Source organism: Pseudomonas sp. S2_C11 (assembly GCF_054668395.1).
Map to the genome: position 1 here is coordinate 1,425,243 of NZ_CP162765.1, position 57,671 is coordinate 1,482,913.

Below are 57,671 nucleotides of genomic sequence, written 5' to 3' on the forward strand. Positions count from 1 at the left end.
CCGAAGATCGCCAATTGTTGCGTCAGCCCGAAGTGGGCGGCCTGATCATTTTCGCCCGCAATATCGAGCATCCACGCCAGGTGCGCGAACTGAGCGCCGCGATCCGCGCGATTCGTCCGGATCTGCTGCTGGCGGTGGATCAAGAGGGCGGGCGTGTGCAGCGCTTGCGTCAGGGTTTCGTCCGTCTGCCAGCGATGCGCGCCATCGCCGATAACCCGAATGCAGAGTATCTCGCCGAGCAATGCGGCTGGATCATGGCCACCGAAGTGTTGGCGGTCGGGCTCGACCTGAGTTTCGCCCCGGTGCTGGATCTGGACTATCAGCGCAGCGCCGTGGTCGGCACCCGTTCTTTCGAAGGCGATCCCGAGCGCGCCGCCTTGCTCGCCGGTGCATTCATTCGCGGCATGAACAGCGCCGGCATGGCCGCCACTGGCAAACATTTCCCAGGCCACGGCTGGGCCGAAGCCGACTCCCACGTAGCGATCCCGAACGACGAGCGCAGTCTCGACGAGATCCGCGCCAATGATCTGGTGCCCTTCGCCAAACTCAGCAAACAACTGGCCGCCGTCATGCCGGCCCACGTCATCTATCCGCAAGTCGATGCACAGCCCGCAGGTTTTTCCCGACGCTGGCTGCAGGACATTCTGCGCGGCGAGTTGCAGTTCGACGGCGTGATCTTCAGCGATGATCTGTCGATGGCCGGCGCCCACGTGGTCGGCGACGCTGCCAGCCGCATCGAAGCCGCGCTGAGTGCCGGTTGCGACATGGGTCTGGTGTGCAACGACCGCGCGGCAGCCGAGCTGGCGTTGAGTGCTGCCCAGCGTATGAAGGTCAAGCCTTCCACGCGCATCGCGAAGATGCGCGGGCAGGCCTTCGCCAGCACCGATTATCGTCAGGACCCGCGTTGGCTCACCGCCCTCGGCGCGCTCAAAGACGCTCAACTGATCGATTAAGGATTTTTTTGTTATGACCGTTTACGCAATCATCGGCGGCACTGGCCTGACTCAGCTCGAAGGCCTGATCATTCGCCAGTCGCTGGCAGTCGACACCCCGTACGGCGCGCCTTCGGCCGAGGTGCAGATTGGTGAGTACGCCGGCAAGGAAGTGTTGTTTCTCGCCCGTCACGGTCACCCGCATCGTTTCCCGCCGCACAAGGTCAACTACCGCGCCAACCTCTGGGCGTTGAAGCAGGCGGGTGCCGAAGCGATCATCGCCGTTAACGCGGTGGGCGGTATTCATCCCGCCATGGGCACCGGGCATTTCTGCGTGCCGCACCAGATCGTCGACTACACCAGTGGGCGCGAGCACACCTATTTCGCCGATGATCTGGAACACGTCACCCACATCGATTTCAGCTTTCCCTACAGCGAGCCGTTGCGTCAGCAATTGATTGCAGCAGTCGCCGCCGAAGGCTGCGAATACAGCGATCAAGGCGTGTACGCCTGCACCCAGGGTCCGCGTCTGGAAACGGTCGCCGAGATCGTGCGACTGGAGCGTGACGGCTGCGACATCGTCGGCATGACCGGCATGCCGGAAGCGGCGCTGGCGCGTGAGCTGGATCTGGATTACGCCTGTCTGGCGCTGGTGGTGAATCCTGCAGCCGGCAAGACCACCGAAGTCATCACCATGGCCGAAATCGAGCAGGCCCTGCACGATGGCATGGGCAAGGTGAAATCAACGTTGGCGCGAGTGCTGGCCAGCTAAGGACTGTCCATGAGCATTTTCATCGAGCGGCTTAAAGGGCTGACATGGACCCACGCATTCAGTAGCAAGGCGTTGGCCAAGGCCCGCGCTTATGCCGCCGATGACCGGGTCGAGATCCTCGAAATCGATGACAGGAAGATAGAGGCGTTCTGCGTCGGATCGCAACTTCAGGCGTATGAGCAAAGCATTTATCTGTCCGAAGATCGGCTGGGGTCGGTAAACCTGCGTTGCCTGTGCAGCTGTCCTGTTGCAATCGACTGTAAGCACAGCGCGGCGGTGATCTATCACCTGCTGGGCACGGGTGAGGATGCGTCTGACAATGATGCACAGATCCCGTTGGGGCGAGCGCTCGAGCATTGGCTTTCAACAATTCCCGTGCCGGCCAAGCCTGCTGACGAAAGTGCGCAAACCGCAGGCACGCGTCTGTTTTACAAGCTCAAACCGACGTCTGCGAACGGCAAGTGGCTGCTCGATATTTTCAAGGTCTACCAGCTCAAGAGCGGCGAGTTACGCGAGGTCAAACCGATGTACTCGCTCGCGGAAATGCTCATGCGCCAGCCCGGCTACCTGTCCGAGCTGGATCTGCGCATCGCCCGGCTGTTGGTCGCCATGCATTCCCATCACGCCTATTACAGCGGCTATCCGCTGGAAGGCAGCAGTGGCGCCGAACTGCTGGAAATGCTCCTGCGTACCTCGCGGCTGTTCCTCGACTTCGAAGACCTGCGAGCGCTGACACCGGGGGCGAAACGCGTCGGTCAGTTCTCTTGGGCCGAGCAGGCTGACGGCGGATTCCGCGCGCAATGGAGCAGTGCCGAAGCCACGCAGGAAACCGTGCTGGCGCTGGAGCCGCTTTATTACTTTGATCGCGAGCAGCGCCAGGTTGGCCCGCTGTTCACTGAGCTGGAAGAAAAACTCGCCTGCCATTTGACCCTGGCGCCAGACATTCCGGCGCGTCAGGCCATGCAGTTCAGCCATCGCATGAGCGCGGCGACCCAAATTGCGCCACCGCACAAACTCACCGAACGGATCATCGATGACGTGCTGCCGCAGCCGCAACTGACCCTGGTCAGCGGCCGGGAACGTTCGCGCTGGGAATACGTGCTGGAGCACCGCGCCGCTCTGCTGTTTACCTACAACGGTCATCCGGCGGTGGATCGCAACCCGGAAGTGATGATCCTCAATGGCAGCGAAACCCAGCGCATTCAGCGTCAACCGGCGCTGGAAAAGAAGCTGCGCCAGAACCTGCAAAAACATGGCTTCAAGAAAGCTACGCGCAAGAGTGCAATGGATCGTCCCGGCGAGATGTTTACCTTGCCGGATGATTCCGCCTGGCTCGGGTTCATGCACGAAGGGCTGGCCACACTGCGCGCCGCAGATTGGAAAATCGAGATCAGTCCCGGTTTCCATTTCGATGTACAACCGGTTGAACAGTGGTACGCCGAGGTCGAAGAAGAGGCCACGCATCAGTGGTTTGATCTGCAGTTGGGTATCGTCGTCAACGGCGAGCGCTACAGCTTGCTGCCGATCCTTCTGCACCTGTTGCGGACCCAGCCGCGCTTGCTCGACCCGGTCAATCTGGCGCAGCGCAGCGATGATGAAAAACTCCTGATCGAGCTCAAGCCCAGCGGTTTTGGCGACCCGGCCGGCGCCAAGGTCGCGTTGCCGCTGAGTCGGGTCAAACCGCTGATGGCGACGCTGGGCGAGCTGTATCTGGGCGGACACCAGGGCGATGCACTGCGCTTGACCGCTCCAGACGCCGCACGCCTGAGTATGCTCGATGGCGTACCGCTGGACTGGCAGGGCGGCGAACGCCTGCGCACTTTTGCCAAGCGTCTGCAGAATTCCAGTCACGCCCAGGTTGCTGCGCCGGCCGGCCTCAACGCGCAACTGCGCCCGTATCAGCTCGAAGGCTTGAACTGGATGCAGACCCTGCGCGAGCTGGAGGTCGGCGGCATTCTGGGCGATGACATGGGCCTGGGCAAAACCCTGCAGACCCTGGCGCATCTGCTCACCGAAAAACACGCCGGGCGCCTGGACTGTCCGGCACTGGCGGTGATGCCGACCAGCCTGATTCCCAACTGGCTCGACGAGGCCGAGCGCTTCACGCCGCAGTTGAAAGTCCTGGCGCTGCACGGGACCGGGCGGCAGAAGGACTTTGCCAATCTCGCCGAATACGACTTGGTGCTAACCACTTACGCATTGCTGCCCAGGGATCTGGAGATCTTGCAGCCGCAGCCGTGGAGCGTGCTGATTCTCGACGAAGCGCAGAATATCAAGAACCCGCTGAGCAAAGCCGCGCAGGCCGCCCGTGACTTGCAGGCCCGTCAGCGCTTGTGTCTGAGCGGTACGCCACTGGAAAACCACCTCGGCGAGCTGTGGTCGCAGTTCCATTTCCTCATGCCCGGCTGGCTCGGCGACAGCAAATCCTTCAATCGCGATTACCGCACACCCATCGAGAAGCACGGCAATGTCCAGCGCATGCAGCACCTGACCGCGCGCATCAAGCCGTTTTTGCTGCGGCGCAAGAAGGATCAGGTCGCCACCGAGTTGCCGCCGAAAACCGAGATCATCCACTGGGTCGAACTCAGTGATGGTCAGCGCGACGTCTATGAGACGGTGCGCGTGGCGATGGACAAAAAGGTCCGCGACGAAATCGCCCGCAGCGGCGTGGCGCGCAGTCAGATCATCATCCTTGATGCGCTGCTCAAGCTGCGTCAGGTCTGCTGCGATCTGCGCCTGGTCAATATGCCGCTCACGGCAAAGGCGTTGCGCTCGGGCAGCGGCAAGCTGATCAGCCTGATGGAGATGCTCGAAGAATTGCTCGGCGAAGGGCGGCGCATTCTGCTGTTTTCCCAATTCACCTCGATGCTGGCGCTGATTGAGCAGGAGTTGCAACAGCGCGGTCTTGCCTACTCATTGCTGACCGGCGACACCACCGATCGGCGCACGCCAGTCAAGGATTTCCAGGGCGGCAAGGTGCCGTTGTTTCTGATCAGCCTCAAGGCCGGCGGTACCGGTCTGAACCTGACGGCGGCAGACACGGTGATTCACTTCGACCCGTGGTGGAACCCGGCGGTGGAGAATCAGGCGACTGATCGGGCGTATCGTATCGGCCAGAACAATCCGGTGTTCGTCTACAAGTTGATTGCCAAAGGCACCGTCGAAGAGAAGATCCAGGCGTTGCAGCAGGAGAAGGCTGCGCTGGCCGGGGCGGTGCTTGAGGGTGGCACGACGGGGGGATTCAAACTGGAACAGAGTGATATCGAGGCGTTGTTTGCGCCGTTGCCGGTTTCCAAGGGTTGAGCCCTGAGTGATTGCGCAATATTGGATGACCCCATCGCTGGCAAGCCAGCTCCCACAGATATCGAGTTGAATCACAATCTTCGGTACAGCTCATAACCCTGTGGGAGCTGGCTTGCCAGCGATAGCTATCTAACCGGCGACGACGCTTTCAACGCTTGTCGATCTTGTCCGGCAACGGCGCAAACAGCGCTTCAATATCATCGCTCTGCAATTTCCAGTCCCCGGCCTTGCGCCCATCGAGCACGCCCGCTGCCAGGTCAGACTTTTCCTTCTGCAGGTGCTGAATCTTCTCTTCCACTGTGCCCCGGGCAATCATCTTGTAGACGAACACCGGTTTCTCCTGGCCGATTCGATAGGCCCGATCCGTCGCCTGATTCTCGGTTGCCGGGTTCCACCACGGGTCGTAGTGAATCACCGTATCGGCTTCGGTCAGGTTCAAGCCGACGCCACCGGCCTTCAGGCTGATCAGGAAGATCTGCCGCGTGCCGCTCTGGAATTCCTTCACCGGTGTGCGCCGGTCACGGGTCTGGCCGGTGAGCAGGGCGTAGGCGATCTTGCGTTTTTTCAACTCCTCTTCGATCAATGTCAGCATCGAAGTGAATTGCGAGAACAGCAGAATCCGCCGGCCTTCCTCAAACAACTCCTCAAGCATTTCCATCAGGCTGTCGAGCTTGCCCGAAGTGCTGCCGCGCGGGGGCAGGGTGGCGTCGTTGACCAGGCGCAGATCGCAGCAGACCTGGCGCAGCTTGAGCAATGCTTCGAGAATGATGATCTGGCTGCGTGCCACGCCTTTGCGAGTGATCTCGTCACGGACTTTCTTGTCCATCGCCAAGCGCATGGTTTCGTACACATCACGCTGCGCTTCGTTGAGTTCGACCCAATGGATGATTTCGGTTTTCGGCGGCAGCTCGGTGGCGACCTGCTCTTTGGTGCGGCGCAGCAGAAACGGTTTTATCCGACCGTTGAGGTGCTGCAGTCTGACTTCACTACCGCGCTTTTCGATCGGCACACGGTAATCGGCATTGAAGCTTTTCACGTCGCCAAGCCAGCCCGGCAGCAGGAAGTGGAACAGCGACCAGAGCTCGCCCAAGTGGTTTTCCAGCGGCGTGCCGCTGAGGCACAGGCGCTGGCGCGCGTTCAGCTCGCGCGCGGCCTGAGCGGCTTTGCTGTTGGGGTTCTTGATGTATTGCGCTTCGTCCAGCACCAGAACATGCAGCGGCTGTTTGGCGAGACGTTCGAGATCCTTGGGCAACAGGGCGTAAGTGGTGAGGATCAGGTCGAAGTCGGCCAGATTGTCGAAGTGCTTTTTGCGCGTGGCGCCGTACAGCGCGAGGACTTTCAGCTGCGGGGTGAAGTGCGCCGCCTCGTCTAGCCAGTTCGGAATCAGGCTGGTCGGCATCACCACCATGCACGGACGATCGAGGCGTCCGGCGTTCTTTTCGCTGAGAATATGCGCCAAGGTCTGTAGGGTTTTGCCCAGGCCCATGTCGTCCGCGAGAATGCCGCCGACTTCGAGTTGTCGCAGCGATTGCATCCAGCTCAAACCTTCGAGCTGATACGGGCGCAGCGTTGCATTCAGACCTTGCGGCGCTTCGGCAGTGAAATCGCGGATGTCGCGCAGGCGCTGGGCGAAGGTGCGGATCTGCTCGCCGCCTTCCCATAACAGCGGCAGGCCTTCCAGCGAATTGAGCCGGGTGGCGTCAGCCTTGCTCAGGCGCAGGGTGGTTTCGCCCGGCTCCTGCAAATAGAACTCGCCCAGCGTCATCAATACCGGCTTCAAGCGACCGAGCGGCAGCGCCACTTGCAACGGTCCATGCTCGCTGGTGCGTTGCGGAATGTTGACCAGAATCAGCTCGTCATCGCGACGGCGGGCGAGGCGTTCCGGGTTGAGGATCTCGGTGTGCGAGCGCATCAGATTCAGCAGAATCGGCAGCAGGCTCAGGCGCTCGCCGTTGACGATGATGCCCAGCTCCAGATCGAACCAGTCGCGTTCCGGCGCCTGTTCGACGGTGGCGTACCAGTCGTCGACGGCGGTCAGGTCGAAACCGAATTCCTCATCGATCTGCAACTCCCAGCCCTGGCTGCGCAACTTCGGCAAGTCATTGAGGGTGAAGGTCAGCCAGGCGCTGTCGTTGACCATCTCGTAAAGTTCGCCGGCGCTCTCCGGCAGGGCTTTGCTCTGCCGGGTGGCGATGCGGAAACCGAGGATGCGTAACTGTTCGCGGTAGGACTGTTCGACGTCCGGGTGACGTTTTATCCGCAGGGTCTGGGCTTCCTGACGGATCAGGATATCGCTGTGTTTTTGCCCGCTGACGTATTCGTCCAGATAGCTGAACGACAGCGCCGCGCGGTGCTGAATGTAGCGCTGCATCTTGCCGTTGCGCGGCTCGAAGGCGCTGAACTCGACGCTCGCCAGCCACAGGCGCGGCACCGGCTGCACGTTGTCCACCAGCACTTGCGGTGGCGCTTTCGGGCTGCGGTTTTCCAGCACGGCCTGGAGCTTCTCCAGCAGCTCGGCATCTTTAGCGGCGGCGGGGTAATCGAGGGTTTCCTGGATTTTCAGCAGCACCGCCGCGCAGTGTTTGCAGTTGCTGCGCACCGGGCAGGTGCAGGTGGCGTCGACCAGCAGCAGCGTCGCTTTGGCTGACTCGCGCAGATGGATGGTTTGTCGGTAAACGCTACCGCCAGAACCTTCGCAACTGGCGGTGATGGTCGCATCGCCGACCTGGGCGATGCGCACTCGATTCTCCAAAGCGTAGCGGCGGCCGCGCTCCAGACTCTGTTCTTTGAATCGGCTGACCCACGACGGGGCCAGCGGTTTGCTCAGGGGCGGCGGCATAAGGACTTCGATCAGTCCGGCACGACTTCAGGCGCTTCGCGAGGCGCTGGCGCGGTCAGGGAAGTGATCTTGATCAGCAGGGCCAGATGACCGTTGTCGAGGTAATTGAGCTGGCCGTTCTTGGTGTGGCTGTCCTGACGCAGACGCTCACTGGCGGTGACCAGGCCATTGGCGTCGATCTGATTGACCCAGAAATCGGCGGTCACGTCGGTGAAGCGGCCGAGTTTCATTTCCAGCGTGCCCTCGATGGGGAACTGGCCGAACTGTTCCTGACCTTCGCTCACTGCGACTTTCGCCGGCGCTTCGCCGAGGCTCTGCTGCCAGGCTTTGTGCATCAACACGGTGTACTCGCCGCTGGCGGTGAGTTTGTTCACTACATCATTCAGCGCTGGGGTGCGCTGGCTGTCGCTGCCCAGACGCTGGGCGCCTGCGGCCCAGTCTTCCGGGGCGGCGCGGCTGACGATGGCCGGGACGGCATTCTGGCGCACCAGGATCATTTCGACCTGATACGTGTCATCGGCAAACGCCGTCGGTGCTGCAAGTGCAAGCAACAAAGTCAGAGAGCGGAACAGGCGCATCGGGCGTCCTTCAAGCGGATTTCGGGATGAGACGCTCAAACAGCGCCTCGACAGTATTGAAACGTTCTTCCGGGCGCTCCATCGGCACCTGGAATTTAAACATCGTCGCGCCTTCGAACTTGTAGCGCTTGGGCTGCGTCTGGATCAGCTTGATCAGGGTCATCGGGTCAACCGGCGTCTGCGCTTCGAACTCGATGCGCCCGCCTTGCGGCCCGCCGTCGACTTTCTTGATGCCGAGCTTTTCCGCCTGCAATTTCAACGCGGTGATCCGCACCAGATTCTTGGTCGGTTCCGGCAACAGGCCAAAGCGGTCGATCATCTCCACCTGCAAATCCTTGAGGCCTTCCTCATCGGTGGCCGAGGCGATGCGTTTATACAGAATCAGCCGTGCATGCACATCCGGCAGATAATCTTCCGGAATCAGCGCCGGCACCCGCAGATTGACTTCCGGGCCGCCGCCAAGCGGTTGATCGAGGTTCGGCTGCTCGCCCTTGCGGATCGACTTCACCGCGCGCTCGAGCATTTCCATGTACAGGGTGAAACCAACGGCCTGAATCTGCCCGCTCTGACCGTCGCCGAGCAGTTCGCCGGCGCCACGGATTTCCAGGTCGTTGGTGGCCAGGACGAAACCGGCGCCGAGGTCCTGGGTATTGGCGATCGCTTCCAGACGTTTTTCCGCGTCCGAAGTGATTTGCTGGCGCGGCGGTGTCAGCAGGTAGGCGTAAGCCTGGTGGTGACTGCGGCCGACACGACCACGCAACTGGTGCAGCTGGGCCAGACCGAACTTGTCAGCGCGCTCGATGATGATGGTGTTGGCGCTCGGCACGTCGATGCCGGTCTCGATGATGGTCGAGGCGATCAGCACGTTGAAGCGCTTGTGGTAGAAGTCGCTCATCACCTGTTCGAGTTCACGTTCGCGCATCTGCCCGTGGCCGATACCGATGCGCGCTTCCGGCACCAGTTCCGCGAGGTCGGCGGCGCACTTCTCGATGGTCTTCACATCGTTGTGCAGGTAGTAAACCTGACCGCCACGCAGCAGTTCACGCAGCAGGGCCTCTTTGACCGTGCTCTTGTTCTGCTCCATGACGAAGGTGCGCACCGACAGGCGTCGCGCAGGCGGCGTGGCGATGATCGACAGATCGCGCATGCCCGACACCGCCATGTTCAGCGTGCGCGGAATCGGCGTCGCGGTCAGGGTAAGGATGTCGACTTCGCTGCGCAGGGCCTTGAGCTGTTCTTTCTGGCGCACGCCGAAGCGGTGCTCTTCGTCGATGATCACCAGCCCGAGGTTTTTGATCTTCACATCATCGGACAGCAGCTTGTGCGTGCCGATGACGATGTCGATCTTGCCTTCCGCCAGATCGGCGATCGCCGCGTTGACTTCCTTGGCCGATTTGAAGCGACTCATCACTTCCACGGTCACCGGCCAGTCAGCGAAGCGGTCGCGGAAACTGTTGTAGTGCTGCTGGGCGAGCAGGGTGGTCGGCACCAGAATCGCCACCTGACGACCGCCGTGTACGGCGATGAACGCGGCGCGCATGGCTACTTCGGTCTTGCCGAAGCCAACGTCGCCGCAGACCAGACGATCCATCGGTTTCGGCGCGAGCATGTCTTCGCGTACCGCCTCTATGGTCGCTTGCTGGTCCGGGGTTTCCTCGAACGGGAAACCGGCGCTGAAGGTGGCGTAGTCGGCCTTCGGGTCGGCGAAGGCGTAACCTTCACGGGCGGCGCGACGGGCATAAATGTCGAGCAATTCGGCGGCGACGTCACGCACCTGCTCGGCGGCTTTGCGCTTGGCTTTCTGCCAGGTTTCCGAGCCGAGGCGGTGCAGCGGCGCGAGCGAATCGTCGCTGCCGGTGTAGCGCGCGATCAGGTGCAGGTTGGCCACTGGCACGTAGAGCTTGGCGTTCTCGGCGTATTCGAGGGTGAGGAACTCGGCGGCCTGATTGTCGATTTCCAGAATCGTCAGGCCCAGGTAGCGCCCGACGCCGTGGTCGATATGCACCACCGGCGCGCCTTCGCGCAGTTCGGTGAGGTTCTTGATCACCGCATCGTTGCTGACGTCGCTGCGCTTTTCGCGGCGACGACGTTGCATGACCCGTTGGCCGAACAGCGGACTTTCCGCCACCAGAGCTAGCGCGGGGTCGTCGAGCAGCAGACCTTCGTCGAGCGGGGCAATGGTGATCGCCAGACGATCCTTGCTGGCGACGAAGTCAGGCCAGCTGTCGACGGTTTTCGGCCGCAACTTCAGACGTTCCAGCAGTTCCAGCAGGACTTCGCGACGACCCGCCGATTCAGCGGTGAACAACACGCGACCGGGGAATTCTTCGAGGAAGCCGGCCAGCGCCGCCAGCGGTTGCGTGGCCTTGGCTTCGATGGCCAGATCGGGCAGCGCATGTGCCGGGAAGCGCTCACGGCCGACGCCGCTTTCAACGTCCTGTTGACTGGCAACGACCCGTGGCCAGTTCTTCAGGCGCGCGAAGCAGTCTTCCACTGGCAGGAACAGTTCGGCCGGTGGCAATAAAGGACGCGATGGATCGACGCGGCGTTCTTCGTAACGATTGCGCACGTCGTTCCAGAAGTTTTCCGCCGCCTGCTCGATGCCCGGCAGCGAGAACACTTGTGTGTCCTGAGGCAGGTAATCGAACAGCGTCGAAGTTTCGTCGAAGAACAGCGGCAGGTAGTACTCGATGCCGGCCGGAGTGATGCCGCTGCTCAAATCCTGAAAGATCGGGCAGCGGCGGAAGTCGACGTCGAAGCGCTCACGGAAACGCGCCTTGAAGCGGGTGACTGCGTCTTTCTGCAACGGAAACTCGCGGGCCGGCAGCAGCTTGACCGACTCGACCTTGTCGATTGAACGCTGGGTTTCCGGATCGAAGGTGCGCAGGGTTTCGATTTCGTCGTCGAACAGGTCGATGCGATACGGCAGTTTGCTGCCCATCGGGAACAGGTCGATCAGCGCGCCGCGTACGGTGAACTCGCCGTGCTCGTACACCGTGTCGACATAGCGATAGCCGCTGGCTTCGAGCCGCGCGCGCATCTGTTCGACGTCGAGCTTCTGGCCGATATCCAGCACCAGGCTGCTGCCGAGCAGGAATTTGGTCGGCGCCAAGCGATGCAGGGCGGTGGTGATCGGTACCACCAGCACGCCGTGGGCCAGTTCCGGCAGGCGATACAGGCTGGCGATGCGCTGGGAGATAATGTCCTGGTGCGGCGAGAACAGGTCGTAGGGCAGGGTTTCCCAGTCGGGGAAATGCAGTACGGGCAAATCCGGGGCGAAGAAACTCAGCTCCTGTTCCAGCCGTTCGGCGCTTTGGCTGTCGGCGGTCAGCAGCAGGGTAAAGCGCTTGGCAGCGCTGGCAGCCTCGGCAATCGCCAGGCTGAGGGCGGCACCGGGCAGATTGCCCCAGTGCTGTTTACCTGCTTCGGCAGGGAGTAACGGTAGACGCAGAACAGGCACGGAAGGTTGAGCTCCAGGCGTTGCGACAAAGTCGGTAATTGTAGCGGCCTCCGGTGCCGCCTGTCAGTTGCAGACTGCGTCTATCTTCACGGTTTGGACGAAATGTAGTGGTAACCATAAAAACGAGCACTTTTTTCATGGTTATGTAGTGCCGAAACCGGGTGGTGTTACGGAGGGTTACAGACATCGTCTAACAGTCGTCGAAAAATTGACTGCGCTGAAAGCCCCGGTTTTACTGGGCTGGAGAAAGGCGTAAATTTTTTGAACGGGATTTTGTTACCGATTGCGCGACAAGCGCGCATTGCTGAAAGGGCTTGTCGGCGGCATAATGTAGCCCCTTTTTTCTGCCCCTACATGTGGAAGGTTACCGTGACTCAGAAGCCCGACCAGTGTCTTGGTGAATGGATCGACCGTGAAGCACTCGCAGAAGCGATGATTCCGCTTATCGGTCAGCTCTACCGCAATAACAACGTGGTTAGCTCGATCTATGGCCGCAGCCTGATCAACCAGTCTGTCATCGCGATTCTCAAAGCTCACCGCTTTGCTCGCCACCGTTCTTCCGACGACAGCGAACTCTCCGTCCACGAAACATTCCCACTGCTCAAGGCCATGAGCGAGCTCAAGCTCGGCGCGGCGTCGGTGGATCTGGGCAAGCTGGCGTTCAAATTCCGCAATGAAGGCAACGGCCGCAGCGCCGAGCAGTTCGTGCGTGAAGAGATGGCTGACGTGGTTGGCCAGCAGAACGCCTCGGCCCGCAAAGGCACCGACGTTGTTCTTTACGGCTTCGGTCGTATCGGCCGTCTGCTGGCGCGCATCCTGATCGAGAAAACCGGTGGTGGCGACGGCCTGCGTCTGCGCGCCATCGTCGTGCGCAAAGGCGCCGAGAACGACCTGACCAAACGCGCCAGCCTGCTGCGTCGCGATTCGGTACACGGTTCGTTCAACGGCACCATTACCATCGATGAAGAAAACAACACCATCACCGCCAACGGTAACCTGATCCAGGTGATCTACGCGAAGAACCCGACCGAGGTGGATTACACCCAGTACGGCATCAAAGACGCGCTGCTGGTGGACAACACCGGTGTCTGGCGTGACGCCGATGGCCTGGGTCAGCACCTGGCCTGCCCGGGTATCGACCGCGTTGTTCTGACCGCGCCTGGCAAGGGCAAGCTGAAGAACATCGTTCACGGCATCAACCACGGTGAAATCACCGCTGACGACAAGATCGTCTCGGCTGCTTCCTGCACCACCAACGCCATCGTGCCGGTGCTCAAAGCGGTCAACGACAAGTTCGGCATCATCAACGGTCACGTCGAAACCGTTCACTCGTACACCAACGACCAGAACCTGATCGACAACTTCCACAAGGGCGATCGCCGTGGCCGCAGCGCCGCGCTGAACATGGTGATCACCGAGACCGGCGCCGCCACCGCTGCTGCCAAGGCTCTGCCTGAGCTGGCCGGCAAGCTGACCGGTAACGCGATTCGTGTTCCGACGCCAAACGTGTCGATGGCCATTCTCAACCTCAACCTTGAGAAAGCCGCCACCCGCGAAGAGATGAACGAGTACCTGCGCTACATGGCTCTGCACTCCGAGCTGCACAAGCAGATCGACTTCGTCAATTCGCAGGAAGTGGTGTCGACTGACTTCGTTGGCTCGCGTCACGCCGGTGTAGTCGACGCTGAAGCGACCATCGTGCAGGACAACCGCGTCGTTCTGTACGTCTGGTACGACAACGAGTTCGGTTACAGCTGCCAGGTGGTACGCGTGATGGAAGACATGGCTGATGTGAATCCGCCAGCGTTCCCGCGCTAAGCTTCAGGCTTGAATGAAAACGCCCCGACATTTTGTCGGGGCGTTTTTGTTTGTGGGCCTGTTGGATCTTCGGCGTCCTTGCCGGCCTCTTCGCGAGCAGGCTCGCTCCCACACTGGATCAGTGTCGTTCACAATCTTCTGTGGGAGCGAGCCTGCTCGCGAAAGCATTCTGTCAGGCGCCGCTGGCTACCGAGGCCTGCGCGGTGCGCAACTCATGCCGGTTGCCACGGAATAGCACCAGTGTCGCAATCAAGCCCAACACCGCCGCGCCACTTAGCCAGATGCCCGGTGCTGCCTTGTTGTCCAGCACATGAATCAGATAGGTGCACGCTGCCGGAGTAAATCCGCCGAACGTCGCCGTTGCCAAACTGTAAGCCAGGGAAAACCCGGTCGTGCGCACTTCCACCGGCATGATCTCGGTCAGCGCCACCACCATCGCGCCGTTGTACGAGCCGTACAGGAACGACAGCCACAATTCGACAATCAGCAAATGGCTGAAGCTCGGATTCGCCACCAGCCACGACAGTGCCGGATACGCCGTGAGGATCGCCAGAATTGTCGCCGCCAGCAGTAAGGGTTTTCGGCCGATCTTGTCGGATACCGCGCCCATCACCGGTAGCCAGAAGAAGTTCGACAAGCCGATGCACACCGTCACCAGCAAGGCGTCGAGGTCCGACAGATGCAGCTCAGCCTTGCCAAACGTCGGCGTGTACGCAGTGATCAGGTAGAACGACACCGTGGTCATCACCACCAGCGCCATGCCGGCAATGACGATGCCGAAGTTCTGCCCGATCGAGCGGACGATTTCGCCGAGGGTAGGGCGGTGGGTTCGCGCCTGGAATTCCGGAGTTTCTTCCAGCGAGCGACGGATGAAGAAAATCACCGGCACGATCATGCAGCCAATCAGAAACGGCACGCGCCAGCCCCATTCGCCCATTTGCTCCGGACTCAGCCAGTGGTTGAGGCCAACGCCGAGCAGACCGGCGAACACCACGGCTGCCTGTTGGCTGGCGGACTGCCAACTGACGAAAAAGCCTTTACGCCCCGGCGTAGAAATTTCCGCCAGATACACCGACACACCGCCCAGTTCCACGCCCGCCGAGAAGCCTTGCAACAGACGGCCGAACAACACCAGTAGCGGCGCGGCGACGCCGAGCGTCGCGTAGCCAGGCACGCAGGCAATCAACACCGTACCGGCGGCCATCATCGCCAAGGTGATGATCAGTCCTTTGCGCCGTCCGTGACGGTCGATATAGGCACCGAGGAAAATCGCCCCCAGCGGGCGCATCAGGAAGCCGGCGCCGAAGGTCGCCAGCGACAGCATCAGCGAAGCGAAGGCGCTGTCGGTGGGGAAGAAGGTTTTGGCGATGGCCGTGGCATAGAAGCCGTAGACCATGAAGTCGAACATTTCGAGGAAGTTGCCGCTGACAACGCGAAAGATCGCTTTGCCTTTGCCCGTGGTGGAGGACATGGGAGGTACTCACTGTTCAATTTTGTATAAAGGCGTTGCAGCCATGGGGAAGCGAGCGGGCGCTTGTAGTTCATAATGGCCGCCGTGGTTTTGCGGGGAGATGAAGAATTGTTAACTGGACGCTGGTTGGGGCTTGTGGTGTTGGCGGTGGCAATCGGCGGCTGCGGCAACGGCGATTCCCTGGAACAGGTCGGTGGCTCGACCATGGGCAGCACCTGGTCGGTCAAATACGTGCGCCACGCCGGGGTCGCCGATCCTGCGCAAGTGCGCGGTGAAGTGGAGCGCATCCTCGGCGAAGTCGATCAACAGCTGTCGACTTACCGCAGTGACTCCGTCATCGAGCGTTTCAACGCCTTGCCCGCCGATAGCTGCCAAGCCATGCCGGCAGCGGTGCTCGAATTGGTCCGTATCGGCGAACAGCTTTCAATGCAAAGCGAAGGCTCCTACGACCTGACCGTGGAACCGCTGCTGGACCTCTGGGGATTCGGCCCGCAAGGACGCGAGGAAAAGATCCCTGATGCGGCCGCTGTGGCCGAGGTCATGCAGCGGGTCGGCCATCAGCATCTGCGCATCGACGGCGAACGGTTGTGCAAGGACGCCGCCGTCGAAGTCGACTTCAACAGTATTGCCGCCGGTTACGCCGTGGATACCATCGCCGCCAGATTGCAGGGCATGGGCATCGACAATTACCTGGTCGAAGCCACGGGCGAACTCAAAGCCCGGGGCAAGAAGCCGGATGGTTCCGCGTGGCGCATCGCTCTCGAAGAGCCTCGCGATGACCAGCAAGTGGCCGAGCGGATTATCGATGTCGATGGCTACGGCGTGTCCACCTCCGGTGACTACCGCCATTATTTTCTGCAGGACGGTCGGCGTTATTCCCACACCTTCGATGCACGCAGCGGAAGGCCGGTCCTACATGATCTGGCGTCAGTCACGGTGATTCATCCTTCAGCGTTGATGGCCGATGGACTATCGACGCTGTTGCTGATTCTCGGGCCGGAAAGGGCACGGGACTATGCCCAAAAGCATGACATTGCTGCATTCTTTGTCTTGCGTGCCGATACAGGTTTCGTCACCCGCAGCAGTCAGGCATTTACGCAGCTTGTCGGTGAAAAAAACTGACCGGAGACAAGACGAAAGCTGGCGTTGTAGTGCAGGCAAAAGTAGCCTACGACGCGACCAAGGGTTAATGTGCGCGGCGTTGACGCTTCTATAGACTGTGTCCGGGTTCTCTACTGGCCCCCAATTGTTCCTTCGCGCCGCCGTTCGGCGTGATTTAGCCGCCGGTGCTGCTGGCACCGCGGCCTGTTCTGAGGAGTACGCATGGCTGTCTACAACTACGACGTGGTGGTACTGGGTTCCGGCCCGGCGGGAGAAGGCGCGGCAATGAACGCCGCCAAAGCGGGGCGCAAGGTCGCGATGGTCGACAGCCGTCGTCAGGTCGGCGGCAACTGCACCCACCTCGGCACCATCCCGTCCAAGGCACTGCGTCACTCGGTGCGGCAGATCATGCAGTTCAACACCAACCCGATGTTCCGCGCGATCGGCGAGCCACGCTGGTTCTCCTTCCCGGACGTGTTGAAAAGCGCCGAAAAAGTCATTTCCAAACAAGTCGCATCGCGCACCGGCTACTACGCCCGTAACCGCGTCGACGTGTTCTTCGGTACCGGCAGCTTCGCCGACGAGCAAACCATCGAAGTGGTCTGCGGCAACGGCGTGGTCGAGAAGCTGGTGGCCAAGCACATCATCATCGCCACCGGTTCGCGCCCGTATCGCCCGGCGGACATCGATTTCCACCACCCGCGCATCTACGATAGCGACACCATCCTCAGTCTCGGTCACACCCCGCGCAAACTGATCGTTTACGGCGCTGGTGTAATCGGTTGCGAATACGCATCGATCTTCAGTGGTCTGGGTGTGCTGGTCGAACTGGTCGACAACCGTGGCCAGTTGCTGAGCTTCCTTGACTCGGAAATTTCCCAGGCGCTGAGCTACCACTTCAGCAACAACAACATCACCGTGCGTCACAACGAAGAGTACGACCGCGTCGAAGGCGTGGACAACGGCGTGATCCTGCACCTGAAATCCGGCAAGAAGATCAAGGCTGACGCCTTGCTCTGGTGCAACGGCCGTACCGGCAACACCGACACGCTGGGTCTGGAAAACATCGGCGTCAAGGTCAACAGCCGTGGCCAGATCGAAGTCGACCAGAACTACCGCACCTGCATAGAGAACATCTACGGCGCCGGTGACGTGATCGGCTGGCCAAGCCTGGCCAGTGCCGCCCACGACCAGGGTCGTTCGGCCGCTGGCAGCATCGTCGACAATGGCAGCTGGCGCTTCGTCAATGACGTGCCGACCGGCATCTACACCATTCCGGAGATCAGCTCGATCGGCAAGAACGAGCAGGAATTGACCCAGGCCAAAGTGCCGTACGAAGTCGGCAAGGCCTTCTTCAAGAGCATGGCGCGGGCGCAGATTGCCGGTGAGCCGCAAGGCATGCTGAAGATCCTCTTCCACCGCGAAACGCTGGAAGTGCTCGGCGTGCATTGCTTCGGTTATCAGGCGTCGGAGATCGTTCACATCGGTCAGGCGATCATGAACCAGCCGGGCGAGCTGAACACCCTGAAGTATTTCGTCAACACCACGTTCAATTACCCGACCATGGCCGAAGCCTATCGGGTAGCGGCGTACGACGGCCTCAACCGGCTTTTTTGACGGGCTCCGGCCGGTGGCCTGAGCCGGCCGGGGAGACCGATTTCAGCAATTCTCAAGGGTGGCAGTGGCCAAACCGGGAAAGTCTGTAATCAGGCTGTCAACGCCGAAGTCGGCGAGTCTGCGCATCAGTGCAGGCTCGTTGACGGTCCACACCGACACATGCAGGCCCTGACGCTGCGCCTTCTGCAGGCGTTCCGGCGTACACAGCGTCCAGTTCAACGCGAGAATTTCGCAACCGTAGCTGGCCGCCACCTTCAGCGGATCGAGCCAGGCGTATTCGGCCACCAGGCCGCGCGATACGTCCGGTACCAGGTCCAGCGCTGCCTTCAAGACTTCCCGTGAACTCGAGGTGATCGTCACCTTGTCGAGCAGGCCATGCCGTTGAGCCATTTCCCGAATCGCCAGCACGGTAGTCGCCGCGCGGGTGCGTGAAGCGCTTTTGACTTCCAGCTGCCAGTGCTCGAAATCACATTGCTCGAACAACTCTTCCAGCGTCGGAATCGGGCACGGCTGGATCCAGCCCGGGCCACCCTTGCGCGCGTCGTAGGTCACCAGTTCGGCGGCGGTGTGCTCGACGACTTTGCCGCGACGGTCGGTGGTGCGTTTGAGCGTCGGGTCATGGATGACCATCAGCTCGCCGTCCTTGGACAGGTGCAGATCCAGTTCGCAGCGGCGCACGCCGTGCTTGAGGCACTCCTGAAAGCTGCTCAGGGTGTTTTCCGGTGCTTCGCCCTTGGCGCCGCGGTGGCCGTAGATGAGGGTCACGGTGCTTCCTTAAGTTAAATGCCAGATTCGTTCTGTTCGCGGGCCAGACGGCGTTCCTGAGCCTGCTTCTGCAAGATGTAGCGCGCGAGCAATTGGCGCTGGGCATCGGTCGGGCGCTCGAACTCGGTGCCGACGTCATAGCCATCGCCCTTGGGATCGCAATGGGTGACCCGGGCGCGCAGCAGCAGGCCGAGTGCCTGCGGCATCAGTACCAGTTTCACCGACAGGTGCGCGCCGGTGGCAATCGGCGTCGGGTACTGAAAGTCGATCCCGCCCTCGGAGATGATCACCGGCTGCGGCTCGCCGATGTGTCCGAGCACCGTCAGGGCGATTACCTGGCTGAGCAGGTCGATGCGTTTGTTCTGCGATTTGAGGAACGCGGCGATGGCGCGGTCGCGCTCGCTGATCTGTCGCAGCAGGTGCTGCGACTCGAATTCGCTCAGGTGCAGTTCGCTGAGCAAGTTGAAGAGTGGGGAAGCATCCTGCAACACTTCCTGGCCTGCGGCTTCGGGAGCGGACAGGGGCCGAATTTCCAGTGCGATCGTGTCCTCGATACGGTAGTATTCGCGGCGATCTTCTTCATCTAATGTCGACATGGCGAACCCATGGTAGCGGCGGTGGTCTGAGTGTAAAGCTGGTTTTCGACCCCCGCCACAAGGACGTTCCTTTTCCCTCCGAACAAGCCCCGACATGTTCAGACCTCTCTTCGTATTTATCGGCACGCGTTATACCCGTGCAAAGCGTCGCAATCATTTTGTGTCATTCATTTCCCTGACTTCGATGATCGGGCTCGCCCTTGGCGTGGTCGTGATGATCGTCGTGCTGTCGGTGATGAACGGCTTCGACCATGAGATGCGCACCCGCGTGCTGGGCATGGTGCCCCACGCCACTCTCGAGACCGGCGAGCCGATCAATGACTGGCAGAGCCTGGCCGACAAGGTCAAGCAGAACCGGCAGGTGACGGCGGTGGCGCCGTTCACCCAGATGCAGGGCCTGCTGACCAACAACGGCCAGGTTTCCAAGGTGTTGCTCAATGCCATTGATCCTGCGCTCGAGCGCAATGTGTCGATCATCGACAACTTCATGAAGCAGGGCAAACTCGACGACCTGACACCGGGCAGCTTCGGCATCGTCATCGGCGACAAGGCCGCGACCAAGCTTGGCGTTGGCATCGGCGACAAGGTCACTTTCGTTGCACCTGAGGTCAGCGTGACCCCGGCCGGGATGTTCCCGCGCATGAAGCGCTTCACCGTGGTCGGGATTTTCCATGTCGGCGCCGGTGAGCTCGACGGCTACCTCGGCGTGACCAATCTGCAGGATCTGGCGAAAATGCACCGCTGGAAAGCCGATCAGGTGCAGGGCCTGCGGCTGAAGTTCGACGACCTGTTCCAGGCACCGCGTGAGGCGTGGAACATCGCCCAGCAGCTCGGCGAAGATCGTTACTACGCCCGCGACTGGACCCGCACCCACGGCAACCTGTATCAGGCGATCCGCATGGAAAAAGCCATGATCGGGCTGCTGTTGCTGCTGATCGTCGCCGTCGCCGCGTTCAACATCATTTCCACGCTGGTGATGGTGGTGAACGACAAGAAGGGCGACATCGCCATTCTGCGTACCCTCGGCGCGACACCGGGCACGATCATGCGCACGTTCATGGTTCAGGGCACGGTAATCGGCGTGGTCGGCACGGCGATCGGCGCGGTGGTCGGGATCCTCGCGGCGCTGAATGTCAGTGCGGCCATTTCGGCGCTTGAAGGGCTGATCGGCCACAAGTTCCTTAATGCTGACGTGTATTTCATTGATTATCTTCCTTCGCAGGTACAGAGCCAGGACGTCGTCATGGTCTGCGCCGCTGCGTTGGTCCTGAGTTTCCTCGCCACCCTGTATCCCGCCTGGCGTGCCGCGCGCACCCAGCCGGCGGAGGCGTTACGTTATGAGTGAGTCGGGCATGAGTGAACAAGCAATTCTGAGCTGCCGTAACCTGGGCAAATCCTACGAGGAGGGGCCTGAGTCGGTACAAGTGCTGGCCGGCCTGCAACTGGAGTTGCACCCGGGCGAGCGTGTGGCGATCGTGGGTAAATCCGGTTCCGGCAAAAGTACCTTGCTCAACCTGCTCGGCGGCCTCGATACGCCGAGCAAGGGCAGCGTCTGGCTCGACGGTGAAGAACTGTCGGCGTTGAGTGAGAAGAAGCGGGGCCTGCTGCGCAATCGCGCGCTTGGTTTCGTTTACCAGTTTCACCACTTGCTGCCGGAATTCACCGCGCTGGAAAACGTCTGCATGCCGCTGTTGATCGGCAGGACCGCCATCCCGGAGGCGCGTCAGCGTGCCACGGCATTGCTGGAGCGCGTCGGTCTGGGCCATCGTCTGGAACATAAACCGGCGGAACTCTCCGGCGGCGAACGTCAGCGCGTGGCCATCGCCCGTGCACTGGTGAACAACCCGGGGCTGGTGATGCTCGATGAGCCAACCGGCAACCTCGACCTGCACACCGCCGAAGGCATTCAGGACCTGATGCTGGAGCTGAGCACTTCGATGCGCACAGCGTTCCTGGTGGTGACGCACGACATGAACCTGGCTCGCCAGATGGACCGCGTCCTGCAGTTGCAGGAAGGTTGCCTGACCCCCATCTGACTGGCTGAAACCCGGCGCCCGTAACGGTGCCGGGTCTTTTATTTCTACACGGTGCCCCAGCGAATGTTCAGACCGTTATCGATCTTTATCGGCACGCGCTATACCCGCGCCAAGCGCCGCAATCGCTTTGTTTCGTTCATTTCGATGACCTCGATGATCGGCCTCGCCCTCGGCGTGCTGGCGATGATCGTAGTGCTGTCGGTGATGAACGGCTTTCAGCGCGAAATGAGCTCGCGCATCCTTGGCATGGTGCCCCATGCGACCATCGTTGGCGTCAAGCCGATCGACGACTGGCAGCCGGTCGCTGCGGCTGCGATGAAAAATCCCGAAGTGACGGCCGCCGTGCCGTTCACAGAGATGGAAGGCATGCTTTCCTACAAGGGTTCGATGCAGCCAATTCAGATCAGCGGCGTTGATCCGGCCCAGGAAGGCAAGGTGTCGATCGTTGCCCGGCACATCGTCCAGGGTCGTCTGGATGCCTTGAAGCCGGGTGAGTTCGGTGTGGTGATCGGTGAAATCACCGCGCGGCGTTTCCGCCTCAATGTCGGCGACAAGATCACTCTGATCGTCCCGGAAGTCAGCACCGCGCCGGGCGGTATCACCCCGCGCATGCAGCGCCTGAATGTGGTTGGCGTGTTCAAGGTCGGCGCCGAGCTGGACGGCTCGATGGGCCTGATCCATGTCGCCGATGCCGCGACCATGCAGCACTGGCAGCCGAACCAGGTGCAGAGCGTGCGGCTGGCGGTCAAGGATCTGTACGCCGCGCCGAAGGTGTCTGCGGACATTGCCGGTGGCCTCGGTGCTGACTTCAAGGCTGACGACTGGACTCACACCCAGGGCAGCCTGTTCAGCGCGATGAAGATGGAAAAAACCATGATCGGCCTGCTGTTGCTGATGATCGTCGCGGTGGCGGCGTTCAACATCATCGCGACGCTGATCATGGTGGTGAACGACAAGGGCGCCGACATCGCGATCCTGCGCACGATCGGCGCCACACCACGGCAGATCATGGCGATCTTCATGGTGCAGGGCACGGTGATCGGTATTGTCGGCACCATCATTGGCGGCGTGCTGGGCGTTATCGCCGCGCTTAACGTCAGTGAATTGGTCGGCTGGGTCGAGCGTGTGACCGGGCAGCACATCTTCAGTTCGGATGTGTATTTCGTCAGCAACCTGCCCTCGGAACTGCAGGGTGGGGATGTGCTGTTGATCTGCTCGGCGGGTTTCATCCTGAGCTTTTTGGCGACGGTGTATCCGGCGTGGCGGGCGGCGAAGATCGAACCGGCGCATGCGCTGAGATATTCGTAAGCGACTCCATGCTCGTTCCCACGCTCTGCGTGGGAATGCCTCAACGGACGCTCTGCGTTCGGCTCTTGAAGGGACGCGGAGCGTCCCGGGCTGCATTCCCACGCAGAGCGTGGGAACGATCAGGTCCGAGGCAACTCGATTACAAACCGCGTCCAACCCGCTTCAGATTCGCAATGAATCTGCCCGCCATGAGCACGCACGATCGACTGGGTAATCGCCAGCCCCAACCCCGCATGCTCACTGCTGCCTTCCTGCCGCGCCGGATCCGCTCGATAGAAGCGGTCGAACAGACGTGGCAGTAATTGCGCGGAAATACCCTCGCCACTGTTCTCGACGCAGACGCGCACGGTTTCCCCCTCGTCGACGATGCTCAAGCGCACATAACCCTCGGCCGGGGTAAACCGCAGTGCGTTATCCAGCAGGTTCGACAAGGCCCGGCGCAACATGCCGCGATCACCTTCGATACGCGCCTCACCTTCACGGCTCAAGCTCACGCCAGCGTCTTCCGCCAATGGCGCAAAAAACTCCAGCAACATGTCGGCCTCATCCGCCAGCTCCAGTGGTTCGCGCTTGGGCATCAGCAAGCCGTGGTCAGCCTTGGCCAGGTAGAGCATGTCGTTGACCAGTTGCGCCATCCATTGCAGTTCTTCGAGGTTGCTGTGCAGCGCTTCGCGGTAATCCTCCAGTGCCCGGGGGCGGGTGAGGGTGACCTGGGTGTGGGTCAGCAGATTCGACAACGGTGTGCGCAGTTCATGGGCGATGTCGGCGGAGAACGCCGAGAGGCGCTGAAACGAGTCGTCGAGGCGTGCGAGCATGGCGTTGAAGCTGTAGGCCATTTCTGCAAGCTCTGGTGGCATCTTCTCTTCAGGCAGTCGGGCGTTGAGCGATTGCGCAGAAATCCCACGGGCCACTGCGCTCATCCGCCGCAACGGGCGCAGACCGCTGCGCGCGGCCCAGGCCCCGAGCACGGCAGTAGCCAGCGCCGACAGGCCGACGGTCAGCCAGATCAGATGCTGCATGCGCGTAAGAAAATGCTGGTGATGGGTGATGTCCAGCAGCAGCGTCAGTTGCGGCGAATCCGCTGTGTCTGGATAGAGCGGGGCGCGCAGCACGCGGTAATCGGTGCCGTCATGGCTGATGGTCGACAGGCCGGTTTGCAGGGGCAGATTCTTCGGAATCTGCACCGAGCTGTCGTACCAGTGCTGCCCGTCGCCACTGGTGATGCGCAATGACAGATCCGCCTGACGGCTGAGTTCATCGGCCAGCCGCGCCTCGCGCTGGGCAGGTTGGAGATCCTGCAAGGCGCGGCGCAGGCCGATCAGTTTCGTCTCCAGTTGTTGCTGATCGAGTTCGATGAAGTGCGCCTCGCTGGCGCGGTCGAACAGCACCCCGGCGAACAGCGAGACCACCGCAGTGCAGGCGGCAAACAACAGGGCCAGGCGCGTGCTCAAGGACAGGCTACGCATCACAGCGAACGCTCTTCGAGCACGTAACCCATGCCGCGCACGGTGTGGATCAGCTTGTTGGGGAAGTCATCGTCGATCTTCAGGCGCAAGCGGCGGATCGCCACTTCGATGACGTTGGTGTCGCTGTCAAAATTCATGTCCCAGACCTGCGAAGCGATCAGCGACTTCGGCAACACTTCACCCTGGCGGCGCAGGAGCATTTCCAGCAGGGCGAATTCCTTGGCGGTCAGGTCGATGCGCTGGCCGCTGCGTTCGACCCGGCGGCGGATCAGATCCAGGCGCAGATCGGCCAGTTGCAGGCTGGTTTCCTGGGCGATTGCGCTGCCGCGTCGCAACAGGCTGCGCACCCGGGCGAGCAATTCGGAGAAGGCGAATGGCTTGACCAGATAATCGTCGGCGCCCAGTTCGAGGCCGTGAACCCTGTCCTCCACGGCGTCTTTGGCGGTGAGAAAAAGTACCGGCGTTTCGAGGCCAGCGCGGCGCACCGCTTGCAGAATCTGCCAGCCACTGCGCCCGGGCAGCATCACATCGAGGATCAACAGCGCGTAATCGCCGCTCAAGGCCAATTGCTGGCCGCTGATGCCATCGGCCACCAGCTCGGTATTGAATCCGGCCTCGGTCAGGCCCTGACGCAGGTATTGGCCGGTTTTCGCTTGGTCTTCGACGATCAACAGTTTCATGGGCGACTCGGGCGGGGTTGGTATTTGGAAGGGCGAGGGCGTTATACCGTGAGATCCGGCGATAAGCGCCAAGCTGACAAAGTTGTAATCTGCCTGTCAGGTCGATGCCAGCCCTGGGTGGTTAGAGTTTCCCACAGGCTGAACCTTCTCTTGTTGGAGTACGACCATGTTTTTGCGCACCTCGCTGAAAATAGCCACCTGTCTGCTGGCATTGAGTTCGCCAGCCTGGGCGACACCGGCGCACACCTTCGCCTTCGGCCAGCCGGCAGCGGCGAGCCAGGCCACGCGCAGTATCGAAATCGTCATGGGCGACATGAACTTCGACCCGAAAGCCATACAGGTCAAGGCCGGTGAGACGGTTCGCTTTGTACTGGTGAATAAAGGCCAGTTGCTGCATGAATTCAACCTCGGTGATGCGGCGATGCATGCCAGTCACCAGCAGGAAATGTTGCAGATGCAGCAAAGCGGCATGCTTACGCCTACCGGCATGAAAGAAATGTCCCACGACATGGCGGGCATGAATCACGCGGCGATGGGCCACGGCATGCAGCATGACGACCCCAACAGCGTGCTGGTCGAGCCCGGTAAAACCGCCGAGTTGACCTGGACCTTCAGCAAGGCCACGGCGCTCGAGTTTGCCTGCAATATCCCCGGGCATTATCAGGCGGGCATGGTCGGCAAACTGACAGTCAGTCAGTAAGCACTCAAAGGCGCGGGCAAAGGCTGGTAGAATCCGCTGATTCTTCAGTCAGGTTTCCGCCATGCATCCCGCAGCCGAACATTCGCCGCTGGGCAAATCCAGCGAATACATCGCCACGTACACGCCGTCCCTGTTGTTCCCGATTCCGCGCACCGCGAAATGGGCCGAGCTGGGCCTGACCGCCGAAACCCTGCCGTATAAAGGCGTGGATTTCTGGAACTGCTTCGAGCTGTCGTGGCTGCTGCCCTCGGGCAAACCGGTGGTGGCGATCGCTGAATTCAGCATCCCGGCGGACTCGCCGAACATCATCGAATCGAAGTCGTTCAAGCTTTACCTCAACTCGCTGAATCAGACGCCGTTCGCCGACGTTGCCACATTGCAAGCGACGCTGGTCAAGGATCTGTCCGCCGCTGCCGGTAAACCGGTGGGCGTTCGGGTTCGCAGTCTGAAGGACGTCGAAGCTGAAGGCGTGGTGGGGTTGCCGGGCGTGTGCATCGACGATCTGGATATCAGCGTGAGCAATTATGAACACCCGCGTCCGGAGCTGCTGCGTTGCGACAATTCGCGCGTGGTCGAGGAGAGCGTGCACAGCCACCTGCTCAAATCCAACTGCCCGGTGACCAGCCAGCCGGACTGGGGCAGCGTCGTGGTGGAATATCGCGGCGCGGCGCTGGATCACGCCAGCCTGCTGGAGTACATCGTCAGCTTCCGCCAGCATTCGGACTTCCATGAACAATGCGTTGAGCGGATTTTCCTCGATCTGCAGCGGTTGTTGAAACCTGAAAAGCTCACCGTGTTTGCACGTTACGTTCGCCGGGGTGGGCTGGATATCAATCCGTATCGCAGTACCGAAAGCGTACAACTGCCGAATCATCGGCTCGTACGTCAATAAAGATCCTGAATGTGCGACATCCAATGTGGAAGCGAGTCTGCTCGCGAATGCGGTGTGTCATTAAACGATGATGTCGACTGACACGACGCCTTCGCGAGCAGGCTCGCTCCCACAAGGGCTTGCATGCACATTTTGCAAATGAAAAAGCCCTGCCATCGCTGGCAGGGCTTTTTTGTGCGGCGGGGCGTCAGATGCCCATGCTGCCCAGCGCGTTGACGATGTTGCGCAGGGTGCCGGCGATCGCCGGGTGTTCGACTTCGAAGCGCTCCACTGCCAGGTTCACGCCATCGGCGATGCTTGCGTTCTGGGTGGCAGTTTCCAGCTGGATCTCCGATTCGATCTGCGCCATCAGCGCATGCAGATCTTCACGCTCTGCTTCCGACAGCGGTGGATTGTGTTTCAGCTGCTCGCGCAGTGTATCGAGCTGTTTTTGCAGTTCTTGGGCGGGCATGGTGGTTTCCTTTTATCAATAGGCACTGGCATTGACCGCAGCCACGCGCCAAAGGTCTATGGCTGACCTTTAGATTAATCCACTCTCGGTAAACCTGCATGACGCCGGTCAGGGCTTTTCGCCTTTGGCGCGGCGCAAGCTGATATCGGCGAGACAGGCGTCCAGTTCGCCGAGATGATCGATCACCGAATGCACGCCCAGGCTGAATAACTGCACAGTTGCCTTGCCGCGCAACTGTTCGCGCTCCTTTTGCGAGAGCGCCTGCCATTCGCTTGGGTTAAGGCCGCACAGCGAGCCGCAGGACGCCAGGCCGATCGTCCACAACCCGGCGTTCAGGCCGGCTTGTAACAGGCGCGGCTCACCGCTGACCAGCACGCAACCGTCGAGCCGGTCGATATTCAGATCCATCAACGCCTGCCAGCACGCGTTGGGCGCTGGCCATGGATTCATTGTTGCTGAATGTTGCGTTGGTTTGATCCAGCCGGGCAGCGACGCCGCCAATGACTGTGTCAGGGCAGGGGGCAATTCGTCGAGCCACGCGCAGGGAATTCCCTGGCGCTGCAAACTTTTCAGGCTATCGAGTGCGCCCGGTGTAGTTTTGGCATGTTCCGGCTGGGAGTTGAGCTCTTGCGCGGCGCGGGCACCGAAATCCACCAGGCAACCGCTCAGGCCGAACAGCACGGCAGTCAGGCCGGGCGCGGCGACGGGCAAGGTTTCGGCGTGAGTCATGGCAACGTCCCTGAAATAACGCTCAAGACTAAGGCGCTGGGGTGACAGTTGCATGACAGGCGGGTGAAAGCCTGCGTAGGAAACTTCCTGCATATCGTTGCAGCGGCGCACTGCCCAAATCGCCGTTTACGCTTATACTAGCGGCCTTAATGCCCGGGCCGAGAGGACCGCGCCAGTATCGAATCCAAGGAGTTTTTCTATGCGCTGGAGCCCTTCGCTCACTCAGCTAAGTGTATGTGCCAGCCTGTTGCTGGCGCCGTTCGCCACCCAGGCGGCCACCGAAGAAGACCCTTGGGAAAGCGTCAACCGGCCGATTTTCCAGTTCAACGACTTCGTTGACACCTACGCGCTGAAGCCATTGGCCCAGGGTTATGAGTTCATCACCCCGCAGTTCGTTGAAGACGGCATTCACAACATGTTCCGCAACGTCGGCGACGTGACCAACCTGGCCAACAACATCCTCCAGGCCAAACCGGCTGCGGCGGGCGTTGATACCGCCCGACTGATTTTCAACACCACCTTCGGTCTGCTCGGCTTCTTTGATGTCGGCACCAAGATGGGCTTGAACCGCAGCGACGAAGACTTCGGTCAGACCCTCGGTTACTGGGGCGTGGGCAGCGGCCCGTACGTTATGCTGCCGCTGATGGGGCCGAGCACCCTGCGTGACGCACCGTCGAAATATGTCGACAGCTTCACCGGCGCGTACCGCTACATCGACCACGTGCCGACGCGTAACTCGATCTTCGGCCTGAACATCGTCGACACCCGCGCCAGCCTGCTGTCGAGCGAGAAGCTGATCAGCGGCGACAAATACACCTTCATCCGCAACGCTTACCTGCAGAACCGCGAGTTCAAGGTGAAGGACGGTCAGGTTGAAGACGATTTCTGATTTTGACCGGTGATGAAAAAGGCGGCCCTCGGGTCGCCTTTTTTGTCCGCGTCAGAGCGTCACCTGCGACTGCCGCTACCTTCCATCGGGTTACCGTTGGAGCGGTTCTTATAACTCCCGGTGATTTGACAAACAAAGTCGTCAAGCGACAATCGGCGCATGCTTGAAACGCTCTGCGGATGGGAGTACCGTCTGCGCCTTAGAAGGGCACCTCTGTTTAAAACCGCGCGCCAGGCGAATGCTTGAAAGCGCTGCAACAGAGAGGCTAGAAAGCGAATCCAGTAGTCTGCGCAGGGCCGTTGCCCCGCTCACTACGCCAACCTAATTCTGGCGCCGTTTGCCCACATGCCAAAAACCAGTGCCACGCTGCTGATAATCGATGATGACGAGGTAGTGCGCGCGAGCCTCGCGGCCTATCTGGAAGACAGTGGTTTCAGCGTCCTGCAGGCCGGCAACGGTCAACAGGGTCTTCAGGTATTCGAGCAAGACGAGCCCGATCTGGTCATCTGCGATCTGCGCATGCCGCAGATGGGCGGTCTCGAACTGATCCGTCAGGTTACCGAGCGCTCACCGGAGACGCCGGTGATCGTGGTCTCGGGTGCCGGGGTGATGAACGACGCAGTCGAGGCCCTGCGCCTGGGTGCGGCGGACTACCTGATCAAGCCTCTCGAAGATCTGGCTGTGCTCGAGCACTCCGTGCGCCGAGCCCTGGATCGTGCGCGGCTGCTGCTGGAAAACCAGCGCTACAGCGATAAGCTGGAAAAGGCCAACCGCGAGCTCGAAGCCAGCCTGAACCTGCTCCAGGAAGACCAGAACGCCGGTCGCCAGGTGCAGATGAACATGCTGCCGGAAAGTCCGTGGAGCATCGATGAATTCAATTTTGCCCACCAGATCATCCCGTCGCTGTACCTGTCGGGTGATTTTGTCGACTATTTCCGCGTTGACGAGCGCCGGGTCGCGTTTTATCTGGCGGATGTTTCCGGGCATGGTGCGTCATCAGCCTTCGTCACCGTGCTGTTGAAGTTCATGACCACGCGTTTGCTCTTCGAGTCAAAACGCAGCGGTACCTTGCCGGAGTTCAAACCTTCGGAAGTGCTCGGTCATATCAACCGGGGGCTGATCAGTTGTAAGCTGGGTAAACACGTCACAATGGTCGGTGGAGTCATCGACGAGGAGACCGGTTTGTTGACCTATAGCATTGGCGGCCATCTGCCTTTGCCTGTGTTGTACACGCCTGACAGTGTTCGTTATCTCGAAGGCCGTGGTCTGCCGGTGGGGCTCTTCAACGAAGCCACCTACGAAGACCACGTGCTTGAGCTGCCGCCGACGTTCAGCCTGACGCTGATGTCTGATGGCATTCTGGACCTTTTGCCGGAAGCAACGCTCAAAGAAAAAGAGGCTGCTTTGCCCGAACGGGTGAAGTCGGCGGGCGGCAGCCTGGATGGTCTGCGGCAAGTGTTTGGTTTGGCCACGCTAGGGGAGATGCCGGATGATATCGCCCTGTTGGTGTTGAGCAGGAATCTTTAATGAGTACCGGTAGAATCCAGTTCGCCGAGCAGGACGGCACCTTCGTCCTGAAGTTCGTCGGTGAAGTTCGCCTGACCCTGTGTTCGGCGTTGGATGCGACTATTGAGAAAATCTTCACCGCGCTGAATTTCAACGCGATCGTGATCGATTTGACCGAAACCCGCAGCATCGACAGCACCACCCTGGGCCTACTGGCCAAACTGTCGATCCTGTCGCGGCAGAAGGTCGGCCTGTTGCCGACGGTTGTCACCACCCACGAAGACATCACTCGGCTTTTGCAGTCGATGGGCTTCGAGCAGGTGTTCAACATCGTCAACCACCCGGTGCCGTGCCCGGAGTGCCTGGACGACCTGCCGGATCAGGACCAGTCCGAAGAAGTGGTGCGAATCAAGGTGCTGGAAGCGCACAAGATTCTCATGGGCCTGAACGATTCCAATCGTGAAGCGTTTCATGATCTGGTCAATGCCCTGGAAAGACACTGACCTCATGAATTGATGGTGTCTGGGCTGGCCTCATCGCGGGCAAGCCCGCTCCCACAATGATCGCGTGAAGCCTCAAACTTAGGTTCTCCACATACCCTGTGGGAGCGGGCTTGCCCGCGATGGCGTCGGGTCGGTCGATACATTTATCAGTGCAGGCAAATGAAAAAGGGCGAACCCTCACAGGTTCGCCCTTTTTGCGTTCTACAAACTCAAATCACAGCTTGGCCTGCAGCAATGCTTCCAGTTTTTCCTGGTCGCGGGCGAACTGACGGATGCCTTCAGCCAGTTTCTCGGTGGCCATCGCGTCTTCGTTGGACAACCAGCGGAATTGCGCTTCGTTGAGGCTCAGGCGTGCTTCACCGGCATTGCCCGGCGCCAGTTTGCGTTCCAGCTTGCCGGTATCGGCGGCGAGCTTCTCCAGCAGTTCCGGGCTGATCGTCAGGCGATCGCAGCCAGCCAGTTGCTCGATCTGGTTGATGTTACGGAAGCTGGCGCCCATGACCACGGTCTTATAGTCGTTGGCCTTGTAGTAGTTGTAGATGCGCGTCACCGACTGCACGCCCGGATCATCGGCGCCGGTGTAGTCGTTGCCGTTGGCCTTCTTGTACCAGTCGTAGATACGGCCCACGAACGGCGAAATCAGGAACACCCCGGCATCGGCGCAGGCGGCGGCCTGGGCGAAAGAGAACAGCAGGGTCAGGTTGGTCTGGATGCCTTCCTTCTCGAGGATCTCGGCGGCACGGATGCCTTCCCAGGTCGAGGCGATCTTGATCAGCACGCGGTCGCGGCCGACGCCGGCCTTGTCGTACAGCTCGATCAGGCGATGCGCGCGCTTGAGGATCGCATCCTGGTCGAAGGACAGGCGCGCATCCACTTCGGTGGAGATGCGGCCTGGAACCACGTTGAGAATTTCCTTGCCCACTGCGACGCCGAAACGGTCGCTGGCCAGGCCTACATCGCCCTTGCAGTCGCGAACGCAATCGTTCAGCAGTTCGGCGTAACCGTGAATGGCCGAAGCCTTGAGCAGCAGGGAAGGGTTGGTGGTGGCGTCGACCGGTTTGACTCGGGCGATCGCTTCGAAGTCGCCGGTGTCGGCAACCACGGTGGTGAACTGTTTGAGTTGTTCCAGCTTGGAAGTCATGGGCGTGCTCTATCCTATGGGTCTGAAGACATTACCCGAGCGCTGACGGGCACTCAAGGGTGCATTGGTGGATCGATGGCCCCTGCGGCAACAACCTGAAAACGATTGTTTGAAAGGCGGGGCGCGGTGTCGCTGAATACGATGCCAAAACAGCCCACAGGTTCAAAGCAACCGACCTGTGAACAGGCCGGTTGCTCGAGCTCTACTCAGCGTTCAACACACCTTCCACGGACAACCGCGCCGGTTTTGGCTGGCCGTCAGAGGTGAGAAAGCCGAAGTTCTTCTCGCGATCGTTGCTGCCTGAATCACTGTTCCTCCATTCATAGATAGAGGTCAGGGGAATATTGAAGCGTTTAACGTCGGTAATAAACGCGTTGATCTTGGTCGCTTGCCCCTCAGGACCACCGTTGGAGGCGAGGGCCGAAACCCCCCATTCACTGATGACCCCCGGCAGATTGAAGCTCTGCTGGATGAAGGTCTGCGCGTTGCTGATCTGCGTGGCGGTCATGCCGTAAGGGTGATAGGACACTGCGTTGAGGCATTTGGGGTACTCGCTGACGATACTTTTCAGCGCCACCGTCGAAGCCGAGCTTGCGCTTGGCGGCCGGGCGAAGCCGAAACCGACCCGTGGCGTCGTCTGCGGCTGAGCTTCGAAGGCCTTGCACATGCCAGCCATGAACGGCACGAACGTTGTGTCGAAATTGCGCGTCGGCCAATAGGTTTCCAGGTCCGGCTCGTTCCAGATTTCGATCGCCACCAATTGCGAGCTCCAGGATTTTTCCAGCCCGGTCACAGTGTTGGCGAACTTACCGCCGGCGGCGTTCAGCTCCTCCGGCGAAGTGGCCGGCAGTGCCTTGATCGCGCGCACCGTCAGCAGCACCGGCAGGCCGGCGGAAGCGGCGGCGGCGAAGGCGTCGCTGACCTGTTTCTGATACGTCTTGGCGGTGAGGCTGTCACTCCACACACCGAAGCGCACAAAGCTGAAGCCGGCGGCCTTGATTTGTGCGGCATCGGCGGCGGTGAAGCTCTGGATTTTCACCTGCACGCCGATGGTTTTTGCTGGAAGGTTGGGGAACAGCTCACTGGCGTGAACCTGGCTGGTGGCACCGAGCGCCATCAGGGCGAGGGCGGCGAGTTTATTGCGCTGTGCTGTTTTCATGTCTGCTCTCCTGAAGAGAATGACAACTACGAATATTTATCCCGTTACTCAATTTCCGATAACGGTGATGGCACTAAGTGCGCGAATGTTATTTTTTGTCAGGAAAACAGCAACTGAAAATCACAGTTATTTTTAGTCCGCTAATTGTGGTTGGGGCGGCTTAAAACGCTGTGGTACTTAATGTTCCTGTACTAACAGGGCGAAGCTATTTCTGAGTGCAGGAAAGTCGTGAGGGTTCATTAACTTTCGCCACATGTTGGCTGTTTGATATTACACAGGAAAGCAAGACTTGTTCAAAAAGATCCTCGTTGTCTGCGTGGGCAATATATGCCGAAGTCCGACGGCTGAACTGCTGCTGCGCAACGCGCTGGGCCAGTCCGCCATCACCGTTTCCTCAGCCGGCCTGTCCGCCCGCGTCGGCGAGGGCGTGGAGGCCTCGGCGCGGCAGGTTCTCGAAGAACACGGGCATTGCGCCGAGGCCTTCAAGGCGCGGCAACTGACTTCGGACATCGTCAATGACTCGGACCTGATCCTGGTCATGGAAAAAGCCCACGTCAATCAAGTGCTGAAGATTGCCTCGCACGCCCGAGGCAAAGTGTTTCTGCTCGGTAAATGGCAGAGCGAGCGCGAAATACATGATCCGTATCGTCAAGGCAAAGCCGCGTTTATTCATGCCCACGCATTGATTGAAGATGCTGTTAGTTCATGGGCAAAGCGTCTCGGGCATTGATGAATATTCTTCAGAACAGCAAATGGTAAGAACAGACTTATGCAGTTACCGTCCGTAATCGGCACCCGCGACAATGATCAAGACAGTATTGATCTGCTCGGCATCTTCGGCAGCCTGATCGACCAGAAGTGGCTGATCGGCGCGCTGACGGGCGCCTTCATGGTCACCGGCGTCGCCTATGCGGTTCTGGCAACGCCGGTGTACCTGGCGAACGCGCTGGTGCAGGTCGAACCGAAAAAGAACGACATGCTCGGTTTCTCCGACCTTAACAGCATGCTCGGTGGGCAATCGCCGTCGGTGACCGAAATCGGCATCATCAAATCCCGCGCGGTGATCGGCAAAACCGTTGACGACCTGCGCCTGGATATCGACGTCACGCCCAACACGTTCCCGTTGATCGGCGGCTTTCTTTCGCGGCGTTATCGCGGAGACAGCGAGACCAGCGTCGCGCCGCCGCGTTTCGGTTTGAACAGTTATGCCTGGGGCGGCGAACGTCTGGAATTCAATCGGCTGCAATTGCCGAAAGACCTGCTCGGCAAGAAACTCACCCTGATCGCCGGCGAGCAGCAGCGCTTTGAGCTGTTCGATGAAAACGACAATCTGCTCGCCGAAGGCGTCGTCGGCGAAGCGTTTGCCAATGACGGTGTAGAAGGGCAGATCGCGCACTTGTCGGCCAACCCCGGCACGCGTTTTCAGGTGGTGCGCAATCCACGCATCGTGACCATTCAGGGCTATCAGGATGCGCTGGATATCTCCGAACAGGGCAAGGAGTCGGGGATCATTCGTCTGGCGCTGGCCAGCTCCGACGCGGCCGAGGCGGTGAAGATCCTCAACAAGATCGCCTCGCTCTACGTCGAGCAAAACGTACGGCGCACTTCGGCGGAAGCCGCGCAGAGCCTCGCGTTTCTGCAAAGCCAGTTGCCCCAGGTCAAGCGTGATCTGGCCAAGGCCAGCGACGCCTTGAATGCCTACCAGACCCACGGCAAGACCGTGAACATCTCGCTGGAAACCCAGTCGGTGCTGGGTCAGTCGGTGGCGCTGGAAACGCGCATCTCCGAGCTGAAAATGCAGCAGGCCGAACTTGATCGCAAGTTCACCAAACAGCACCCGGCCTATCGCGCCTTGATGACGCAGATCGGCGAGCTGACCCAGCAGCAGAAATCCCTCGAAGGCAAGGTTCAGGACTTGCCGGCCACCCAGCAGGAACTGCTCAACCTGACCCGCGACGTCGAGGTGGCTTCGCAGATCTACACGCAGTTGCTGAACAAATCCCAAGAGCTCGACATCGTCCGCGCCGGGGCCGTCGGCAACGTGCGCCTGATCGACACTGCCGATGTCGACCTGACCAATCCGATCAAACCGAAGAAACCACTGATCGTGCTGATCGCGACATTGCTTGGCGCGTTTGTCGGCGTGGCGCTGGTGCTGCTGCGCAAATCCCTCAGCCGAGGCCTTGAAGGCCCGGAAGGCATCGAGCAGTTGGGCCTGCCGGTTTACGCGTCGATTCCCTACAGCGCCTTGCAGGAAGAAGAGGACAACAAAAAGGGCCGCGCCCGCGACGGCGTCGACAAGCCTGCGTACCTGCTGGCGCTGCGCAACCCGACCGATCTGTCGATCGAATCGATCCGCAGCCTGCGCACCTGCCTGCACTTTGCCGGGCTCGATTCGACCAACAACCGCATCATGATTTCCGGGCCGAGCCCGCAGGTCGGCAAGACCTTCGTTTCGTCCAACCTTGCGGCGGTCATGGCCCTGAGCGGCCAGCGCGTGGTGCTGATCGATGCCGACATGCGCAAAGGGCACCTGCACAAAACCCTCAACACGCCGATCAGCAACGGTCTGTCCGACCTGCTGGTCAAGCGCTGCACCCTTGAGCAGGCGATCAACAAAGTCGAAGTCGACAACCTGCATTTCATCAGCCGGGGGCAAGTGCCGCCCAATCCTTCCGAGCTGCTGATGCATGCGAACTTCCGTGAGCTGCTGGCGCAACTGAGCGAGCGCTACGACCTGGTGATCATCGACACGCCGCCGCTGTTGGCAGTGACCGATGCCGCCATCGTCGGTCGCGAGGCCGGCATCAGCCTGATCGTCACCCGCTTCGGGGTGAACCCGGCCAAGGAGATTGAACTGACCATTCGCCGCTTCGCCCAGAACGGCATCGAGTTGAAAGGCGCGGTGTTCAACGGCGTCGAGAAGCGTGCGGCCAGCTATTACGGCGGCACTGGCTATTACAACTACGAATACGCGTCCGACAAATCCTGATGGTTGCCGATTGTTCTTTCCTGTTTGAAGTGGGTGAGTTGTGAAAAAAATACTGCACGTGGCAGAGACGATCAAAGGTGGCGTGGCGACGGTGATCCGCACGATCTCGGCATCCCCAGAAGACGACGCAGCGAATTATCAACTGGTCTATCTGGTGCCCGAGGATCAGGCCAAGGAGCTGCACGGCATCGCCCCGCAGCAGGTGCGCACCTTTCCACGTAGTGGCCGCAACGTGCCGTCGCTGCTGCGTTTCGCCTGGCGTCTGAGCCAGGTGCTGCTCAAGGAAAAACCCGACGTGGTGCATTTGCACAGCACCTTTTCCGGGGTGATCGGACGCTGCGTGTGTGTGCTGTTGCGGCCCTGGCGCAAGCCGAAAATCGTCTACTGCCCGCATGCGTTTTCGTTCCTGATGGAAAGCTCGCCGACCAAGCAGAAGGTCTACGCGTGGATCGAGCGGGTGCTGCAGAAAGTCACCGACGTGATCATCTGCGTCAGCCAGTACGAGCTGGATAAAGCCGCGCGTTTCGGTATCGAGCGCAAGCGCATGAAGCTGATCTACAACGGCATTCATCACAAGGATGACGCGCCGAAAACCGCTGGCGCCGAGCCGATTCATCTGCTGTTCGTCGGGCGCCTGGATTACCAGAAAGGCTTCGACGTGCTGCTCAAGGCCTACGCCAAGGTCAATCGCAACGACCTCAAACTGACGGTGGTTGGCAGTGCGGTCAACGAGGACTCGGTCGAGTGCCCACCGATGGATTCGGTCGAGTACCTGCCCTGGGTGACGCCGAGTGAAGTGCAGGCGCTGTATCAGAAAGCCGATGCGCTGATCGTGCCGAGTCGCTGGGAAGGCTTTGCCATGGTGCCGCTGGAAGGCATGGCCATGGGGTTGCCGGTGATTGCCAGCAACTGCACTTCGCTGCCGGAACTGGTCACCAATGAAGTGTCCGGCTACGTCTTCCCCTCCGGCGATCACCAGGCGCTGGCCGACGTTTTGACGATCATCCAGAAGCCGCGCCTGCTCGACCTCGGCAATGAAGGCCGGAGCATTGTCCGCGAACGTTTCAGCGCCGCGTTGATGATCCGCCAGACCTACGACCTGTATCACGCTCCCACTTATTAAGTAGAACTCAAGCTTATGAACGTAACGATTTTGCATGGCTACAGTGCGTCCAACTCCGGTGACGGTCTGCTCGTCGATCTGGCCATTGCTCTGGTGCAGCGTAACTTCGGTGACGACACCGCGATCAGTGTCGTGGCGTCCGACCCTGAGTCGTTCAACTATCTGCCGCACCCGCGTTTCGACGCGCCGGTAATGGCGGCCAAGGGTCTGGGGCGGGTCAAGCAAGCGGTGTTTCTCAATCAGTCCTATGCCGGGCTCGCTGATCTGCTGAAGAAGACCGATCTGATCGTCGGTGTCGGCGGCGGCTACATGCGTTCGAAAAGCGCCTTCGAGCACATCAAGCTGAAGCTCGGCCATGCCAAGCAACTGGAAACCGCGATCCTCAGCAAGGTGCCTTCGGTGTACCTGCCGCAGAGCATCGGCCCATTTCATGGCGAGAGCAGCAAGATTGTCGAGCACTACGCCAGCGCCGATGCGGTGTTCGTGCGTGACAACCGTTCCTCGGCGATTTTTGATGCTTGCGAAAACGTCTACCGCGCGCCGGATCTGGCGGTGCAGTCGCTGGCGAGCAAGATTCTTCAGCAACCGAAATTCACCCGCTGCGCCGCGTCGCCGGCGACCGTCTGCGTGGTGCTGCGCAAGCCACCGGAGTGGAGCAAAGAGAAGAAGGTCGCTTACGTGGCCAATCTGAAACTGCTGCTGCAGCGTCTGAAGAACAAAAGCAAAGTGGTCTGCGCGGTACAGAGCGCGGTGCGTGGCAACGATGACGGCGCGTTCTACCGCGAGCTGGGCATAAACGAAGACCTGCTGTCGCTGAAGGCAACCATCGCCAAATACCAACCCGATCTGGTGATCTCGGTGCGTCTGCACGGCGCCATCGAATCGCTGCTCTCCGGCGTGCCGGCGTATCACATCAGCTACGAGCGCAAAGGCTTTGGCGCCTACCAGGACATGGGCGTCGAGGACTGGGTGATCAATGGCGGCGACATCGACGTCGACACCATCATCAACACCGTTTACGCGCCCAATGCCTTGGCGGATTTCGGCAAGCGCCTGACTGACACCTGCCGCGAAATCGAAGCGAAAACCGTGGCCATGGACGAAATCATCAAGGGTGTCGTTCGATGATATTTCGGCTGTTGCTTCGCGGCGGAGCCTTGGGCGCGAAGTTCTTGCTGGTGTTGGCCATCACCCATTACCTCGGTTACGAGGCGCTGGGTTTTTACGGTGTGGTGGTCGCGGCTTCGCTGATCGCTTCGAAGTTCTACAGCGTCGGCTTCAGTTCCGAGATCAACCGTTTGATCAGCGTCGGCGGCAGCTCGCGGCGGGTGGTCGACAAGGTTCTGCTGCTGTATCTGGCGGTGGGGCTGTTGTTGTCGGTACTGACGGTGCTGGTCTATTCGCTGTTCCAGTCGGTGGAAGCGACCGCCACGCTGATCCTGTGCGTGACCCTGGTGCTGCTCACCGAGCACCTGTCGTTCGAAATCAATTCCTTCGTGTTTTCTGCGCAGAAAGCCACCGCCGGCGCCTTGCTGTTCTTCATCAAGACCGGCCTGTGGGCGGTATTGGCGGTGGGCGGCATGGTGCTCGGCTGGGTCGCGGGCATCGCCAGTGTGTTGTGGCTGTGGGTCGCCGCCAACGTGATGGTAATCATCGCCGGTTATTTGATCGTGGTGAACGTGCACAAGGGCCGCGAAGCCGCGTCGCTGGACACCGCGACGGTGTGGAAGGCCGGGTTGCCGTTCTATCTTGGGACCGGTCTGATCGCCCTGAGTCAGTACGCCGAGCGCTTTCTGATCATCGACCTGGAGCCCTACGCCAGCCTCGGTAAATATGTGTACGCGTGGTCGGCGGCCAACACTTTGCAGGCGTTGTCGTATGCGGTGGTGGCGGTGGTCGGCATTCCGGTGCTGGCCAAGCGTTTCCAGGCCGATCAGCAGGCATTCACGGTCAAGCAACTGTTCGTCAACAAATGGGTGATGCGCTCGCTAGCGGTCTCCGCCGTTGTGGCCGTGGCGATCTATGTGTTTTTCAATGTGCTGCTCGATTACGTCGCCGCCAGCGTGCCGCGTCCCGATAACGCGCTACTCGCGGTGCTGATCTTTTCCTTCGCTTTGCGGGCGATTGGCGACATCGTCTGGGGCGGTTTGATTGCTTCGAAAAACAGCCGGGTGTCGCTGGCCAGCGCGGCGATCTGTCTGCTGATTTCGGTGCCGGTCAGCTATGTGCTGATCAAGCATTACTCGATCTACGGCGCGGCGTGGGGCAATGTTTTCGCCATCGTCGTGCAACTTGGTGTGATTGCAGTGTTGACCCGTGTCACCGGAGCGAAAAAGGCTGCGCTGTCATGGGCTTGAAGCTGCCGCGCATCGAGTTTCGTGGGCGCACATTCGATTCGTCGATTTCCTTCCTGATTCTGTTCACCGGACTATTTCTGTCGGTGGCGATGCCGTTGCTGGTGCCACGCGATCCGGGGCCGGACGCGATGACGTTGTGGTCGTCATATGCGCGTGCCGACAACTGCAATTTCTGGAATCCGTTCTCACCGGATCGCTCGTCCTACGAGTGTTCGGCGTTCCTGCTGCGGCCTACCGGGATCAACCTGACCAATGCCTGGGCCTACGGCATGTTCTGCAATTTCTTCCTCACCGCAATTCCGGTAGTGGTGTTCCGGCGCATGCCGTTGACCATCTTCGGCACCCTGTGCCTGTGGGGCATCGTGCGCTCGTTTTTCCTCGAGAACCTGACCAAGGAAATCATCGTGTCGGTAGCGGTGTTGAGCATTCTGCTCAGCGCATTGACGCGCAAATATCGCGGCGGTTTTTTTCTCTCGGCGGTGATTTACGGTGTGCTGATCCGGCCGTACTGGATTCTGTTTTCGCTGTCGTGGGTCGGCGTCTGCGTGATGAAAAAGTACGTCTCGCGCTTCACCTTCTTTCTGATGCTGTTCCTGTTTTATCTGGCGGTGGCCATGGCCATTCAGCTGGCGCTGGGCTTTCCGGTGTCATCGATCCGGGCGAGCAACAACGAGCTGCGCACGGCGGGCGAGGAGGGCTCTAAGTCGCTCATCGTGTCGTGGCTCAGCGGCAGTGACTTCGTCTCCCAGGCACTGGACTCGATGATCATTTTCTTCCGCCTGTCGTTTCCGGTTGAGCTGATTCTGCTGTCCGGGCCGGGGCAGGTGATCTTCGTTGCGCTGATGATCATGACCGCGCTGCTGCTGTTCAAGGTCATCACTTCGACCGACTACAAGGGCGCGCCGATCCAGACCAAACCCAAGGAACTGATCGCGATTCCGCTGGCGTTTCTGTTGGTGCAAGGCTTGTTCGAGCCGGACTTCGGCTCCTTTGCCCGCCACTTCTCCATGGTCGTGCCGGTGTTGTTCGTTGGCCTGGGCTTGATGCTGCGCGCGAACAAACCGGTGCAGGTCGAATCAAGAATTCTCACTTAAGGCAGGTGCTCTATGTCGAGCAAGAAAAAATCCCTGGAGATCGAAACCCTGCGCGGCCTGGCGTGCCTGCTGCTGGTGCTCTATCACGTCATCGGCCCGCTGGGCGGTGGCTTGAAGATCGACATCGGCTCGCCGTTCCGGGTCATCGCCGACTCGATGGTGTATGTGCGCATGCCGCTGTTCACCTTTATCTCCGGCTACATCTATTCGATCTACAAGATTCGCGGCAATGACTTTTCCGCCTTCTTCGCTGGCAAAGTGCGGCGGCTGATCGTGCCGCTGTTCTGCGTCGGCGTGCCGTTCTCGGTGCTGCAAGCGGTGGGTCCGGGGGTGAACAAGGACGTCGGCGTGATCGACGCGTTGTTGTCGTTCTGGGTACCGATCAACCACTTCTGGTTCCTGCAGGCGGTGTTCAGCATTTTCATCTTCGTCGGCCTGCTGGAGTGGCGCGGCCTGCTGCGTTCGGCGACGCGGCTGTATGGCTTGTTTGCGTTTGCGGCGGTGTTGTTCCTGCTGCCGCCGTTGCCGCTGGATGCGTTCGGTATCAACGGTGCGATTTACCTGCTGCCGTTTTTTGTTGCGGGGATGATCGGTCAGGAAAATGTCGATGTTTTGAAACAGCGTTTCAAAGTGATCGGGCCGCTGTTGTTTGTGCTGATCTCGCTGACGTTGCTGTACGTCGCGGCGATTGATCGAGAGCTGATTGTCGATCGCCGCAGCCTGATCGGTTTGACGGTGGGTTGCGTGTCTTGCATTGCGTTGCTGTCGAGTGACATGCGTTCGAAAGCGCTGACCTGGCTCGGTGGATATTCCTATGCGATTTTCCTTTTTCATGTTTTGTTCGCGGCGACCTCGCGGTTTGTTCTCGGGCGCCTCGGCGTGAAGGATGAGAGCTTGCTGGTGCTCGGTGGTCTGAGTTGTGGATTGCTCGGGCCGGTGCTGTTGGCGATGGTGTTCAGTCGGTTCAATTTCACTTCGGTGTTGTTCCTTGGCGAGCGTGCGGCGAAGAGGAAAGCACCGGTGATTGTCGCTCCGGTGGTGCAGACGCAGAACAGCTGAAAGCTTCGCGAGCAGGCTCGCTCCCACAGAGGTTGTGTGAATTGCGTCTTTTGTGGGAGCGAGCCTGCTTGCGAAGGGGCCATCCCGGACAAAGGAAATATTCAATGATGCCAGTAGACGCCCCTCAACCAGTCGCCACCTCGGCCATCACGGTAGACGATGCCCGCCAGCGCTTTGCGCAGTGGCGCGACGGCAAGACCGGCAAGGTGCTGGCGGTTTCGGTGATCGGCGACAGCTACACCGCCGGGCAGGATTTCTACCTGAACAAACTGGTGCAGCGAGTGGCCGCCGAGGTGGGTTTTGCCGGCCCCGGTTACGTCGGTTTCAACCACGGCGCGGCGCTGGGCGGCACGCATTTCAAATACACCCGCAGCAGCGACAAATACTTCGGCGGCGGCTGGAAGGTTTCCGACCTGGGCCAGGCCAGCCCGGACAGTCGCACGATCAGCGGCAAGCCGGGTGCCTGGGTGCAAGTCGATGCCAGCCCTTCGCCGCGCATCGATACCACGGTCACTCAGGCGAAACTGTTGTATCTGGCCAATGGCGAATCCGACGAGCTGCGCTATCGCTGGTCGCCCGCGCAAGCCTGGCAACCGTTGAAACTCGCAGGCTCAGGCGTTCAGGAAGTCGCGCTAGCGGGCGTTCCATCAGCCGCAGACTGGTCATTCAGACTGGAAGTGGTGAAGGGCGCGCCGACGCTGTTCGGCCTGTGGCTGGGTAACCATCAGCAGGGCGTGCGGGTGTCGAAACTGGCGGCTTCTGGCGCGGCATCGGCGGATTTCTATCACGCCGATCCACAGTGGCAGGCGCAGTGGAAAGCGGTGGTGTCGAAGATCCCGGCCGACGTGTACCTGATCATGCTCGGCGGCAACGATCAGGGCTTCGGCGTCAAACCTGCGCAGTACCTGCAAAACGTTCAGGGCCTGGTGAGCATGCTCCGCGAGATTCAGCCGGCGGCGAGCATCAACCTGATCATGCGTCAGGACACTACGCGCTCCAGCGCTTACCCGATGTCGGCCTATGCGCAGGTGCTCGAGCCGTGGGCGCGTGAGCAGCAGCTCGGTTTTGCCAACCTGGAATGCGCATTCGGCCCCGACGTCAAACGCTACGCCAGCGCGATGATCGGCCCGGACAAGATTCATCCGTTGCCGGCCACGGGCGGGAAGGTGATTGCCGATTATTTTTATGGCTGGATAACTGGTACGAGTACCGGTTGCGACGACTCGCCACCATGATCGTTCCCACGCGGAGCGTGGGAATGCCGCCCGGGACGCTCCGCGTCCCTCCGCAGCGTGACGCAGAGCGTCACCGGATGCATTCCCACGCGGAGCGTGGGAACGATCAATGCTGACTGTGCCGCCGCTTTCGCGAGCAGGCTCGCTCCCACAATGGATCGGCGTGAAGCCCGGGTGATCAGGCGTCGTGCTTGAAGGCGTCGATGAGCCCCAGCAGTTCGTCAAGCTTGCGCGGCATCAACCGCGCATCACAACGGGTTTCCACGTTGATGATGATCGCCGGGTCGTTGCAGCAGATGCGCACGCGAAAGCGCCAGTCGCTGAGAATCACTTTCAGGCCGTCGCCGTCATCCATTTCCAGCGCCTGTTCGCCATATAGCGCCTTGAGATGCGCGAGCAGCGGATAGGGATCGCGCAGCGGCCGGCGAATATCGCCGGACGCAGGAAACACACCGATCCGCTCCACCAGCAGAATCGTGCCCAGCCAGGTTTCGTTGGCGCTGGGCAGCGGTTGATGGCGCGACAACCAGCTCATCACCCCGAGGTTGCCCACCTCACGTTCAATCTCTGTCGAATGTTGTGCAATGTTCATGGTTGCCTGCCTGTGGGGAGAGAAAAGCCGTCTCAGCGGCCTTTGAGGTACACGTTGTCGTAGCAGAAATTGGTCGCCTGCAAGTAACCCTCGGCATCGCCGCAATCGAAGCGCAGGCCTTTGAATTTGTAGGCCAGCACGCAGCCGTTCTGCGCCTGTTTCATCAGTGCGTCGGTGATCTGGATTTCGCCGCCCTTGCCCGGTTCAGTGTCGGCAATCAGGTCGAAGATGTCCGGGGTGAGGATGTAGCGCCCGATGATCGCCAGGTTCGACGGCGCGTCCTGCGGCGCCGGTTTTTCCACCATGTTGTTGACCCGGTAGATGCCCTCGGAAATCAGCTCACCGGCAATCACGCCGTACTTGTGAGTCTGGTCGGCGGGGACTTCCTGGATGGCGACGATCGAGCAGCGGAATTTCCTGTACAGCTGGATCATCTGCGACAGCACGCCGTCGCCTTCGAGGTTCAGGCACAGGTCGTCAGCCAGCACCACGGCAAACGGCTCGTCGCCAATCAATGGGCGGCCGCTGAGGATCGCATGCCCAAGGCCTTTCATTTCCACCTGACGGGTGTAGGAGAAGGTGCAGGTGTCGATCAGCTCGCGGGTGCCGGCGAGGAATTTCTCTTTCTCGGTGCCACGGATCTGGTGCTCGAGTTCGTAGCTGATGTCGAAGTGGTCTTCCAGCGCGCGCTTGCCCCGGCCGGTGACGATGGCCATGTGTTGCAGGCCAGCGTCCCGTGCTTCTTCAACGGCGTATTCGATCAACGGCTTGTTGACGATCGGCAGCATCTCTTTCGGCATGGCTTTGGTCGCCGGCAAGAAACGCGTGCCGTAGCCGGCAGCGGGGAACAAACATTTACGAATCATAAAAGTATCCTGGACAGTCATGGAACACAGGCGACGGTTGCGCACCAGAAAGTGGCGGCAAGTTTCAATGATTATTGAAGGCTTACTTTAATACCCGAGTCAGGTTGTTGCTGGCAATTAGTTGCGCTGTTAAAAAGCGCTAATGTTATGAGATGTCGACTACTTGGTTATAAGTTATTTTTAGTCGGTATCCGTCGATAGTGATAAGTATCCAGGGAGTGCTAATAAGTACCCGTCAAACAGTTTGACCGGCAAAAATAATTATTGCCAGTGGTTGAACTAAATTTGTTTGAGGTTGTTGTCGCCCTGTTTGTGTGAATTGCTCCGCATATCCACCAGGCATGGCTTGACACGCTACCGGGTATTTATTCAATGACGGACCGCGCTATGAAGATTCTGGTAACGGGTGGTGCCGGCTATATCGGCTCGCATACCACACTTGCATTGCTTGAAGCAGGTTATGAAGTTGTCGTTCTGGATAATCTTTGTAACAGCAGCGATGCAGCACTCCACGCCGTTGAGGCCATTTGCGGCAAAAGTGCATGGATGATTCGCGGCGATGTCTGCGATCGGCCGCTGCTCGACCGGATTTTCCGCGAGCATCAGATCGACGCCGTGCTGCATTTCGCCGGGCTGAAAGCCGTGGGCGAGAGTGTGCGCAAGCCGCTCGAATACTACGAAACCAACGTCGGCGGCAGCATCACCCTGTGCCAGGCGATGGCGGCGGCGGGGGTGTTCCGGCTGGTGTTCAGTTCCTCGGCAACGGTGTACGGCGAGCCCGAAGAGATGCCGATTCGCGAGGATTTTCCGACGGGCAATCCGACCAATCCCTACGGCCAATCCAAGCTGATCGTCGAGAACGTGCTGCGCGACCTGAGCCTCGCCGAGCCGCGCTGGAGTATCGCGCTGCTGCGCTATTTCAATCCGATCGGCGCTCACGCCAGCGGGCACATGGGCGAAGACCCCAACGGCATCCCGAACAATCTGGTGCCGTATATCAGCCAGGTTGCGGTCGGCAGCCTGCGCGAGCTGTCGATCTTCGGTAACGATTACCCGACCGCCGATGGCACCGGCGTGCGCGATTACATTCATGTCGTCGATCTGGCGGATGGGCATTTGAAAGCGTTGCAGTCGATCAGCGAGCGCACCGGCATTCACACCTGGAACCTCGGCACCGGCGACGGCTACAGCGTGCTGCAGGTGCTACATGCCTTCGAACAGGCCTGCGGGCGGCCGGTGCCGTACCGGATGATGCCGCGCCGCGCCGGTGATATCGCTGAGAGTTTTGCCGATGCTTCGAAAGCGGCGAAAGAACTCGGCTGGAAAGCCACGCGCAACTTGCAGGACATGGTTGCCGACACTTGGCGCTGGCAGTCGAATCATCCCAATGGTTATTCAGGGTGATGGCCATTTAGTCCGATGTTAGTTTCAGTCAGGTTGTTAGATAACGTCGGGAAATTACACTGGCAATGCCTTTTGCAAGTCCGTAGATATAAACCTGCCGTTCGACTTTAGCAGTTGCACAGGACTGTGAAAGAACAACGGATCTTGTTCGCGCTCTTTGCGGACTTGAAAGCTACCAGCTCTGACACAGATCTGTTTTTTAACAGTTCGAATGTTAGAAAGGAGTTGTTATGAAAAAAGTGATGGCAGTTGCCCTGTTGACGATGTTGAGCAACTGGGCTGCCGCCGCTGAAGCACCGTTGACAGCGGTAACCAATGTAGGTGGCAGTGTGGCGGCTTCGCAAGCGCCCGCGGCCAGTACTGCAATGGTTGCCAGTGCTGTAGCGGCGTCCAACAGCGGTGGCAGTGCCAACGGCGGTACCACCGGTACGACGGGTACCACCGGTACAACCGGCACGCATAACTAACAGGAACATTTGTTAGTGCAGTACAGAGTCGCCCGACGCAAGTCGGGTGACTTTGTTTTTTGGATTCGCCCTTGAATAGCGTAGTGCCATTATGACTCGTAGTGTTTATCTTTTAATGTTGGCAAGTCTCGCTTTGCAAGGTTGCATGTTTTCCCCCGGCCAGTACCTGAGCACCAGCGATATCACCCGCCAGGGTGCCAGCGAAAGCAGTCGGGTCGAGCTGATCCCGATCACCCCGAAGCTGATCGCCATGAACCGCGCCACGCAAAAGCGTGAGTCACTGCCGGCGGAGCTGCTGGTGACGCCGGCGGAATATCGCATCGGCAACAACGACGTCCTGTACATCACCGTCTGGGATCACCCGGAGCTCACCGCCCCCTCCGGCGCGCAACAACAGATCGATGCCAACGGCCGACTGGTGCGCTCCGATGGCACGCTGTATTACCCGTTCATCAAGGAAGTCCAGGCCGCCGGCCGGACCATCCAGCAACTGCGCGCGGACATCGAACAACGCCTGTCGGCATTCATCGCCGAGCCGCAGGTCGACGTCGCGGTGTTGCGCTTCGCCAGTCAGAAAGTCGTGGTCACCGGCGCCGTGACGAAGGCCGGCCCGCAAGCGATTTCGACCAATCCGCTGAGTGTGGTCGAAGCCCTCGGTTCCGCTGGCATCGACACCAATAACGCCGACTTGTCGGGCCTGCTGCTGACGCGCAACGGGCGGGTCTATCCACTCAATCTCGACACGCTCAATCAGCAGGATTCCGAACTGCAGAACGTCTACCTCAAGGGCGGCGATCAGCTGTATCTGCCATACAACGACAACAAGCGCATCTACGTCATGGGCGAAGTCAACCAGCCACGCGCGCTGAGCTTCAAGACCGCGACCATGAATCTTTCCGACGTGCTCGGTTCGGTCGGTGGCCTGAGTCAGACCAGTTCCAATGGCAACGCGGTGTACGTGATTCGCGGCGTGGAAAATCTCGACGTTGAGCCGGCGAAGATCTATCAGCTCGAAGCCGAATCACCGACCGCCATGGCACTGGCTTCGCACTTCCAGGTGCGGCCGCAGGATGTCGTCTATGTCGGCCCGGCCAACGTCACTCGCTGGAACCGTTTCATCAGCCAGTTGGTGCCGTCGGCGTCGATTGTCGGCACCGGGGCTTCGGCAGCGAAGAACTGGAGCGAATACAGCAACAACAGCAAATAAGGCCGCCCGACTGTGAACCTATTGAAAGTGGGCGTCTGCCTGATGGCGGCCTCGTTGCTGTGCGGCTGCAATCCTCTGATGAGCGCGTCGCTGAACAACCTCAAGGCCGCCGTCGTCGGCCCCGACGAGGTTGATGTGACAGCGGCTGAGGTCGCCGGGGTCAACTACCCGCAACTGAAACTGACCACGCCATCCGGCTCAGGCGTGCTGGCGCTGGTGCGCGAGCGTGAAGACCTGCAATTCTGGGTCGCCTCCGGCAAGCAGGTTTTGCTGCTGCGCGATGGCCTCGCCGTGCGCAGCATCGGCCTCGGTCTGCAAGGTGATCTGGATGGCACACGGCTGGCCGATGATTCGCCGTTCAAACACGGTCTGCATCACGTCGCCGATGGTTTCACCACACGGCGCTGGATCGATCTGTACAAGGGCCAGGAAGTCGGCGTGATCGTCAACAGCCGCTTTTCCCGCCGTTCCACCGAGACCCTGGAGATTCTCGACAAGGCTTACTCGGTGCTGCGCGTCGATGAACAGATTGACGCGCCAGCCATCGGCCTCAGCGCGACCAACCGTTACTGGGTCGACCCGCGCGACGGTTTCATTCTGCAGAGCGAGCAACAGCTGACCTCGCAATTGCGCGTCAAGCTGGTTCAGCTGACTCCTGACCGCAGGCATCTGCCGTGAAGCGCTTAAGCATTTTGGCTGCGGGTCTTTTGCTGATCGCTGGGGCGAGTCAGGCCGCCGTCATCGTGTCCGGCGACGTCGCCAATCCCGGGCCGATTGCATTGCCGCCGGGTGGACGCCTGTTCGATGTGATCAGCGAAGCCGTGCCCAATGCCGAAGGCTATTGGCTGGCGGGCGGCTTGTTGCGCCAGTCGCTGGTCGAGGAACAGACACGGCTCAAGGTCGGCGTGTTGTTCGATCTCGAGGTGCTGCAACGCATGGCGACGCTGTTTGATCGGCCAAGCCGCGCGGCATTGGCACAGCGCATTGCTGAAGAAATCCGACAAATGCCAGTGACCGGACGGCAGATCGCTGACCTCGATCCGGTGGCGGTGGAAGTCGGCTTCGCGCGCAACATTCGCTTGGATGACGGCGATCGGCTGATCTATCCGAAACGGGTTGATGAAGTGCAGGTGCTGGGCGCGGTCACCGAGCCATGTCACTTGCCGTACCAGCCATTGCAGGAGGCCCGCGAATATCTCGAAGGCTGCTCGATTCTCGACGATGCCGAGGCCGATTACCTGTGGCTGATCCAGCCCAACGGCGTGTCGCGGCGCGTCGGCATCGCGCACTGGAATCGCGAGTCCGGGCAGTTTCCGGTGGCCGGCAGCAGGATTCTGGTACCGATAAAAAATGATGATCTTGATCCGCCTCTTCCTGAATTGAATCAGCAGTTGGCCGAATTCATTGCCACGCAGCTGGCCGAGGTGGTTCGTTGAAGTTACGTTTTGCAGCTGTGTTGTTATTGCCCTGCGGTCTGGCCCACGCCGAGCCGCGCATCACCCAGAATGACTTCGGTGGCACCGGTCTGTTGCAGACGCCAACGGCGCGCATGGCCCCGGCCGGCGAGCTGAGCGTCAACGCCAACCGCACCGACCCGTACAGCCGCTACAGCGTGTCGTTGCAACCGCTGGACTGGCTCGAAGGTTCGTTTCGCTACACCGCGATCACCAACCGGCCCTACGGCTCGGAGGCCCTCAGCGGCAGTCAAAGCTACAAGGACAAGGCGGTCGACGCCAAAGTGCGCCTGTGGCAGGAAAGCCACTGGGCGCCGGAAGTGGCGCTGGGCTTTCGAGATATCGGTGGTACCGGTTTGTTCTCCAGCGAATTCTTCGTCGCCAACAAGCGCTTCGACAATTTCGATTTCAGCGCCGGCATCGCCTGGGGCTACATCGGTAATCGCGGCGACTTCGACAACCCGCTGGGCTACGTCAGCAATCGCTTCGATACGCGACCGGCGCTGGAAGGCACCGGCGACGTCAACTCCGGCTCGTACTTTCGTGGCAAGCCTTCTCTGTTCGGTGGCGTGAGCTACCAGACGCCGTGGGATCGGCTGAGCCTGAAGCTGGAATTCGAAGGCAACGACTACAAGAACGAGCCGAAGGACAACGAGATCAAACAGGACTCGCCGATCAACCTTGGCGCGGTGTTCAAGGTGACCGATTCGATCGATCTGAGCGCTGCCTGGGAACGGGGCAATACGGCGATGTTCGGCGTGACCTTTCACACCAATTTCGTCAGCCGCAAAGCGCCGGCCAAGACTTACGATCCGACTCCCGAACCGCTGCCGGCGAAGGCGCCGACGACCTCGATGGAACAGGTCAACTGGGCCGATGTGTCGCGGCGTTTGCAGCAGAACGCCGGGTACAAGGTCGAGCGCATCAGTCAGCGCGATTCCGAACTGATCGTCTACGGCGAGCAGCAGCGGTATTTCCATTCGTCCAAAGCCGTTGGCCGCGCGAGCCGGATTCTCGACAACAGCGTCAACGACGACATCGACTGGTTTACCGTGGTCAACAAGCGCTACGACCTGCCGCTGGAAGAAACCAGCCTGCCGCGCCAGACCTTCCGCGAAGTGATCAACAACGAGGAGCCCTTGGAGGCGCTGCACCGCACCACCGAAGTCAACCCGGCGATGCCGCACAACGAAAAAACCCTCTACACCGAAGCGCCGCAGCATTTCAGCTATGGCGTGGGTCTGGGCTTCAAGCAGAACGTCGGCGGCCCGGATGGTTTGCTCTATCAATTCAGTGCCGATGCGGACGCGGAATATCGCTTCAACCGCAACACCTGGTGGAGCGGTTTGCTCAGCGCCAACCTGGTTAACAACTTCGACAAATTCGTCTACGACGCACCGAGCGGTTTGCCCCGCGTGCGCACGGATTTGCGCCAGTACCTGACCACGTCAAACACGACCATGCCGTTGTTTCAGCTCAGCCATGCCGAGCAGTTGGACAAGGATCTCTACGGCATGGTGTACGGCGGCTATCTGGAGTCGATGTTTGCCGGCGTCGGCGCGGAAGTGTTGTTCCGCCCGACCGGCGAGCGCTGGTCGCTGGGCGCGGATCTGAACTGGGTGCGCCAGCGTGATTTCGATCAGGGCTTTGCCTTGCGCGATTACTCGGTAGTGACCGGGCATATCACCGGCTATACCGACCTGCCGTTCGACACGCTGGCGGCGGTCAGTGTCGGTCGCTATCTGGCCGGCGATTGGGGCACGACCGTGGACATCTCGCGTGAGTTCTTCAATGGTGTGCGGGTCGGTGCCTGGGCAACCATCACCACGGCCAGCAGCGCCGAATATGGCGAAGGTAGTTTCGACAAGGGCCTGTACCTGTCGATCCCGTTCGACGAAATGATGAGCATGTCGACCATGCGCCGCGCCAACCTGGTCTGGGCGCCACTGACCCGAGATGGCGGCGCCAGACTGAGCCGCAGCTATCAACTGCACTCGATGACGGATAGCCGGGAAGGGGACATGTTCTATCGCAACTTCGAGAAGATTACCGAGTAAGCGCTGGTCTGTGGGAGCGAGCCTGCTCGCGAATGGTCCGGCACATCCAATATCTCCAGTGCCTGACACACCGCTTTCGCGAGCAGGCTCGCTCCCACAGTTGATCGGCGTCACGCCACACATCCAGGTCATCACCCGAATCCCTGTGGGAGCGAGCCTGCTCGCGATAGCTTCGTGTCAGCCGACATCGTCATTGACTGACCCACCGCCATCGCGAGCAGGCTCACTCCTACAAGGTTTGTGCCGGTAGTCGATACTGGTTACCAAAATCCCGCCCACAAAAAAGGGGACTTTCGTCCCCTTGTGATCTGCAGCGCTGAGCCTCAGTAAATATCCTTCGACAACAACGTAAACGGCGTCTTCACGAGGATCTTCAGATCCAGCCACAACGACCAGCTGTTGATGTACTGCAGGTCGATCTCGACACGCTTTTGCATCTTGTCGATGGTGTCGGTCTCACCCCGGCAGCCGCTGATCTGTGCCAGGCCAGTGATGCCCGGTTTGATTCGGTGACGCGCCATGTAAGCGAGGATCTTGCCCGAGTAGTAATTGTTGTGCGCCACCGCATGCGGCCGTGGCCCCACCAGCGCCATGTGCCCCTGCAACACGTTGAACAACTGCGGCAACTCATCCAGCGAAGTACGGCGGATAAAACGGCCTACTGCGGTGATGCGCGAGTCATTACGGCTGGCCTGTTTCACTTCACGGTCATCGTGGACACGCATCGAGCGGAATTTCCAGACCTTGATCACCTTGCCGTTCCAGCCATGGCGGTCCTGCTTGAAAAACACCGGGCCGGGCGAGTTGATTTTCACCGCCAGAGCGATGATCAACAGCAGCGGACTGAGCGCGATGATCGCCAGGAATGCCACGGTTTTCTCCACCAGACTCTTGCTCAGGGCAGCGGTCGGGCGGCTGGTCAGCGGGCTTTCGTTCAGGTAAATCGCCGGCAGGCCGTCCACGACTTTCACCGAGTGGTTGAGCAGGGTCAGGCTGTTCAAGTCCGGCACCCACACCACATCGACGTTGGCCCCGAGCAAATCGACATACATCGCTTCGATCTTCGCGGCTTCGCACAGGGGCAGGGTGATGTACAAACGACGGATGTCGTGGGCTTCGATCAGCTCAAGCAACTCGTCCTGAGCACCAACGACACGCGGTGCATCGGAGCCGAGAGCGGGCTTGTCTCCGTTGCTGACCAGCCCGATCAGCGGCAGGTTTTCCAGTTGGCTGAGTTTCTTCGCCAGGCCCAGCGCCAGTTCGCCAGTGCCGACAATCAGCGTCCGGTGTTCGCTTTTACGCGAACGCTGGTAGAACTTGGAAAATGCATGCAGCGGCGCGTAGAGAAACGCCTGACCGAGGAAGCCGTACACCGCCCAGCTCAGAATCACCTGACGGGAAAACAGCTCATCGGCCTGGCAGACAAAGGCGATGCACGCCAGCGCGGCCATGGTTATCGACCAACCCATGAACAGGCGGCCGAGGCCGGTCAGGTAGTTGTCGCGTTTGCGGTAAACACCCGTGAATGTGTAAGCGGGCACCGAGGCCAGGACGGCGAGGGTGGCGCACATTCGGTAGTAGAACGCGACGGTGCCTGTGTGCTGTTCAGCGAGGATGAACAGCAGCGTCACAACGAAAGCCTGTGCCAGCGCCCATTGGCCCCAAAAGGTCAGTCCCTTGAGGCCCGTGCTTCGATTAATACTGAGAGAAAGATCCATACGATATCCCCAAAAGACGTCCATTCAGGTTTCAACAGTTGAAAGCCGAGTTGTTATGCAGACTTATTGTTTTTGTTTTAGCGAGTGTCTTGAGGTAACAACATCGAGAGCCGAACTGTCGTCAGCCAATAGACTAAGTTATTGCCGGGAATGGTGTCTGACGAGTTCTAACAAGATGGCACAGTGCCAACTTTTTAATAATTAAATAGATGGCTGTTAGAAAAGGTCGTAGAGCGGGGGGTGAAAAGGCGAGGGGGTATTTGTTACTGTTGCAGGGTGGAGGCAGGGAAGCTTTTATTGAATCAGGGAGGGAAAACCAGACAGAGTGCTCTTCTTGTTGTTGTAGTCGCACTTTATATCTGTTTGTCTCGGTTTTAGTGGCGCCGGTGATTACGCTACGACTTCCTGGATCAGGCAATATCCGCGATTTCTTACGGCACGGAACAATCGCTCGCCATTACTCGCACTTTTGAACTTGTCCTGCAACCGGCTCAGGCACATTTCCAGGCCACGGTATTGTTCCGGTTCCCGGCCAATACTGATGATCAGGTCATCACGACTGACCACACGCTCTTCATGGCTCAGCATTTTCCTGATCAGAGCGGTTTCCAGGCCAGTCAGGCTGATCGCAACATTGTCCTTGAGCAACACGCCTTGTTCATCGTCAAGATGCCAGGTGTCGCTGCAAGGCTCAGTGCTCTCGCTGACATTGGAGATATGAGCGCGTTCTGCACTGCGGGTCGGGAAGCTTTGAAACGGATTGTCTGTTTGCGCGGCTCGCCATTCATTTTCAAGAGTGGCCAGTATGCGTTGAGTATCATGTTCGATACTGCGCGCAACATTCTTTCGGCTGAGGCTTGGGTAACTGAACTCCATGACCATCGGGGCGGAAGAGGGCGAAGCAACACCTTCAACAAACATTTGTGCCTGCGACGTGCCAAACGAATTGAAACGCTCACTGGACAAGATGCTTTCCAGTTCACGTTGCGACGTTGTGCTGTGCGTCACAACAACAAAATATTTTCTGGGGAGGGTTGTACTCGTTTCCATGTCTCTCTCCTAAATACACACCAAAATTGGCTAAAAGATAAATCGGCAGGCGAGCAATGACTTCCTCGGAAGTAATCGTAGGCAGGGTTCTGGCCGAAAATGGCCATCGATAAATTCCACTCGATCTGCTGCTATGTTATGGAGTTTTATTGTTATGTGGCGTGATGCCGTACTCATTCAAGTGCTTGAGTTTTAATAAGTATGAGGCGCAATTGGAACGATATGGCTGCATCAGACGATCCTTCGTACGTATGCAAAAGGGAAGACTGCCCGAGACTCAGGCAGTCGATATCAGGCCCCGCATCAGGCGATAGCCGTAGCCGCGGATGCTCTGAATCGCGTTTGTACCATACATGTCCTTGATTTTTCCACGCAAGCGACTGATTGATTTTTCCAGTGCCCGAGGATCGTAGAAATTGCTGTTGAGGCCCATGATGCTGGCGATTTCATCATGACTCAGAATGTGATTGCCGGTGTGCGCAAAGGCCTCGAGGATCTTCATCTCGGCGAAAGAGATATCCAGTTTGCGCCGACTGTCCATCAGGCAGATCCGCGTCGGATCAAGCGTGAGATTGATATCTCGTTGCCAGTCTTCGCTGTTGAAGAACTCCGCGAGCAAGTCTTCGCTGTCATCGCTCAATGTGTTGAGCTTGATACAGGCATCCGCCCCGGCGAGGAAATATTTGATCTTGTTGACGGCACCGCGGCCGGTGACAATTGCGCAAATAAGTGGCTTCAAGTTGTCATCGCGCAGGTTCTGCACCAGGGCCAGATTTTCTTCGATAGCTTGTGGATTATCGATGATGACGAAAATGGCGCGGTAGGAACCGATGTAACCGTGCTGCTTATATGAACTAGTGAAAGCACCTGTTTCCAGAGTCATATCGGGCTGCACGTGCTTTGCGATCAGCGATCTCAAATGATCAGCCACACCCAGTGTACGACCCAGCGCAAGAACACCGGATTCATCATTTGTCGGGCGCGGACTTCTCGTCGCCAAGTTCCCTGAGAGCATCATGCGTTGACTCGAATTAGGTGCTGACATCGGGATGTTAAAGCACCGGTTCTCATCTGTGACTGACAATTGGTAACATTTGCGCGGATTTTAGACGTGTCTCCCGAGTTTTCTAACAATAACTAAGCTTTTCAGGCTTTTAGTTGATTTTTTCGGGCTTGTGAACTAATGGATAAGTGATGGCTATATGCAATGGTGCCACTATTTTGAGCTTGTGACGATGGCGTTGTCTATGTCCTTTTGCCACTGATTGGCCATGTCAACAATGTGTGAAGTTGATCACACTTCATATCTGAACTGAAATATTTGTTGTAATAGATGTAAATTTTTTCCGTTTAGTTCGTCGGCCGACGATTACTAACATGACTTGAGTGTGGCAGTCCGTTAAACCTATTCTTCGAAATCAAAAGGTCGCGGCCTTCGGCAGCTTCTACATGGAAATGCATTCCAAATGTAGGAGCTGTCGAAGGCTGCGATCTCTTTAGATCTTTATATGCGCCAATTGTGTAGTTCAGATACTCAACCCCTGAGTGTTATTGACTGGTCGCTCACCCTGAGTGCTCTGACGGAGGATTAATGGATTTCTGGACCCTTTTCCAGGTATTGATATTAGGCGCGGTTGAAGGCCTGACCGAGTTCTTGCCCATCTCGAGTACCGGCCACCAGATTATTGTCGCCGACCTGCTCGAGTTTGGCGGCGAACGCGCCATGGCGTTCAACATCATTATTCAACTGGGGGCCATTCTTGCGGTGGTCTGGGAGTTTCGTCCGAAGATCTTCGAAATCGTCAAAGGCCTGCCCACCGAGCGCAACGCGCAACGTTTCACCCTTAATCTGCTGATCGCGTTTTTCCCGGCCGTTGTCCTCGGTGTGTTGTTCGCCGACGCGATTCATGAATACCTGTTTAACCCGATCACCGTTGCCGTCGCCCTGGTTGTCGGCGGCATCGTCATGTTATGGGCCGAACAGCGAAGCCATGTGGTCAGCGTCGAACATGTCGATGACATGCGCTGGTCTCACGCGTTGAAGGTCGGTTTCGTACAGTGCCTGGCGATGATTCCCGGCACCTCGCGCTCCGGCTCGACCATCATCGGCGGTCTGCTCTTCGGCTTGTCGCGCAAAGCCGCCACCGAGTTCTCGTTCTTCCTCGCCATGCCGACCATGGTCGGCGCCGCCGTTTATTCCGGCTACAAATACCGCGACCTGTTCCAACCCAACGACCTGCCAGTCTTCGCCCTCGGCTTCGTCACCGCCTTCATCTTCGCGATGATCGCAGTGCGTGGCCTGCTCAAATTTATCGCCAACCACAGCTATGCCGCGTTCGCGTGCTACCGGATCGGTTTTGGTTTGTTGATTCTGGCAACCTGGCTGTTTGGCTGGGTGAACTGGAGCGCCGCAGCGGCCGCCTGATCACTGCGCGCTGATCAACGCCGCCACGGCGAGATCGTTTAACGTCGAATCCGACGACTCCTGACGAAAGCGCTGCAAGGCCGAGGTGAAATATGCGGCCTGCAGCATGCCGTCGCTGGCCAGATAGAGTCGCGCGTCTTCTTGCTCCTCGGCGGAGTAAACACGCTTGTGACTGTCGGTGGTTTCCTGGCTAGACGAAATAGGTGCGAGGATCAAAGACACCAAAGTGAAGCCGGAAAACTGCGTCACCTCCCACGGCGTATCGGTATGGCCCATGCAAAAGCCATCGCAGTGCGCATAAACGTTGGAGGTGAAGCTGAACAAAGCGAGGAGGGTGAAACGCTTGAAACCTGAACAAGTAAACGCGGGCATAAACGAAAGACATCCTGTCAGTACATCAAAACACCGGGCAACGCTCATGCGTCGCCCGCACGCTCAATCCATCAATCAACGACCTTCAAGCAACTCAGCCGCCTGATCCAGCAACGCCAGCGGATCCTTGGCCTTGTGAATATCCACCGACAACAACTGACGAAACTTGCGCGCCCCGGGGAACCCTGTGCCCAGGCCCAGCACATGCCGAGTGATGTGATGCATCGCACCACCGGCCAGCAAATGCTCGGCGATATACGGCCGCAACTGCGCCAACGCCTCAGCCCGACTGATCACCGGCGCGGTACTGCCGAACAGTTGCTGATCGACCTCCGCCAGCAAATACGGATTGTGATAAGCCTCACGCCCCAACATCACGCCATCGAACGTCTGCAGATGCTCATGGCAGGCCTCCATGGTCTTGATCCCGCCATTCAGCACAATCTCCAGCTCCGGAAAATCCGCCTTCAACTGCGCCGCGACGTCATAGCGCAACGGCGGAATGTCGCGATTCTCCTTCGGCGACAACCCCTCCAGAATCGCAATCCGCGCATGCACGGTAAAACTCGTGCAGCCGGCATCCCGCACAGTACCGACGAAATCGCACAGCTCGGCATAACTGTCGCGCCCATTGATGCCGATCCGGTGCTTCACCGTTACCGGAATCGACACCGCATCGCGCATCGCCTTCACACAGTCGGCCACCAACTGCGGATGCCCCATCAGGCACGCGCCGATCATGTTGTTCTGCACACGATCGCTTGGGCAGCCGACGTTAAGGTTCACCTCGTCGTAGCCGTGTTCCTCGGCCATGCGCGCGCAGGCGGCGAGATCCAACGGAACACTACCGCCGAGCTGCAAGGCGAGCGGGTGCTCGGCTTCGTTGTGACGCAGGAAACGTTCGTGATCGCCGTTGAGGAGTGCGCCGGTGGTGACCATTTCGGTGTAGAGCAGGGCGTGCTTGGACAGGATGCGCAGGAAGTACCGGCAGTGGCGGTCCGTCCAATCCATCATCGGGGCGACGGAGAAGCGGCGGGAGAGTGTGACGGGTTGTAGGGACATGTGAGGAATCTGGATCAAGAAGGCGAAGGCGCAAGAGTTTATCAGGTCTGCGAACAGGCAAAGGCTTGCGAGGCGCTGTTTGTGGTTTGAACTGGGCTCCGACGCGCTCGGCCTGATGGGAGGAAGTGTATTTCTGCCTGTTTTCTGTCCTTCAGTATGCGTTTAAACGATTGCGCAGGCGCATGTTTAAATCTGACTGGTGAAAGTTATCCGAAGCCTACCTTGTCTTGCGCCTCCCCCTACACCTAAGACAGAATCCGCCGGCTTGTGCGTCTAGCCTGCGGGTTTTATCGTCTCCGGGTCACTGAAAACAGTGATCGGGTTTGGTAGCCCGTTCCGTCAGAAGCACAAGACTACCGTTTTGCGACGACGTTTCTCGTCTTAGTTTTATGGTGGTCATGCGTGGGGCATCTTCGGATGCGCCG

48 protein-coding genes (1 of these 48 only partly in view) are annotated in these 57,671 nt (G+C 59.5%); 29 read left to right on the forward strand and 19 right to left on the reverse strand.

Annotated elements, in window-relative coordinates:
• The 3 genes in view from nagZ to AB4N48_RS06605 are tightly spaced (at most 13 nt apart) and all read left to right on the forward strand, a layout consistent with a single transcriptional unit that may run on beyond the window.
• Nucleotides 1-953 carry the 3' portion of a beta-N-acetylhexosaminidase gene (nagZ, locus tag AB4N48_RS06595; RefSeq protein WP_460094984.1) on the forward strand. The gene continues 58 nt to the left of window position 1, outside the view, so only the last 953 of its 1,011 coding nucleotides appear in the window; its start codon lies beyond the left edge, outside the window; it ends in the stop codon at nt 951-953.
• 13 nt (nt 954-966) lie between these two features.
• Nucleotides 967-1,704 carry an S-methyl-5'-thioinosine phosphorylase gene (locus AB4N48_RS06600; RefSeq protein WP_056791517.1) on the forward strand — a complete coding sequence of 246 codons (738 nt, stop codon included), beginning with the start codon at nt 967-969 and terminating at the stop codon, nt 1,702-1,704.
• Nucleotides 1,705-1,713: 9 nt separating this feature from the next.
• Complete coding sequence (locus tag AB4N48_RS06605) at nt 1,714-5,007, forward strand: DEAD/DEAH box helicase (protein ID WP_460094985.1); 3,294 nt, start codon at nt 1,714-1,716, stop codon at nt 5,005-5,007.
• A 148-nt stretch (nt 5,008-5,155) separates the two neighbouring features.
• Here the strand turns inward: AB4N48_RS06605 and AB4N48_RS06610 are convergent, their stop codons facing one another.
• Genes AB4N48_RS06610 through mfd form a run of 3 tightly spaced genes read right to left on the reverse strand, consistent with a single transcriptional unit; the run spans nt 5,156 to nt 11,884 of the window.
• On the reverse strand, nt 5,156-7,846 hold the full coding sequence (locus AB4N48_RS06610; RefSeq protein WP_423662380.1) for an SNF2-related protein: 2,691 nt from the start codon (nt 7,844-7,846) through the stop codon (nt 5,156-5,158).
• Nucleotides 7,847-7,857: 11 nt separating this feature from the next.
• The gene (locus AB4N48_RS06615) at nt 7,858-8,424 is read right to left on the reverse strand and encodes a CsiV family protein (RefSeq protein WP_056791507.1); all 567 of its coding nucleotides are present in this window, start codon (nt 8,422-8,424) and stop codon (nt 7,858-7,860) included.
• 10 nt (nt 8,425-8,434) lie between these two features.
• Nucleotides 8,435-11,884 (reverse strand): transcription-repair coupling factor, encoded by a 3,450-nt coding sequence (mfd, locus tag AB4N48_RS06620; RefSeq protein WP_024013632.1) that lies wholly within the window; start codon nt 11,882-11,884, stop codon nt 8,435-8,437.
• A gap of 354 nt (nt 11,885-12,238) precedes the next feature.
• Between mfd and AB4N48_RS06625 the strand changes: the two genes are divergently transcribed.
• Nucleotides 12,239-13,702, forward strand: a complete 1,464-nt coding sequence (locus AB4N48_RS06625; protein WP_016775482.1) for a glyceraldehyde-3-phosphate dehydrogenase — start codon at nt 12,239-12,241, stop codon at nt 13,700-13,702.
• Between the two features lie 172 nt (nt 13,703-13,874).
• Here AB4N48_RS06625 and tcuC read toward each other — a convergent pair whose 3' ends face one another.
• Nucleotides 13,875-15,173 (reverse strand): MFS transporter, encoded by a 1,299-nt coding sequence (gene tcuC, locus AB4N48_RS06630; RefSeq protein WP_041477332.1) that lies wholly within the window; start codon nt 15,171-15,173, stop codon nt 13,875-13,877.
• 75 nt (nt 15,174-15,248) lie between these two features.
• Between tcuC and AB4N48_RS06635 the strand changes: the two genes are divergently transcribed.
• Both AB4N48_RS06635 and sthA read left to right on the forward strand, forming a co-directional pair.
• On the forward strand, nt 15,249-16,295 hold the full coding sequence (locus AB4N48_RS06635) for an FAD:protein FMN transferase (protein WP_460094986.1): 1,047 nt from the start codon (nt 15,249-15,251) through the stop codon (nt 16,293-16,295).
• A gap of 201 nt (nt 16,296-16,496) precedes the next feature.
• Nucleotides 16,497-17,891 carry a Si-specific NAD(P)(+) transhydrogenase gene (gene sthA / locus AB4N48_RS06640; RefSeq protein ID WP_039760770.1) on the forward strand — a complete coding sequence of 465 codons (1,395 nt, stop codon included), beginning with the start codon at nt 16,497-16,499 and terminating at the stop codon, nt 17,889-17,891.
• A gap of 42 nt (nt 17,892-17,933) precedes the next feature.
• Here the strand turns inward: sthA and AB4N48_RS06645 are convergent, their stop codons facing one another.
• Together AB4N48_RS06645 and AB4N48_RS06650 are read right to left on the reverse strand one after the other, a co-directional pair.
• The gene (locus AB4N48_RS06645) at nt 17,934-18,656 is read right to left on the reverse strand and encodes a glycerophosphodiester phosphodiesterase (protein ID WP_056791501.1); all 723 of its coding nucleotides are present in this window, start codon (nt 18,654-18,656) and stop codon (nt 17,934-17,936) included.
• 14 nt (nt 18,657-18,670) lie between these two features.
• Entirely contained in the window at nt 18,671-19,252 is a 582-nt protein-coding gene (locus AB4N48_RS06650; RefSeq protein WP_016775478.1) for a PilZ domain-containing protein, read from the reverse strand.
• A gap of 94 nt (nt 19,253-19,346) precedes the next feature.
• Here AB4N48_RS06650 and AB4N48_RS06655 point away from each other — a divergent pair, with 94 nt between their 5' ends.
• From AB4N48_RS06655 to AB4N48_RS06665, 3 genes are all read left to right on the forward strand, one after another.
• Nucleotides 19,347-20,597 (forward strand): lipoprotein-releasing ABC transporter permease subunit, encoded by a 1,251-nt coding sequence (locus AB4N48_RS06655; RefSeq protein ID WP_024013629.1) that lies wholly within the window; start codon nt 19,347-19,349, stop codon nt 20,595-20,597.
• Nucleotides 20,590-21,288: a lipoprotein-releasing ABC transporter ATP-binding protein LolD gene (gene lolD / locus AB4N48_RS06660; RefSeq protein WP_370593517.1), complete on the forward strand. Its 699-nt coding sequence runs from the start codon at nt 20,590-20,592 to the stop codon at nt 21,286-21,288. Before AB4N48_RS06655 ends, lolD begins: the two co-directional genes overlap by 8 nt.
• Nucleotides 21,289-21,351: 63 nt before the next feature.
• Nucleotides 21,352-22,596, forward strand: coding sequence for a lipoprotein-releasing ABC transporter permease subunit (locus AB4N48_RS06665; RefSeq protein WP_150741255.1), 1,245 nt, complete (start codon nt 21,352-21,354; stop codon nt 22,594-22,596).
• 119 nt (nt 22,597-22,715) lie between these two features.
• Here AB4N48_RS06665 and AB4N48_RS06670 read toward each other — a convergent pair whose 3' ends face one another.
• Together AB4N48_RS06670 and AB4N48_RS06675 are read right to left on the reverse strand one after the other, a co-directional pair.
• Entirely contained in the window at nt 22,716-24,062 is a 1,347-nt protein-coding gene (locus AB4N48_RS06670) for a heavy metal sensor histidine kinase (protein WP_460094987.1), read from the reverse strand.
• Nucleotides 24,062-24,742: a heavy metal response regulator transcription factor gene (locus AB4N48_RS06675; protein ID WP_252868006.1), complete on the reverse strand. Its 681-nt coding sequence runs from the start codon at nt 24,740-24,742 to the stop codon at nt 24,062-24,064. The genes AB4N48_RS06670 and AB4N48_RS06675 overlap by 1 nt, the downstream gene beginning before the upstream one ends.
• Nucleotides 24,743-24,908: 166 nt before the next feature.
• Between AB4N48_RS06675 and copI the strand changes: the two genes are divergently transcribed.
• Together copI and queF are read left to right on the forward strand one after the other, a co-directional pair.
• Nucleotides 24,909-25,442, forward strand: a complete 534-nt coding sequence (gene copI / locus AB4N48_RS06680; protein WP_252882407.1) for a copper-resistant cuproprotein CopI — start codon at nt 24,909-24,911, stop codon at nt 25,440-25,442.
• 61 nt (nt 25,443-25,503) lie between these two features.
• Nucleotides 25,504-26,334 carry an NADPH-dependent 7-cyano-7-deazaguanine reductase QueF gene (gene queF / locus AB4N48_RS06685; protein WP_460094988.1) on the forward strand — a complete coding sequence of 277 codons (831 nt, stop codon included), beginning with the start codon at nt 25,504-25,506 and terminating at the stop codon, nt 26,332-26,334.
• A gap of 187 nt (nt 26,335-26,521) precedes the next feature.
• On the opposite strand, the gene AB4N48_RS06690 is transcribed toward queF, so the two are convergent.
• Together AB4N48_RS06690 and AB4N48_RS06695 are read right to left on the reverse strand one after the other, a co-directional pair.
• The gene (locus tag AB4N48_RS06690) at nt 26,522-26,785 is read right to left on the reverse strand and encodes a DUF4404 family protein (protein ID WP_150741251.1); all 264 of its coding nucleotides are present in this window, start codon (nt 26,783-26,785) and stop codon (nt 26,522-26,524) included.
• Nucleotides 26,786-26,893: 108 nt separating this feature from the next.
• A complete protein-coding gene (locus AB4N48_RS06695; protein WP_460094989.1) occupies nt 26,894-27,514 on the reverse strand; it encodes an HAD family phosphatase in 621 nt (206 codons plus the stop codon).
• 199 nt (nt 27,515-27,713) lie between these two features.
• Here AB4N48_RS06695 and AB4N48_RS06700 point away from each other — a divergent pair, with 199 nt between their 5' ends.
• From AB4N48_RS06700 to rssC, 3 genes are all read left to right on the forward strand, one after another.
• Nucleotides 27,714-28,403 (forward strand): MlaA family lipoprotein, encoded by a 690-nt coding sequence (locus AB4N48_RS06700; protein WP_016775470.1) that lies wholly within the window; start codon nt 27,714-27,716, stop codon nt 28,401-28,403.
• Between the two features lie 345 nt (nt 28,404-28,748).
• Nucleotides 28,749-29,930: a two-component system response regulator RssB gene (gene rssB / locus AB4N48_RS06705; protein ID WP_460094990.1), complete on the forward strand. Its 1,182-nt coding sequence runs from the start codon at nt 28,749-28,751 to the stop codon at nt 29,928-29,930.
• On the forward strand, nt 29,930-30,412 hold the full coding sequence (rssC, locus tag AB4N48_RS06710; RefSeq protein WP_003226553.1) for an anti-sigma factor antagonist RssC: 483 nt from the start codon (nt 29,930-29,932) through the stop codon (nt 30,410-30,412). The genes rssB and rssC overlap by 1 nt, the downstream gene beginning before the upstream one ends.
• Nucleotides 30,413-30,626: 214 nt before the next feature.
• On the opposite strand, the gene tal is transcribed toward rssC, so the two are convergent.
• Nucleotides 30,627-31,553, reverse strand: coding sequence for a transaldolase (tal, locus tag AB4N48_RS06715; protein ID WP_041477315.1), 927 nt, complete (start codon nt 31,551-31,553; stop codon nt 30,627-30,629).
• A 202-nt stretch (nt 31,554-31,755) separates the two neighbouring features.
• Nucleotides 31,756-32,712, reverse strand: coding sequence for a glycosyl hydrolase family 5 (locus AB4N48_RS06720; RefSeq protein ID WP_460094991.1), 957 nt, complete (start codon nt 32,710-32,712; stop codon nt 31,756-31,758).
• Between the two features lie 289 nt (nt 32,713-33,001).
• Between AB4N48_RS06720 and AB4N48_RS06725 the strand changes: the two genes are divergently transcribed.
• The 8 genes from AB4N48_RS06725 to AB4N48_RS06760 all read left to right on the forward strand — a co-directional run bounded on the left by AB4N48_RS06725 (nt 33,002) and on the right by AB4N48_RS06760 (nt 42,572).
• A complete protein-coding gene (locus AB4N48_RS06725) occupies nt 33,002-33,442 on the forward strand; it encodes a low molecular weight protein-tyrosine-phosphatase (protein ID WP_073471426.1) in 441 nt (146 codons plus the stop codon).
• A gap of 39 nt (nt 33,443-33,481) precedes the next feature.
• On the forward strand, nt 33,482-35,704 hold the full coding sequence (locus tag AB4N48_RS06730) for a polysaccharide biosynthesis tyrosine autokinase (RefSeq protein ID WP_460094992.1): 2,223 nt from the start codon (nt 33,482-33,484) through the stop codon (nt 35,702-35,704).
• Nucleotides 35,705-35,744: 40 nt separating this feature from the next.
• Nucleotides 35,745-36,827 carry a glycosyltransferase gene (locus tag AB4N48_RS06735; RefSeq protein ID WP_315435442.1) on the forward strand — a complete coding sequence of 361 codons (1,083 nt, stop codon included), beginning with the start codon at nt 35,745-35,747 and terminating at the stop codon, nt 36,825-36,827.
• 15 nt (nt 36,828-36,842) lie between these two features.
• Entirely contained in the window at nt 36,843-37,955 is a 1,113-nt protein-coding gene (locus tag AB4N48_RS06740) for a polysaccharide pyruvyl transferase family protein (RefSeq protein WP_041477306.1), read from the forward strand.
• Complete coding sequence (locus AB4N48_RS06745) at nt 37,952-39,184, forward strand: MATE family efflux transporter (RefSeq protein ID WP_460094993.1); 1,233 nt, start codon at nt 37,952-37,954, stop codon at nt 39,182-39,184. Before AB4N48_RS06740 ends, AB4N48_RS06745 begins: the two co-directional genes overlap by 4 nt.
• Nucleotides 39,175-40,278, forward strand: a complete 1,104-nt coding sequence (locus AB4N48_RS06750; protein ID WP_056791467.1) for a hypothetical protein — start codon at nt 39,175-39,177, stop codon at nt 40,276-40,278. Before AB4N48_RS06745 ends, AB4N48_RS06750 begins: the two co-directional genes overlap by 10 nt.
• 12 nt (nt 40,279-40,290) lie before the next feature.
• Nucleotides 40,291-41,337, forward strand: a complete 1,047-nt coding sequence (locus AB4N48_RS06755; RefSeq protein ID WP_056791464.1) for an acyltransferase family protein — start codon at nt 40,291-40,293, stop codon at nt 41,335-41,337.
• A 104-nt stretch (nt 41,338-41,441) separates the two neighbouring features.
• Nucleotides 41,442-42,572: an SGNH/GDSL hydrolase family protein gene (locus AB4N48_RS06760; RefSeq protein ID WP_460094994.1), complete on the forward strand. Its 1,131-nt coding sequence runs from the start codon at nt 41,442-41,444 to the stop codon at nt 42,570-42,572.
• A gap of 178 nt (nt 42,573-42,750) precedes the next feature.
• On the opposite strand, the gene AB4N48_RS06765 is transcribed toward AB4N48_RS06760, so the two are convergent.
• On the reverse strand, nt 42,751-43,164 hold the full coding sequence (locus AB4N48_RS06765) for a mannose-1-phosphate guanylyltransferase (RefSeq protein ID WP_150634839.1): 414 nt from the start codon (nt 43,162-43,164) through the stop codon (nt 42,751-42,753).
• Nucleotides 43,165-43,196: 32 nt separating this feature from the next.
• The gene (gene galU, locus AB4N48_RS06770; RefSeq protein WP_041477294.1) at nt 43,197-44,030 is read right to left on the reverse strand and encodes a UTP--glucose-1-phosphate uridylyltransferase GalU; all 834 of its coding nucleotides are present in this window, start codon (nt 44,028-44,030) and stop codon (nt 43,197-43,199) included.
• Between the two features lie 387 nt (nt 44,031-44,417).
• On the opposite strand from galU, the gene galE reads away from it, so the two are divergent.
• From galE to AB4N48_RS06800, 6 genes are all read left to right on the forward strand, one after another.
• Nucleotides 44,418-45,434 (forward strand): UDP-glucose 4-epimerase GalE, encoded by a 1,017-nt coding sequence (galE, locus tag AB4N48_RS06775; RefSeq protein WP_073471420.1) that lies wholly within the window; start codon nt 44,418-44,420, stop codon nt 45,432-45,434.
• Nucleotides 45,435-45,664: 230 nt separating this feature from the next.
• Entirely contained in the window at nt 45,665-45,901 is a 237-nt protein-coding gene (locus AB4N48_RS06780) for a hypothetical protein (protein ID WP_016775457.1), read from the forward strand.
• Between the two features lie 91 nt (nt 45,902-45,992).
• Complete coding sequence (locus AB4N48_RS06785; RefSeq protein WP_177180896.1) at nt 45,993-47,108, forward strand: polysaccharide biosynthesis/export family protein; 1,116 nt, start codon at nt 45,993-45,995, stop codon at nt 47,106-47,108.
• 12 nt (nt 47,109-47,120) lie between these two features.
• Nucleotides 47,121-47,786 carry a YjbF family lipoprotein gene (locus AB4N48_RS06790; protein WP_024013610.1) on the forward strand — a complete coding sequence of 222 codons (666 nt, stop codon included), beginning with the start codon at nt 47,121-47,123 and terminating at the stop codon, nt 47,784-47,786.
• Nucleotides 47,783-48,544 carry a capsule biosynthesis GfcC family protein gene (locus AB4N48_RS06795; protein ID WP_460094995.1) on the forward strand — a complete coding sequence of 254 codons (762 nt, stop codon included), beginning with the start codon at nt 47,783-47,785 and terminating at the stop codon, nt 48,542-48,544. The genes AB4N48_RS06790 and AB4N48_RS06795 overlap by 4 nt, the downstream gene beginning before the upstream one ends.
• Nucleotides 48,541-50,619 carry a YjbH domain-containing protein gene (locus AB4N48_RS06800; RefSeq protein ID WP_460094996.1) on the forward strand — a complete coding sequence of 693 codons (2,079 nt, stop codon included), beginning with the start codon at nt 48,541-48,543 and terminating at the stop codon, nt 50,617-50,619. Before AB4N48_RS06795 ends, AB4N48_RS06800 begins: the two co-directional genes overlap by 4 nt.
• 323 nt (nt 50,620-50,942) lie before the next feature.
• Here the strand turns inward: AB4N48_RS06800 and AB4N48_RS06805 are convergent, their stop codons facing one another.
• From AB4N48_RS06805 to AB4N48_RS06815, 3 genes are all read right to left on the reverse strand, one after another.
• Nucleotides 50,943-52,337, reverse strand: a complete 1,395-nt coding sequence (locus AB4N48_RS06805; protein WP_252867993.1) for an undecaprenyl-phosphate glucose phosphotransferase — start codon at nt 52,335-52,337, stop codon at nt 50,943-50,945.
• A 390-nt stretch (nt 52,338-52,727) separates the two neighbouring features.
• Nucleotides 52,728-53,387 carry a winged helix-turn-helix domain-containing protein gene (locus tag AB4N48_RS06810; protein ID WP_460094997.1) on the reverse strand — a complete coding sequence of 220 codons (660 nt, stop codon included), beginning with the start codon at nt 53,385-53,387 and terminating at the stop codon, nt 52,728-52,730.
• Nucleotides 53,388-53,664: 277 nt separating this feature from the next.
• On the reverse strand, nt 53,665-54,405 hold the full coding sequence (locus AB4N48_RS06815) for a winged helix-turn-helix domain-containing protein (protein WP_095182403.1): 741 nt from the start codon (nt 54,403-54,405) through the stop codon (nt 53,665-53,667).
• A 573-nt stretch (nt 54,406-54,978) separates the two neighbouring features.
• Between AB4N48_RS06815 and AB4N48_RS06820 the strand changes: the two genes are divergently transcribed.
• Nucleotides 54,979-55,812, forward strand: a complete 834-nt coding sequence (locus tag AB4N48_RS06820) for an undecaprenyl-diphosphate phosphatase (protein ID WP_460094998.1) — start codon at nt 54,979-54,981, stop codon at nt 55,810-55,812.
• Here AB4N48_RS06820 and AB4N48_RS06825 read toward each other — a convergent pair whose 3' ends face one another.
• Both AB4N48_RS06825 and dusA read right to left on the reverse strand, forming a co-directional pair.
• The gene (locus tag AB4N48_RS06825; protein WP_236169401.1) at nt 55,813-56,232 is read right to left on the reverse strand and encodes a DUF2388 domain-containing protein; all 420 of its coding nucleotides are present in this window, start codon (nt 56,230-56,232) and stop codon (nt 55,813-55,815) included.
• A gap of 27 nt (nt 56,233-56,259) precedes the next feature.
• Nucleotides 56,260-57,246, reverse strand: coding sequence for a tRNA dihydrouridine(20/20a) synthase DusA (gene dusA / locus AB4N48_RS06830; RefSeq protein WP_460094999.1), 987 nt, complete (start codon nt 57,244-57,246; stop codon nt 56,260-56,262).
• Between the last annotated feature and the right edge of the window lie 425 nt (nt 57,247-57,671).

What these genes read in the sequence shown, in the direction of transcription:
- AB4N48_RS06600 (WP_056791517.1), top strand. Translation starts at nt 967, where the DNA reads ATGACCGTTTACGCAATCATCGGCGGCACTGGCCTGACTCAGCTCGAA.
- AB4N48_RS06605 (WP_460094985.1), top strand. Translation starts at nt 1,714, where the DNA reads ATGAGCATTTTCATCGAGCGGCTTAAAGGGCTGACATGGACCCACGCA.
- AB4N48_RS06610 (WP_423662380.1), bottom strand. Translation starts at nt 7,846, where the DNA reads ATGCCGCCGCCCCTGAGCAAACCGCTGGCCCCGTCGTGGGTCAGCCGA.
- AB4N48_RS06615 (WP_056791507.1), bottom strand. Translation starts at nt 8,424, where the DNA reads ATGCGCCTGTTCCGCTCTCTGACTTTGTTGCTTGCACTTGCAGCACCG.
- AB4N48_RS06625 (WP_016775482.1), top strand. Translation starts at nt 12,239, where the DNA reads ATGTGGAAGGTTACCGTGACTCAGAAGCCCGACCAGTGTCTTGGTGAA.
- tcuC (WP_041477332.1), bottom strand. Translation starts at nt 15,173, where the DNA reads ATGTCCTCCACCACGGGCAAAGGCAAAGCGATCTTTCGCGTTGTCAGC.
- AB4N48_RS06635 (WP_460094986.1), top strand. Translation starts at nt 15,249, where the DNA reads ATGGCCGCCGTGGTTTTGCGGGGAGATGAAGAATTGTTAACTGGACGC.
- sthA (WP_039760770.1), top strand. Translation starts at nt 16,497, where the DNA reads ATGGCTGTCTACAACTACGACGTGGTGGTACTGGGTTCCGGCCCGGCG.
- AB4N48_RS06650 (WP_016775478.1), bottom strand. Translation starts at nt 19,252, where the DNA reads ATGTCGACATTAGATGAAGAAGATCGCCGCGAATACTACCGTATCGAG.
- AB4N48_RS06655 (WP_024013629.1), top strand. Translation starts at nt 19,347, where the DNA reads ATGTTCAGACCTCTCTTCGTATTTATCGGCACGCGTTATACCCGTGCA.
- lolD (WP_370593517.1), top strand. Translation starts at nt 20,590, where the DNA reads ATGAGTGAGTCGGGCATGAGTGAACAAGCAATTCTGAGCTGCCGTAAC.
- AB4N48_RS06665 (WP_150741255.1), top strand. Translation starts at nt 21,352, where the DNA reads ATGTTCAGACCGTTATCGATCTTTATCGGCACGCGCTATACCCGCGCC.
- AB4N48_RS06670 (WP_460094987.1), bottom strand. Translation starts at nt 24,062, where the DNA reads ATGCGTAGCCTGTCCTTGAGCACGCGCCTGGCCCTGTTGTTTGCCGCC.
- AB4N48_RS06675 (WP_252868006.1), bottom strand. Translation starts at nt 24,742, where the DNA reads ATGAAACTGTTGATCGTCGAAGACCAAGCGAAAACCGGCCAATACCTG.
- copI (WP_252882407.1), top strand. Translation starts at nt 24,909, where the DNA reads ATGTTTTTGCGCACCTCGCTGAAAATAGCCACCTGTCTGCTGGCATTG.
- queF (WP_460094988.1), top strand. Translation starts at nt 25,504, where the DNA reads ATGCATCCCGCAGCCGAACATTCGCCGCTGGGCAAATCCAGCGAATAC.
- AB4N48_RS06690 (WP_150741251.1), bottom strand. Translation starts at nt 26,785, where the DNA reads ATGCCCGCCCAAGAACTGCAAAAACAGCTCGATACACTGCGCGAGCAG.
- AB4N48_RS06695 (WP_460094989.1), bottom strand. Translation starts at nt 27,514, where the DNA reads ATGACTCACGCCGAAACCTTGCCCGTCGCCGCGCCCGGCCTGACTGCC.
- AB4N48_RS06700 (WP_016775470.1), top strand. Translation starts at nt 27,714, where the DNA reads ATGCGCTGGAGCCCTTCGCTCACTCAGCTAAGTGTATGTGCCAGCCTG.
- rssB (WP_460094990.1), top strand. Translation starts at nt 28,749, where the DNA reads ATGCCAAAAACCAGTGCCACGCTGCTGATAATCGATGATGACGAGGTA.
- rssC (WP_003226553.1), top strand. Translation starts at nt 29,930, where the DNA reads ATGAGTACCGGTAGAATCCAGTTCGCCGAGCAGGACGGCACCTTCGTC.
- tal (WP_041477315.1), bottom strand. Translation starts at nt 31,553, where the DNA reads ATGACTTCCAAGCTGGAACAACTCAAACAGTTCACCACCGTGGTTGCC.
- AB4N48_RS06720 (WP_460094991.1), bottom strand. Translation starts at nt 32,712, where the DNA reads ATGAAAACAGCACAGCGCAATAAACTCGCCGCCCTCGCCCTGATGGCG.
- AB4N48_RS06730 (WP_460094992.1), top strand. Translation starts at nt 33,482, where the DNA reads ATGCAGTTACCGTCCGTAATCGGCACCCGCGACAATGATCAAGACAGT.
- AB4N48_RS06740 (WP_041477306.1), top strand. Translation starts at nt 36,843, where the DNA reads ATGAACGTAACGATTTTGCATGGCTACAGTGCGTCCAACTCCGGTGAC.
- AB4N48_RS06745 (WP_460094993.1), top strand. Translation starts at nt 37,952, where the DNA reads ATGATATTTCGGCTGTTGCTTCGCGGCGGAGCCTTGGGCGCGAAGTTC.
- AB4N48_RS06750 (WP_056791467.1), top strand. Translation starts at nt 39,175, where the DNA reads ATGGGCTTGAAGCTGCCGCGCATCGAGTTTCGTGGGCGCACATTCGAT.
- AB4N48_RS06755 (WP_056791464.1), top strand. Translation starts at nt 40,291, where the DNA reads ATGTCGAGCAAGAAAAAATCCCTGGAGATCGAAACCCTGCGCGGCCTG.
- AB4N48_RS06760 (WP_460094994.1), top strand. Translation starts at nt 41,442, where the DNA reads ATGATGCCAGTAGACGCCCCTCAACCAGTCGCCACCTCGGCCATCACG.
- AB4N48_RS06765 (WP_150634839.1), bottom strand. Translation starts at nt 43,164, where the DNA reads ATGAACATTGCACAACATTCGACAGAGATTGAACGTGAGGTGGGCAAC.
- galU (WP_041477294.1), bottom strand. Translation starts at nt 44,030, where the DNA reads ATGATTCGTAAATGTTTGTTCCCCGCTGCCGGCTACGGCACGCGTTTC.
- galE (WP_073471420.1), top strand. Translation starts at nt 44,418, where the DNA reads ATGAAGATTCTGGTAACGGGTGGTGCCGGCTATATCGGCTCGCATACC.
- AB4N48_RS06780 (WP_016775457.1), top strand. Translation starts at nt 45,665, where the DNA reads ATGAAAAAAGTGATGGCAGTTGCCCTGTTGACGATGTTGAGCAACTGG.
- AB4N48_RS06785 (WP_177180896.1), top strand. Translation starts at nt 45,993, where the DNA reads ATGACTCGTAGTGTTTATCTTTTAATGTTGGCAAGTCTCGCTTTGCAA.
- AB4N48_RS06805 (WP_252867993.1), bottom strand. Translation starts at nt 52,337, where the DNA reads ATGGATCTTTCTCTCAGTATTAATCGAAGCACGGGCCTCAAGGGACTG.
- AB4N48_RS06810 (WP_460094997.1), bottom strand. Translation starts at nt 53,387, where the DNA reads ATGGAAACGAGTACAACCCTCCCCAGAAAATATTTTGTTGTTGTGACG.
- AB4N48_RS06815 (WP_095182403.1), bottom strand. Translation starts at nt 54,405, where the DNA reads ATGATGCTCTCAGGGAACTTGGCGACGAGAAGTCCGCGCCCGACAAAT.
- AB4N48_RS06820 (WP_460094998.1), top strand. Translation starts at nt 54,979, where the DNA reads ATGGATTTCTGGACCCTTTTCCAGGTATTGATATTAGGCGCGGTTGAA.
- AB4N48_RS06825 (WP_236169401.1), bottom strand. Translation starts at nt 56,232, where the DNA reads ATGAGCGTTGCCCGGTGTTTTGATGTACTGACAGGATGTCTTTCGTTT.
- dusA (WP_460094999.1), bottom strand. Translation starts at nt 57,246, where the DNA reads ATGTCCCTACAACCCGTCACACTCTCCCGCCGCTTCTCCGTCGCCCCG.